The organism is Paenibacillus sp. LK1 (assembly GCF_002750415.1).
GTDB classification, from domain to species: Bacteria; Bacillota; Bacilli; order Paenibacillales; family Paenibacillaceae; genus Paenibacillus; species Paenibacillus taichungensis.
Map to the genome: position 1 here is coordinate 57,672 of NZ_PEII01000005.1, position 57,671 is coordinate 115,342.

Below are 57,671 nucleotides of genomic sequence, written 5' to 3' on the forward strand. Positions count from 1 at the left end.
CTCTATATAAGCACATGCTTATATTATAATGCAAAAGTGTTATTGTCAATTTTAAATTCCAAATGAACCTGAAAGTATTGGTTATAGTTAAACCAACACTTTCAGGTTAATCAGACCTATTCTATATTAATTGGAACAAGATGAACTACAATCAATTGTTTGCTCGGCTACCTGTACTTTTGGACGATTTAGACTGCACACACCCGTTTCAGGTAGATCCAGTTCTACTTTTGTAGCTGCATCCAGGTCACCTGCTAGAAAAGCTACCACCGAACGAACTTGTTCATATCCGGTAGCCATCAGGAAGGTTGGCGCACGTCCATAACTTTTCATCCCAACAATATACAATCCTTGTTCCATATGACGCAATTCCTTCTCCCCATGAGGACGAACAGTACCGCAACTATGAACATTCGGATCAATTAACGGAGCAAGGGTTGCCACACTTTCTGTGGTCGGGTCGATACTCAGCCGTAGCTCCCTGAGGAAGGACAAGTCAGGCCGACTTCCGGCATTCACGATGATCTCATCAATATGTGCTATCACCTGTACCACACCATGTTGCTCTCCGCTTATGGTAATCTGCTTCCCTTCCTGCTTCAGTTCCTGAATATGGAACGGTGTAACAACAGTTATTTTTCCGGAATCCACCAGTTCATGAATACGACGTCCCAGTTCTCCTCGCGCTTCGAGCTGATCACTCGCTTCTCCGCCATATGCTTCCTCCACTTGATCTTTTCTCATGATCCAGGTCAGTGTCATACCGGAATTTAATTCTTGAAGCTTGGCAAGATCAAGTAATGTATTCAAGGCCGAGTGTCCGCTTCCTACTACTGCGATATGTCTATCTGTGTAGCGCTCTCGATCTATTCCAAACACATCCGGAATGCCATAAAATATATGGTTACGAAGAGCTTGTTCTCCAGGGGTCAACACGCCGCTGGCGAGTACAGGGTTAGCATGCCCCCAAGTTCCTGAAGCATCAATGATAGCCCTCGCCTCATACCGCTTAGCCTCACCCTCTTCTTCAACGTAGATCATAAAGGGTTGTTTTTCTCGGCTTGCTGTTTTCATTTTGTCTGTATTTTTGCGACTAATCCCCACAACACGAGAATTTAAATGAAGATTGGACTGAATCTCCGGAAGTTCTGCGAGCGGGAGCAAATACAGATCCCGAAGTTCATGCCCTGTTGGTAAATCATCTGGAGCAGGGGCAATCCATCCCTTCTTGGATAACAATCGTCCAGCCGCTTTATTTACGTTATACTGCCATGGTGAGAACAGACGAACATGGCCCCATTGGGAGATATTCTCACCTACTTTAGTCCCCGCCTCAAGAATAATAAACGATTGGCCTGCTTCAATCAGATGAGCTGCTGCAGCCAAACCAATAGGTCCTGCACCAATGATAACAACAGGTAAATGGGTTAACTCTCCTTGGTTTAAAGATTCCAAAGGGGAAACCTTCTTTTTCTCTAAAGTGGGAGCACAGCAAGAATCAACTTGTTTGAATTCAACGTTTTTCATATCAATGTACCTCCAGTATGTTTAAATATACTTGCATTTTGCAAGTGTTTGAGTAATGTAACGGGGTAATGAAGCCCATTACCCCAGCGGCGTACAACACATTTTCGATTTTAGCATGCTCTCATTGAGCAGTTTAATGGATTGAATGACGGTCTCCTTTTCTGTATCCGTCATGAAAGAAAAAACCTCATCCAGATGAGTATTCATCCGATGATCTATAGCCGTTGTTACAAATTCTCCTTCGTCTGTCAAACTGAGAATGTATACTCTGCGATCCTCAGGCAGTGGTGTTTTTTGAACCAAATTTTTCTTAATCAGGGTCTGTACTTGACGACTGAAGGTTGTGATATCCATGGCGAGCGTTTCAGCAATTTGTTGCATGGACGGCTCATGTTGATGGTTAATTTCGTATAGAATATGGCTCTGAACCAGCGATATTTCATGCTCTCCAACCGTGCAACAATTTTTATCCAGTAAGCCGAAACGACGGACCATAATTTGTAGTGGCTCTCTGGGATTCTCAATATCTGACAACATAATCACCTCCGGTCATCATTATATACAAATTACTTGCAGTTTGCAAATATAAAATCAAAAGAGCATCAAATAATGTCTAATTTAAATTTTAAAGTCTAAAATTTTAACTATAAATTTATTTTTAGAAAGGGGTAGCAGCAAAATGTCAAATTTTCTTCATACTATTACGGCAAACCATTGACTTGTCTGTGACAATAGTCACGCCGTTATGATAATTCTGATATATTAATACATGAGATGAATGATCTTGATCGTAATGTCAATGAGTAGATAACTACACATCATTACTGTATGGATATTAGGAGGAATAAGATTGTGTTATTAGCGCTATTAAGTATAGTTATGGTCGTACTGTTTACAGCATTCATTGTTCTTAAAACGTATAAGCGAAAAGAAAAACTTACAGGTATGCCTGGCATGATGATCGCTATGACCATTGGCATGATGTCCAGCCTTGTACTCGGTGTACAATTAGGCATTGTATTTCCTCGGGATTTAACAGTCCCATCCATTGCCGCCATATTGTTTGGCTTAGGAGCCGGATACTTCACAGGCAAACCTATCAGTATATTGGCAACTTTGGATGGTATGTTGGCAGGAATTATGGGCGGCATGATGGGAGCAATGCTCGGGGTAATGATTGGTCCTTCCTATCTCATGATGATATTTGTTGACATCCTATTCATTTTTATTATGAGCGTTGCTCTTCAATTGTCGAATCAAGAAACGGATACTAGCGATAAAACAAATAAAAGTGGGATTGGTATGCCGTTTATTGGAGGTATACTTACTGTAGCTTTTGGAATTATAGCTGTAGGTGCAACGTTATTTTACCAATATCAACCGAATGATACATCGGCAATTAAATCACAAGAATCACAGAGTGAGCAAGCTACTTCTCTTCAAGAAAATTCAGAATATCAGATTGTTTCCGTCGATGTAAAATCAGATGGTTTTAGTCAAGAAAATATTGAAGTAAAAGCTGGCGTTCCAACAAAAATAAATTTTATAAAACATTCAGGTTATACATGTATAAGAAGTGTTCAGTCTAAAGATTTAGGAATAGATGTGTATCTCGAAAAAGGAGATAACTTCATTACCTTAAAAGATCTGAAACCTGGAACGTACAACTTCAATTGTGGCATGTACATGTATTATGGAACGATCACCGTAGTATAAGCGAGAAATGTAGGATCATAATAGGGAACTTTATGTCAGTTACTCATGACACAAAGTTCCCTATTTAAAATTGTTTTTATGGACTTTTATATAACAAAAAACCGCCAGCAAAAGCTAGCGGAAATTCATAAGCTAGTATTAAACCAAGAAAGCTTTGGAGATGATAACCAACAAAATAAACAATACCAGAATTGCACCAACGGACGTGAAGCCACCGTATCCTCCACCAAGTCCGCCTACATTCCCATATCCAACTTCGCTCATGTTTCTTCCCCCTCTTTTGTGGTATGTGTTAGATTATTCAGGATTTGTTAATTTGACAAGGCTAAAAATAAAAATAGGCTAGGTCTGTGGGACATGCATGTCCATCTGGAAGATAACTATAAAAATGCTTTTCCGCTCTTTCTGGCTAATGGTGTAACCGGAGTAAGGGAGATGGGCGCGGCGCTGACAAACGTCGATATATGGAAAACGAGGATTCAAGCCGGGATGCCTACACCACGTCTTATCTATGCAGGTTCAACTCTAAATGGAGGTCCTGCTGACGAGGCACCCTTCCCTTCCCGAATTTGAAGCGGAAGGGCTTTTCGTGTCCGTATCTACTCAACAAAAAGACCGCTTCCGAGTCCATGTAATGGCTCAGAAAACAGTCTTTTTCCTCTTTATTCAGCTTGCCAAATATCGTTCAGCTTCCAATATGTCAACCCATTTACTTGAGTCTTTCCACCCTCAGTGATAAGTTCAATACCTGAGAGCTTCCCACTCGGATAGATACGACTTGTCATCGTAGCTTGCCCTTCATTTGCGAACATTTCAATGGATGAACGATCCAGAAATACATGTAATGTCAGCTGTCCCTCAGCATTTAAACCTGCACGACGAACGCCATCCGTCTTCTTGCCTGATTTGGAACAATCAAGTATAAGCTTCTGATCCGGAATGGAATAAGTGATCACCGTTTCCTCATGACCTGTACCGCGAAGCTTCAAGCCCACCAGATCCGCACTTGTCTTCGTCAGGTCAAACACGACTTTCACTTCAAGCAGATCCGCTTCAACTTCTGTCAAGGAGCTTCCAGAAATCACATGATCCTGATACACAACATGTTCACTTTGGCGAAGCAGCTTCATTTCGTCAACCGGATTCATCAGAACTTTGTCATTCTCACCCAATGTAAGCACACGTGGGATGGTGAGTGCACCGCACCAACCGTCTGCTTTTGTTGGCATATCGGCTTCCCACATATCCATCCAGCCAATCGCAATCCGGCGACCTTGATCATCTAAGAAAGTTTGAACCGCGTAGAAATCATGACCATGATCAAGCTCAATAAACTCTTCATGCTTGTATTCATTTTTTTCATAATCATATTCCCCAACATAGTACCCAGTCTGAAATAAGTTATTGTACTGATCTCCTTGCGCATCAATACCTTGAGGAGAGAACATAAATACATGCTTGCCGCCTAGTTCAAAGAAATCCGGGCACTCCCACATGAATCCCATATCCTTGTCTCCCTGCAAAAGCACACCATGATAGATCCATGATCTAAGATCCGCAGATGTATACAGAATAACACGCGGTACATCTTCTTTCGTACTGTTACCCAGGATCATGTACCATGTATCCTCGTGCTTCCATACCTTCGGATCACGGAAATGCTGGGAGCTATCAGCCGGAGGCTCAGCAATCACGGGATCCTGTTGTAATTTTGTGAAATGAATGCCGTCTGTGCTTACTGCCACGTTTTGATTTTGGAAGAAAATATTGTTCGGTTGATCAATGTAATGATGTCCAGTATAGATCAATGTCAATTCGCCGTTATTATCTACTGCGCTGCCTGAGAAGCAGCCATCCAGATCACACGCATCTCCTGGAGCTAATGCAATCGGACAATGCTCCCAATGCACAAGATCTTTACTTTTGACGTGACCCCAATGCATGGGTCCCCAGTTCTCATCATACGGATGATGTTGATAGAAAGCGTGATATTCGCCTTTATACTGAATTAATCCATTTGGATCGTTAATCCAGTTTGCAGGTGCCATAATATGATACCCCAAGCGATAACGCTTGTTCATTTTTCCTTCTGCCTTTTTCAAAGCTTCCTCAGCTTGCTTCGTATTGTTGTGATAAGTGTTCATCATGTTTTCCTCCTATGCTGGTTCAATATGCGATTTAGGTTTAGGATCCAGCTTATTCAAGTTTTTCGGATCTCTCTTTAAGGTAAAGATTGAGATTGTCGTAAAGGCAAATACGAATATACCCATAAGCACGTAAGTATTCGAGAAACCTCTGATGTCATAAAGCGTACCGGCGATGGGTGAAAAGATCGAAGCTCCTACCTGACTCGTAAACTGGAAACCAACCAGATACAAGATCGATGACAGACGCGTGTCGAAATTAGCAGCCAAGTATTTGAATACGGAGATTAGCATAATGGGCAGTTCCAGTGCATGAATCAATTTCATAGCGGATATACCGTAAGGTCCGATAACGAGGCCGGAGCCCATAATACGGAATGCCATTAAGAATCCTGCCAATATCAGGCCCTTCTTAGCTCCAGTTTTGTTTACGATAAACGGTGCTAAGAACATCATGCCTGCTTCCAGGAACACTTGGAAAGAATTTAAGTAACCGTATACTTGATTGCCTAATGCAGTGCTCGAGAATGTCGATGAGAAGTAAATCGGGAATTGCTGGTCATACACATTGTATATACACGTAACTCCGAGCACATATAAAATGAAGAACCAAAAATGCTTCTTCGCAAACAAATTACCAACTTGCTTAAAGTTAATAGATTCAGCCCGTTCCATCTCGGATTCTGTCATCTCTACCTTGATTGTCATCATGATGATGAACAGAACGATAGCAGATACAGATGCAATCCAGAAGTTAATGTTAGGGTTGATATTAAAGAACTGACCGGCAAAGAATGTTGCTGCCGCCCAACCAAGCGAGCCCCACATCCGAGATTTACCATATTCAAATTCATATTTACGGCTGACTTTCTCTACATACGATTCAATAGCTCCAATCCCGGCCAAGAACGAAACACCCAAGTATAGTCCACCTACCACTGCGCCAAGAAATACATTGTATTGGAGTAAAGGTCCGTAGATATAGATATAGAATGGACCAACAAGTAAGAGCAAACCGCTGATTAGAAATAAAATATGCTTTTTCAATCCGATCTTATCGGAGATATAGCCATAAAGCGGTTGCATACATAATGCAAAGATAGCGTTTACAGTAAAGATAATGCCAGTCTCAGCACCATTCAGACTGATTTCTTGCCCCAGCCAGATGGAGAACAATGAATAACTTGCTGACCATGTAAAAAAGAAAAAGAAGAAATAGGCGCTTAGTTTCCAGTACATGCTCTTTGAATGTCTCATATCGAACGCTCCTCTAAGTTGAACATTTAATGTGAATGTAAGCACTTTAATGCGCTTGCAAAATCGATTATATGTCAAGCGGTTTCATATGTCAACCGCTTGACATATTTTCGAAAGAAAAAGGAGCTTCCCTTAATCCCAGCACCCTAAGGTTAGCTCCATTCGTCTTGTCTTCAAAAAATTTGTAGTAGATATGAAAATTAAATTACACTGTACCCGCTTCAATAAGTTTCACAGGCAGATACGTTTCTCGCGGGACCTCACTGAATTCACCTTCAATTTCTTTAATGACTAGCTCTACGGCAGATCTCGCAATTTCCTGTATAGGTTGCTGAATCGTCGTTAATTCAGGAAGCAAGTTACGAGTTGTTTCGGTTCCGTCATAACCAATTACACGAATATCTTCAGGAACACGTTTGCCACGTTGTTTTGCTTTAGCAATGAATGACGCTGCCACCAAGTCATTACTCGCAAACAATCCATCTACTTCGGGATGTTCATCAAGCAAACGCCCAATCGGTTCATCATGATTCTGTTGATGGAATGGATCATATACTTCATAAGTGATCGCTTCGCGACCATGTTGCTCCATGACATCTTCATATGCTTTTCTTCTTAAGCTTGCCGGAGTTTCCAATTCGACAGGTCCATTAATATGCAAGATGTGCTTGCATCCCTTGTCAATCAGCAGCTCAGAAGCCATTTTTCCGCCCATGTAGTTATCCGATCCTACGACAGGAATCGTATCCGATAAGAAGCGATCAATCGCAACAACCGCAATATTTTTCTGATCATAATTAACAATGCCTCGGTTATGTGTCCCTACGATAATGCCGTCAACTTGATTACGCATGAGCATATCCACATATGATTCTTCTTTATCCAGCTGATTCAAGCTATTACAAATCAGTAGTTTATAACCTGATGACGCACAAATATTTTCAATATGAAAAGTCAACTCACCAAAAAAGGGGTTGCTTGTTGTGGGTATGATTAATCCAATGAGATTGGTTCGTTTACTAAATAATGACCGAGCTACATCATTTGGAAAATAGTTCAGCTGCTGCATCGCGTCATGGACTCGATTCTTCGTTTCCTCACTGATATAGCCTCGATTATTGAGCACCCGAGAAACCGTCGTCGGTGAAACTCCTGCTAAATCTGCAACATCATTAAGTTTAGGTTTCATTGATTGCTCCCTGCCTTCTTTCCATACCATATGTACAATTATCCCTCCATTTTAACATGGTTAAACGTGAAAGGACATGCTCCAGCCTATATTGAATCTAGGCTCAAATTAAAACGACAGCCCAGTAAATTACTGTTCTGCCGTTAAAATAAACATGATATTAATTGCATGCATGGTGATCAAGCGAGCGCATCTACTCTTACAAGTTCAGATCATCTGCGAGTGCTTCAACTCCTGTGAAGATAGAATCGCCATACCCCCAGAAGTTGTTGAAATCAATAACGTAAATTTTCTTGTTCTTAATTGCATTAACACTTTGCAATTGCTTGTTGGCTAGCAGCTTTTCAATCGTTTGTTCTGGATCAATACCGCCGGCATATTTCGAAATAATCATAGCATCTGGATTGATCTCGATTAGCTTCTCCAAACTAAGCGTGCCTTCCTCGTTAATGAGCATATTATGCATATTGATTAATGACATTGCACTTTCAATAAATGTGTCTCCATTTCCGTTGTACACTCCAATGGTTCCATCACCATTATCAAAGAAAGATGCATAGTTGATCGTTTCAGCGCTTGCTCGAGCCGATAACGCTTTCTCACGTGCTTTGAGCTGTTCGATATATGCCGCTGCATTCGCTTGTACGTTAAATATTTTACCCAGCTCAGTGATATCCTGATATAAATTATCTAATTTTGCATCAGTAACGCTGGTACTTTGTACAAATGTTTTGATATTCATCTGATTCAGACTATTTACAGTACCAACACCCCAATCAGCATCTTCAAACAATCCCCCACGCCCCATAACCAGATCAGGTGAAGCACCTATAGTTACTTCCTTGCCTACATAACCTTCAGATAACACAGGAATTTTTTTAAAATCTTCAGCAATATCATTAGGTACATTGCCAAATAACGCCGCTACGCCAACAATCTTGTCAGTCAAGCCAAGACGAATCAATAACTCCGCTGCACCTTGTGTATTGGCAACCACTCGTTCAGGTGCCTTATCAAAGGTTTGTTCCTTTGCCACCCAAGTGCCGTTTTCAGTTGTAAAGTTTGAAACAACGATTGGGTATGTTGTTTGAGCTGCGCCTGTAGCATCCGCATCCGTTTCTTGCTCATCTGTTGAAGCATTCGTAGCGCTATCCGTCACGGCTTCCTGTGAGCTAGTGTTTGCATCTTTGCTGCTATCATTACCACTGGAGCAAGCTGCAAGCACAAAAACAAGTGCAGTAATTAAACAAAGGATTGCTCCTTTTTTTACTCGTAAAAACATTCAAAATCTCTCCCTTTTCCTTTTTCTTTTTGGCCAATATGTATCATAGTCATTGTCAGTATACAGCAAATGTCGAATTACGTAAATGAGAATGATAACTATTATCACAATAAGAAATTCCGATTTATCCGTTTCTAGTAACAAATCCGGGTAAAACAAAAAAGCCGCTATAATAGCGACTTTCAATGTGCCATAACCGATTGTGCCAGTCAAAACGTGCCGTCTTCGAACCTTCTACTCATCCGTTCGTAACATTGCCCCTGATATTAAGCATTAGTTATATTGACGAATATCAGGTGGTACATAAGTACTTATAAAAGTGTTAATTTCGTCTAAAGAATCTGTAACAAACCGATTATAGACTCGGTTGAACTGAGGCTAATCTATGTTATCAAAAAAAGAAGGAGCAGGCTATATTGTTATGGAAAAGAATACTAAAAGTAGATTAACTACACCAACTGCTTACATTACATTGACCATATTCATTATCCCCCACAGCCACCACCGTGCCGTCTGATTTAATGCCAAGAGTATGAGCACAACCCGCCGCTACCGCCACAATATCGCACCAGTCACCTACATTGCATTGGCCGTGCTTATTCCAACCCACGGCAACCACCGTACCGTCCGATTGAAGACCGATGGTATGATTACTGCCTGCCGCGATCGCCACCATTGCACGCCAATCGCTTACTTCGCATTGCCCATGTTTATTCCCACCTACGGCAACCGCAGTACCAGCCGATGTAAGCCCCACCGTATGAAGGTACCCTGCCGCTACTTCCACGATATCGCTCCAACCGCTTACTTCACATTGGCCATACTGATTATTGCCCACAATCGTCACAGTACCATCTGATCTAAGCCCAACGGTGTGCCAGTCACCCGCCGCTACCGCCACCATATCACGCCAGTTGCTTACAGCGCATTGGCCTTCATTATTTCGTCCCACAGCAATCACCGTGCCATCCGATTTAAGACCAACGGTACGACGCCACCCCGCAGCAATTGCTACAATATCGTGCCAGTCGTATACTTCGCATTGATCATGTATATTCCAACCCACAGCCACTACAGTGCCCTGAGACGTTAGACCGATGGTATGCGCATTACCCGTGTTCGTCGCCATATGAACATTACCAGCAGCTACCGCCACCATATCGCGCCAACCGTTTACATCACATTGTCCAACTTTATTATCCCCCACTGCCGTCACCGTTCCGTCCAATCTAAGACCAATGGTATGACGTCGCCCCGCCGCTATGGCGGTATATCTAGGGCGCTTCACCTTTAATGCCGCTTCAATCGACGAAGTGTAATCCATGTTCCACCTCCCTGAAATAAATTCCCTGATCCCCGAGATGCAGTTTCGATATCATAATTTTTTTACATCTTACTCTACAATAAATAGTAAACACAAGGAATTAGACAGGTCAAAAAACCGTTAACTCTACTCAGAATTAACGGTTTGAAATCGTATCCTATTTTAATTTAGCCGGCGGAATACTTTGCGGGTTATTAAATACATTTTTCGGATCGTATTTCGCTTTTACTTTTCTCAATCTGGCGTAGTTCTTCCCATAATAGGTCGGCCCTGGATTTTTAATACCTTGGTCTGGTACGTTAATGTAGGACCCTACAATATAAGGCTGCAATTTCTTTCTTGTGTTCCGAGTCAAAGCAATATTTTTAGCTGCACGCGATGGCTTCACCCATGAGCTGTTCCATTCCACATAAAATTCAGCTTTTCGCCAGTAAAACGCAGTGGCTTGAGGAGCGACTCGACTTACAGCACCGCCCCAGTTAAGGAAATAGAACCCGGCTGGTGTGCCTTCCTCTGCATTTTCCAGAAACTCACGCATGACTTTGAAGGCTTTATCCGGGAATGGCTGTCTGCCAAAGCCACTGGAAAACTGGTTGCTGTACCTTTGAGTGAGCACAGGATCTGGGGCTAGCAAAAACTTCGTTGCTGCCCTGTATGGCAGGTACAGAATGCTTTTTTTAGTAGGCGTTCCTACGCTAAGAATGGGTTCCAACTGACGGAGGGCTTCACTCTTCGAACCGAGGTATACCCCTAGCATGCTAACATTTCCGCCTTTTTTGGGACCAACACTTAATTCACTTCCCAGCTTGTTACTAGCCTTAGGCGCCCATACTTGCCATTTCTTCACGACTTTTTCGAACTGTTCCCATGGCCATGTGATACTAAATACAGTAGCTTTGGCTGGAGCGCGCCGCACTTTGAATTTATATTTAGTATTTACACCGAAGTTACCGCCTCCGCCGCCACGTGTAGCCCATAGAAGATCGGAATTTTGTTTTTTGTTCGCCCGAATAATCCGCCCTTTAGCGTCAACCATTTCGAGTTCAATTAGATTATCACAGATGAGACCCGTTGTCCTTTGCAGTGGACCAATTCCGCCACCAGGTGTTATTCCACCAATCCCAACCGTTGGACTGTCACCAAATGGGGCCATAAAACCTTGTCGAGCCAACGTATCCACGATTCTTCCTACGCGATTACCTGTCTCAACAACGGCCGTTCCGCTTTTTTTGTTTAACTTGATTCTCTTCATTTCGCTAACGTCGATGACAATGCCACCATTAACTTGTGATAGGTTGGACTCTAAAGCGTGCCTCCCACTTCTCGGACGAATAGGGACCTTATTTTGACGCGCCCATCTTATAGCGTTGGCTACATCCTTTGTTTTTTGAGCAAATACAAAAACTTTAGGGAATCTGTCCGTATGCGGATCCCAGTTCTTCCGAGCCACTTCATAACCAGGGTCACCTTTAAACACCACTCGCCCTGTAAGCTTAACTTTTGAAATCACGTATCTATCCAACTCCTTAGTTATGAGAACACATAATTTTCATTAACAAATTAGTCTAATTCCATATAGCCTATGAAGGAGAATCATGTTGTGTTTGGGCGTAAACAAAAAGAAAAATATCGGATCACGAGCAACCTACGCTCAGAACCCGATATTTTCGAATGAAATCATTTTTCCTTATGCAATCACTTTAGTTGAATCTTGAAAACATCTCCCGCTTCACCACCAAAGACGATAAAACCACCTTTGGGAAGCAGCGTTGATTGTTGATTCGTTGCTTTTGAAAATTGAAGCACTTCACCTTTATCGTTATATACCGCATAACCTCCGCTCTCCGAAGAATCCACCGTTAACGTTTTGTTCGCTGAGCGGGAATCGATGGCATACCACCGAGCTTGACCGTTGGACGGGATGGTGGTGATGCCTGTTTTCCCACCGAAGATTGGTGTAATGGCTTCCTCCGCAATATACTCCTGTCCATCCTGAGTTAAGTACTCCGCTTCGTTCTTCGTACGGAAATGCAGATCAAAAGCATCTCTTCCGTTCATCACTGGAATCTGTGCGACATTCTCTGCATTGTCAGGATCAACAATTTGTGTGCCATTCGCATAACCGTTCTCCACATCTACGGTCAGGTTTTTGATCAGCATCGATGGAACCAGATAGAAGATCGACGTTATCTTTTCATCCAGCGCGTAATATTTCGAGCCATTTCTAGCCTTCCATTTCTCTTTCGATGCTGTATCTAGTAAATTATTTTCCAATTTTTGATAATCATATGTGTTCATGACCGTTTGGCCTAATCCAGGCAGGGTGATATTCGCTTGAACTTTAAAATATACCTTGTCGTTGCTTTCTTTCTCGAAGCTGACCTTCACACTTCCATCGTTACTCGTAAATTTCCCTTCACCCGTGTACACGTAATTCTGCTCCGGGATAAGTCCTCCTTGCATAGCCGGAAGTGCGAGTTCTCCATTCTTAACCTCTATATCAAGGGTTGAACCTACCGTACCATAGAGGCCGGAATACGCCTTTAATTCCGATGGCATCGTTGTTTTGACAGGTGGTGAGAATGTTTGTTCAGGCTCTATTTCGTCGATGATGCCCTGATCCTGAAGAACCTCCAACAGAACTTTAGTGGCAAACATCTGATTATAGATAGAAGACCCGCCCGAAGATAGGACCGCCATTGATATATCATGTTCCGGTATAGTGATTAACGAGGCGTGATACAACATGGTGTCTCCACCTTTGGCAAGTGCAGTAATGCCATAATCGCTGAACGGTGCAAGTGCTACAGCATCCCATCCAAGACCATAGTTGAAGGTATTTCTCTCTTCGGACACCCATATTCCCCGACGATATTCATGATTTTGCATGGACTCTGCTGCTGATTTGGACAGAATGTCCGGTTTGTTTCCTATCAACACTTCAGCGAATTGGCTTAATTCTTCTGCAGTCGAGTAGATTCCACCTGTACCGAGGATATTAGCATTTTCGACAGGCAGTTTCGTTTCAATTGTAGGCCAATACGTCTCGGATAATCGTTCTCTATCAAAAGAATCAAGTGGTGTCTTGGTTGCTTGCAGCTGTAACGGCTCACTAATGAACTTGGCAATAAATTCGCTGTAGCTCAATCCACTCACACGTTCAACCAATATCTCAAGCAACTGAAAGCCATCATTGCTATAGACGGAATAGGCTCCCGGGTTTGATTTCAATTTCTCTGACTTTAATTTGAGTAGTAATTCATCATGATTGCGGGTATCGGTATCGTCAAATAACATACTGTTTCCATAATGGGTACCATAAAGCCCAGAGGAATGGTTCATGAGCATTCGCGGGGTTATTTGGGTATACCGTGCATCTGCCATTTCAAAATCTTTAATATAGGAAGTGAGGGGCTGATCCAGATCCACTTTACCGGAATCCACCAGCATCATGGTGGCAGCCGTGACAACCATTTTGCTAACGGAACCTATTCCAAACATGGTATCCTTGTCGACTGGTGTTTTGGATGCTTTGTCCTGGAATCCAACACTGTCGGACAAAATGATCTTCCCTTCATCCATGATCGCATATTGTAAACCTGTGACACCATAATTCTGCACCATCTCTGTGGCGAGTCGCCCAGCCTGATCTTCAATCGCTCCCATCTTATTCGTCTCTGCACTGACATCTGTCATCGGAATGACTACAAGTACAGCCGTACATAGCATACTGATTAGTTTCTTCATTATAATAACTTCCTCCCTTATGATACTGCTCATATAATTACATTCATCATATCGGAGAAGAAGCAAATAGAACGATAACGAACCCTGAATGGAAAAAAACAATCCCCGAACGGTATGTTCAGAGACTGTTCATGTCAAAAGGAAGAACGACCATGTTATTAAATGTCCGATGATGATTCTCGATACTCATATGTCCGCCATACTTGTCGCACATTCTCGATATATTGGTTAAGCCGATCCCATGGAACTCGGGATTGGGCTTCTCACTCTTAAAGTGAGTCAATTTTTGCTCCACATGATTTAGAATCTGGATTACAAGTGCAGACGCCGTGGAGTGAATTGCAACCAGGATATACCTGTCTTCAGCATGTCTAACTTTCTTGGAAGCTTCGATGGCATTATCCAACATATTGCCGAGCACAACGCACAGATCATAACGATCGATATGGAGATGTTGTGAATGGAGTTGAATACGGGTGTCGACTTTGATCCCATTTGCCTGCCCCACGGCGATGGTATTTGTAACAAGGGCATCGATAACAAGATTGCCGGAGTTCACCCGCTGGTACGCTCCTTCAATCTTATTCAATGTGAGTTGAATATGCTCACCTGCGGCATCAAGCTTGTTTTGCTTGATACACTCTTCAATGTACAGGAACTGCTGATTGGTATCATGGATGATGCTTTTCACGTTTTTGAAACTGTGCACTGTTTTCTCATAGTTGGCATCCTGATAGTCCATCTGACGCTGTAGTTGAACATTTTCATGTGCGAGCTGAACCTTTTCTACCATATTATCGAATAGATAAACAATGAACACATTAAGAAAAAGGGAGCCTAATACGGAAACGACATAATATATGTTTTTTTCACTATACGTTGAGGCCACATTGATCTGATAGATCGTAATGGTAGGTACGATCAGAAACAAGAAATAATAACGATAATGCATAGCGAAACTTCTCCGTTTGGCAATCAAACGCACAATCTGGATCACAATGAACATGATACCGCAACCAAGCAGCATCACTTTGGAGAACACCCAGTGATAATCCACGTTGAAATGATCCCATATGCTGTAATCCGTGGAATCAATCGCACTCATAATATATACGGCAATGTAATTTACCGTTGTGAGCAGTACTGCATAGAGGATGGTAAATGCAATTTTTTTGATGAATTCCACCTCATAGGATTGTGCCAGGCTGAAGATGAATAACAATGCAAAAGCGGACGAAACGACAGGTGAAAATGAAGATACCAAATAGAAATACCCCAGTACAACAAATACAATGAAATAGATCGCTCTGTATGGTTTCCGTTTGGACTTGCCCAGCACGGAATTGAAATAAAAATTCACCTGGAATGCCATAAGTAAAGGAACGACGAAGACGGACAAGATTACATACATATCCATATCACTGAATCCTCATGATCATATATTTGGTATAAGCATCCTTGACTTCCTTGACTTTGGAGCGGCCTATCGGCAACTCCGTACCATTTAACATGACAACTTGGGTACCCGCAAACTTCTGAACATGCATCAGGTTGATGATAATCGAGCGATGAATTTGCAAGAAACCATGATCTTTCAAGGCGGTGGCATAACCGGATAAGATGCCTTTGCTCTCATGCGAATTTTCCTGAGTCACAAATTTTAATTTGTTCTTGATCGTCAAACTCTTCATGACCTCAATCCAGAGAATATCATCGTATTTCAATAGAAGCTCTTCATAATCTGACTTAATCAGTACATACTTTTTGTCCAGCGCTTTAAAATATTGGCACAGCTTAATCATCTTCTCCTCGAAGATATCCGGCAGGATTGGTTTGATCAGATATTGAAAAGTAACCACATCAAAACTATCAACCATATACTCGGGGTAGCTGGTCAGAAACATGATTTGCACATCCAGATACTTCATATTTCTGATTTCTTGGGCTGTCTGGATTCCGTTCATTCCGCTCATTTCCACATCCATAATGAGGATATGAAACGTGTCTCCCACGTTTTTATAATGTGAGACGAGCTGCTCTCCGGATGCAAATAATGTAATTTGAAAATCAATATTCGTTTTTAGAGATAAGGAGATAAGCATCGTTTTCACAAGTTCTCTTTGTTTCTCCTCGTCATCACAGACTGCAACTTTGAACATGCTTGAACATCCGCCTTTCATCGACATCGACGCTGAATTTCACTCTCAAATATACTATTTTATCACAGGTTCAAGGGCGAAATTAAGATGAAACGCATGATTGAGACCCTAAAGCGCAACAAAGCCGATCAATTTTTCTCATTGATCGGCTTTTCTTGATATCTATTCCTACCCCATTCAAGCTCAATGCTTAAATACAGCGTTGTGTAAAATCATAACAATACTTTAAAATTAATGTTCTATTTAAGCTTACCAACCGCGGTTGGACATACGCTCTTCTGGAGCCAATTTAGAAATTTCAATGCCTTTCATTGGGGCACCCAAGTTTTTGGATACTTCGGCAATCAGTTTGTAATCCGTGTAATGTGTTGTAGCTTCAACGATTGCACGAGCGAATTTCTCAGGGCTATCTGATTTGAAAATACCTGATCCTACAAACACACCGTCTGCTCCCAGATGCATCATTAATGCTGCGTCTGCCGGAGTAGCTACTCCGCCTGCTGCAAAGTTAACGACAGGAAGTTTTCCATTTTCATGAACATCGCGCAGTAATTCATAAGCTACGCCCAGATTTTTTGCTTCAGCGTACAACTCATCCTTGGACATGTTTTTCACTTTGCGGATCTGGCTGTTAATCAGACGCATATGACGAACTGCCTCAACGATGTTACCCGTTCCAGGCTCGCCTTTTGTACGAATCATCGATGCACCCTCACCAATACGGCGAAGAGCTTCTCCCAAATCTTTGGCTCCACATACAAATGGTACAGTGAACTCATGTTTATCAATATGGAACACTTCGTCTGCAGGCGTAAGAACTTCACTTTCATCAAGATAGTCCACACCTAGAGATTCAAGCACTTTGGCTTCTATGTAATGACCGATTCGCGCCTTGGCCATAACTGGAATAGATACAACCTTCATAACCTCTTCCACGATGGTTGGATCTGCCATACGAGCTACACCGCCAGCTGCGCGAATATCGGAAGGTACCCGCTCAAGAGCCATAACAGCTGTTGCCCCTGCCGCTTCAGCGATTTTAGCTTGCTCTGCATTCATGACGTCCATGATGACGCCGCCTTTTTGCATCTCAGCCATTCCTCTTTTTACACGATCTGTACCTGTTTGCATGATTGTATTCCTCCTAAATTAATTTATTGTTTCACTTCAACCTATGAATTAGTATAAAATGAGAATGGACAACTAAAAAGATCCAATAATTTCGGTTTTTATTGTACCACTTCTAAATTAACCTCTGGAGGGCATATGCAATTTCATGTAGCTTACAGTTCATATTTGAACCGAAAATATACCAAGATGAAGGCTCTCTATCAAGCAATTCGTGATGCTATTCAAGAAGGTAACCTGGTGCATGGCGAGAAGTTACCATCTACACGAGAGTTAGCTGCGACGTATCACATTTCCCGCGGAACAGTGAATCAGGTGTATGATACGTTGACTGCTCAAGGTTATATTCATTCCGAGCATGGGAGAGGAACCTTTGTTGCTTATCAGTTGGATTTAAGCAATGATGCGTCCACCGAGAAAGCATGCACTCATCACTTATCAGCCTGGGGGAATCGTATTCAGCAGTTTGAACAGCACACAACTCAAAGGAATTCACATACCAATGCACAAACAAGTAATTCCAGAATAGAAAGCGACGAAGTTATTGATTTTAGCAAATACCAGCCTGATTTCTCCAAGTTCCCTTACGATGAATGGAACAATCGATTGTATGCTGAGATACGGCATCGGGAGCATCACATAGAAACAACCTCTGCTCTTGTTAGTTCAACAGGGGAGCCGAAATTGCGAGAAGCCATTGCTGCCTACCTTCGGCGGATGCGGGGGATTCAAGTCGATGCAGATCACATTGCAGTCACTGCCGGTTCTATGCAAGCTATAGCTCTACTCACTCAATTACTTGCAGATCCTGGGGATCATGTAGTGACGGAAAGTCCTTGTTATATCGGAATTTCACAAGCCATTCTGGCTGCGGGTGCAAATTTGATTGAAGCCAGTCTCGATGGTCAAGGCGTTGTACCCCAAAACTGGGATGCACGTATGTTGTTTGTCACGCCATCACGACAATTTCCAACCGGCGAAATGCTCAGCCTTGAACGCAGACAAACTTTGCTGGATTGGGCACATCGTCATGATGCTATGATTGTGGAGGATGATTATGATAGTGAATTCCGATATCGCGGAATGCATGTTGAACCGCTAAAAACATTGGATAAAGCGGGACGCGTAATCTACCTTGGCAGCTTCACGAAAACCTTGCCTTTGGAAGTACGGCTTGGTTATGTGGTTCTCCCCCCCACTTTGGCAGACACCTTTCGAAAAGCACAGGCATTATACGAGCCAAGACCCGTCAATCTGATCGAGCAGCGGGCATTAGCAGCATTTATGACAAGCGGACAATATGAGCGTCATCTGCGTAGGATGAATCGTTTATATAGTCGCAAATTTCATTTGCTACTTAAACTTTTGAACCAGCAACTCTCTACATGGTTTGATTGGGTGGAAAATGAAGCAGGTCTGCACGTGTTTGGCTGGTGGCGAGGTGATGCGTCCACTTATGAAGTCTTTCGGGCATCGGCTAGATCAGAAGGGGTTGTATACTCAGAGGTCAGCAGTTCAACGTCTGACGGTACGAAGTATGGTATCTATTTATCATTTGCACATTTGTCAGATGTTCAATTACAGGAAGGCGTATGTAAATTAAAAAATGCCGTCACAGCTCCATTGTGAGGAACCTCGTTTCAAAAATGCAGTACAAGAAGATCATCATTTGTTAGAAGGAGCATTGTCGAGCTTTTCAAGTTTTCCGAATTGGAGAGGCAACTGCCAAAAGGACCTCTGCCCCTCCCTCCAACTTCAGCTAGTCGGGCATGAGCTCACTATGTTATAATCATTGCCCTCCTAGCTGAATACAAAAGATGCCCTCAAATGGTTTACTGTTCTTTTCGTATAAAACACATCTTTCCAACTAAAAGTCCCATACCAGATGAACATATAAGATATCCAAAGAACAAGAAAAGTAAATAAACACCATGAAGATCTTCAGGAATCTGTTATAAGCCTTCAAACCAAGCAAAACGAAAAGAATATAGGATTGCTACCCAAATGATCAGCAATAATAGAAGAAAATTAATTATTTTTAGCACAATAAAGATCCTTTCAAGTCCGAGTGGTAACAGTCGGATGTATACGCTGCATCTTTCATTTCGTATATCTTAACGCTGCCCGCACTATAATAGTTAGCTTATGTATTAGACTCGCTACATTCTGAATGTGCAAAATGTGTGGTTCACGTGCGGTCAAGATGTCAGAAATCTACGGAAGCTGAGACACTATATCGGGATGTATCGCCTTTTAGAGCGTTGTTGAGACATATTTTAGGGTTCATGCTTTGGTCGATGATTGCTGCGGGCACAAAGGTACCCTCCTTTTAACAGAAAGGCCTTCTTTGTGCATTTGTAGCAACGTTTTATGCTCAGTGCACTCTAGGAGCACTATCTTGCAAATTCGTGTTCGATCTTTTCTTCTTTCTTGGCTGTCCTTTCCAAGATAGATATGTCCAGATCCGAAGGAGATACTCGACTGGCCCACTGCTAAATTTCTTAAGATATAACGGACTGAGCCATAATTGAGTACCATAGACAGCAAGTGCAATAATTGCTCCAATGATTACACCAGCACGCCCAAACAGACCTAGACCGTAACCATAAAAAATAGTCGTACAGATGACACTCTGCATCAGGTAATTCGTCAGTGAGAGACGGCCGACCGCCTCAAACCTGCGCATCAGGCTATAACGGCGACTTCTTGCGTATAACATTGCAAATGCGTAAATATATCCGAGTGCAAGCAACATTCCCCCGAGCGTCCCGCCGATTCCGATTCCGGGCCATCCTTCCGCACCAAATTGTGGCGCCAACACACCGTATGCTTTGAGTATCAAACCAACTGGAATCAAGAACGAAGCACGACGTAAATACATATGCCTCATTGCCTGAGGATCGCTAAACGTGCCCATTCTGGCAGCGTGCATACCAAGCAAAAACATCGGTACCGTCATTAGCGGGGCTAATACTAGGGCCAACAAGGCAAATGACACATCCAAATCCCCACCGAATGGATCGCCGTTATTGCTGAAATCCCTGATCTCCTCGTAATTGCCATTACCGTATACATCCTGACTTTGGATGATGTAGTTCTCCATATGAGTGGATTCAATAGATAGCGGATTCATTGGATTGGATGCCGGCAAACCTAGCAGCCCTGCTCCGACAAGTAGCAGTACCGCCCAAATGAGCAGCGTTTTTGGCTTTCGATTCAGGAACATCAGCAGAAAGAAACCGAGTACACCGTAAAACGATAGAATGTCCCCTTCCCAAAGATAGGTTATGTGCAGCAATCCGATACCAAACAGTAGTAGAAAACGCCGGGCAAGATGACACTTTGGTCGTAAATCTCGCGATTGAAGGCTTTCTGACAGTTTGATCATACCGAAGCCGAACATGAAGGCAAAGATCGGCATAAAACTACCTACCACAGTGATCTGCAGAAACGAGAGAAATGCCTGGTCTACACCACCGATCCCGAATAGTTGGGGTTTACTCTGGCCAAACATTCCGTATTGGAAAGCCAACATATTCGCCAGCACGATACCGGCCAGACTGAATCCGCGCAGTCCATCAATTAATTGGATTCGCTTTTTTGATGTGCTCAATCAATCACCTCTGTCTATAGCATAAAGATCAATCCTAAATATACGTTAAATCTTTCCAAAATTTCAACTATAACTCTGTCACGAACTCCAGTACTTTGGATTCGAAGCCATCCCAGTTTGTACCATGTCCTCCATTTGATTTCCCTCTAATTACACCTCATCTTCTAAACTAAAAAAGCCGCTAAAATAGCGACTTTTAATGTGTTATATTTTCTTCATTATTTATTGAAAGTAACCTTCTCTGTACCGCTCTCCAAAATGATGGACATATCTCGAGGTTTTGTTTCCGCGATTTTGCGGCCACCTCTATACGAGTACAGTACACCAGCCTGTTTGCGAACAGCCTCGTATTCGTTCTCTGCTTCAAGAACGATGAAGTTGGCGGGTTTTCCTACTTCAATTCCGTATGCATCCTCAATATGCAACGTTCTTGCGCTGTTTTTCGTAATGAGGTCGACCGAATTTACGATTTGATCATAGCCCAGCAACTGCGAAGCATGAATACCCATGTGTAGTACTTGGAGCATGTTGCCCGTTCCTAGCGGATACCATGGATCGAAAATATCATCATGACCGAAACATACGTTAAGACCAGCTTCCTGCAGCTCTTTGACGCGAGTCAGACCTCTTCTTTTTGGATACGTGTCGAAGCGTCCTTGCAGGTGAATGTTGACCAACGGATTGGAGACGAAATTGAGGTCAGCCATCTTCAGCAATCTGAACAATTTGTACGTATATGCATCATTGTATGACCCCATCGCCGTCGTGTGGCTTGCCGTTGTGCGAGAGCCCAGTCCACGTTCGTAGGCTTCCTTGGCAACAACTTCCACAAAGCGGGATTGCTCGTCATCGATCTCGTCGCAATGGATGTCGATCAGACGGTCGTATTTTTCGGCAAGGTCAAAAGCAACCTTCATCGAATCAACGCCGTATTCTCTCGTGAATTCGAAGTGCGGAATGCCGCCGACCACGTCAACGCCCATTTTCAGTGACTCTTCCAGCAGTTCTGCACCGTTCGGATATGAATGAATACCTTCCTGTGGGAAAGCCACAAGCTGGATATCGATGTATGGTGCCATCTCTTCTTTTACTTCAAGCATCGCTTTGACTGCCGTCAAGCTTGGATCTGTAACGTCCACATGTGTCCGAACATGTTGGATCCCCTGCGCCATCTGCCATTTCAGTGCTGTTTTGGAGCGGGTTTTAACATCTTCATGTGTCAAGAATGCTTTGCGTTCCGACCAACGTTGGATGCCTTCAAATAGCGTTCCGCTCAAATTCCATTCCGGCTCGCCAGCCGTTAACGTTGTATCCAGATGGATATGAGGCTCAATGAAGGGTGGCAGTACAAGTGAACCGTTGACGTCAAGTATTTCCTCATTTGCAGTGGCTTGCAGCTCCTGCGTAATTTGTTCGAACTTCCCTTCCTTGACAACGATATTCCATAGACCTTCTTTACCCCGCAATTTTGCGTTCTGTATAATCATTTATTTTCCCCTTTTCTTTGTTGGATTCTTTGTTAGGAACGATCAGCATCAACACGATGTAGGCTACCGCCGTACCGAGCAGTGCATTCAGTGGTGTTACTCCTGGAGCCAGCTGAGCAAACGCAACGCCGATGGCCCAAGCCACCATCGCTACCCAGTTTACAGTTTTGAAACTCATCTCGGCAAACGGTTTATAGTTTCTGCGCTTCACAAAGAAGTAGTCCGCGATGATAATGGCCCCAATGGACGGTACCGCCGCGCCCAGCACATTCAGGAAGCTGACGAAATTGTTGTACATCCACATGGCAAATACTGTACCCACAATGCCGTTTACGATGACGAAGAACTTTTTCGAAATTTTAGTGATGTTGGCAAAACCCAATCCGGAGGCGTACAAGGCGTTATCGTTGGTTGTCCAGATATTGAGTCCAAGAACGATGATCGCAGGAATGAGCAAGCCTTGCAGGAACATGACCTCCGAGATATCAGCCAGGTTATATGCCATTGCACCAACTGCCCCGAACAGGAACATAAGCGAGTTACCAAGGAAGAAGGCAATAACCGTTGCGGTAACCGCCTGCTTGGACGTACGGGAAAACCGGGCAAAATCGGGCGTCAGCGTTCCGCCACTAATGAATGAACCGATACAAATGGTCAATGCTGCAGCTGCGGTGAGTGTCTCTGTCGGCGTGTAATCGAGCAATCCTTGCAGACCTCCCAGCGATCCTGCACCTTTGAACATGGAGTAACCGCCGAGAATGGCAATAGCCGGAACCGCGATATAACCCAAGATGACGAGCGACTTCATACCGAAGATGGCAGATGCCGTCATAGCAAGACCAAACAGCAAGATTAACAGGTACACGTTCCAATCCATCGCTTTGGCAACCGGAATTGCGAACATGGCCACGCCTACCCCGAACCATCCGACCTGTGTAAAGCCAAGCAGGAACGATGGCAGGTACGATCCTTTCGCACCAAACGCATATTTAGCAAGTAAATGTGTGGAAAGACCCGTCTTGGCAGCGATATGTGCCAGTGCCCCTGTATAGATACCGAGCACCAAATTGCCAGCAAGCACGATGCCAATGAACTCCATAAACGTCAAACTGACTCCAAGCGTACCCCCTGCCAACATACTCGCCGAGAAGAAGGTGAAACCCAACATGACGGATAACGTCTTCCAAAAATGATTTCTCTGCGTTTTTGGCACCTCTTGCCATGAAAACTCTTGATCTTGTTTGCTCATCAGAATACCTCCAGCTTAAAGTGTATCTGATACCAAAAAAAAGCAGAAAAAAGAGGCTACTCGTCAAGTTACACACTGACAAGTAGCCTCTTTTTGCATCATAATCCGCGCGAAGACGCAGAGCATCCCTGTGGGGATATGCCCTGATTCACGCGTGATTATAAAATCCGCTGCCCTTGCCAGCCTCTCTGGACTGAATTAAAGGTACCAGTATTCAATTACATTTATTATTTTAGAAAACGCCACAGATGTCAATGTCATTATTATCCAATGGTCATAAATCCCTTCTAAGATAAGCTATTTTTATACCTATTTAACTTTTCAAATGAACTAAAATTTATTAATAAAATCAAAGACCACGTAGTTTCCTTCAGAAGGTCAACGTGATCTTTTATCATTATCTATACCTTAGGTATACTGCAGTCTGTCCTTGTACCAGACGTCGGGAATCATATCACGCTCCAGTTCCAACAATTCATGAATGATCTTGTCCGCGTCACTGATGGAATTCACAAGCGGATCGGTGAGCATCGCCCTTCTCAGCTTCTCGTAGCTCTGCTCCAGAACAGCTTCGACCGTCAGCTCATGTGTATCCAGTACAAGTTCTTGCATTCCTCTTACTCCACGCGGCATCTCGCCTACATGAACTGGCTTAACTCCATCCATTCCCACATCGCACAGCACTTCCAGGAACGAATCGGCATTCATATTGGTTACCGCGCCTTGATTAAGCGTATTGATGAAAAACTTCTTCCCCAAATTCCCTACCATGTTCTCAATGATATCAGTCGCATGGTCTGGGCCAAAGGTGCTCATGTAATCGGTAATCGGGATGTTCCCCTCAAGAAAGTCATCAACCTGACGCCACATTTCGTCGTGACGCTGATACCTGTCCTCTGTCTCCCAGATGGATAATGGCGGAATTGCGTCTGTAGTCTTGCCGAGACCTTGCCAATATCGAACGTATTCCTTCGTATGCGCCGTGCAAGTGGGGATGATTCCGAAAATATCATACAGTTCGTAGGTAATCGCATCGTTAAAAATAGCTTTTGCTCCGCGATCACCGCCGTTGTTCTCATCACCTGCCATTTTGCGCATGGCTTCCGGGATTAGGGGCATCACATTTTTCCCTTCGAATTCCGCTTTAAGCAGCCAAGTGAAATGATTGACGCCAGCGATGCGGAAATCGAATTTCTGATCGATTTCATTGGTGAACTCGTCTGTCTTTTCGATGATTCCAGCTCTTACAGCGTAATAGGCTTTCTTATGCGGCATATGATGACTATCGCACAGGGCAAACGATTTTAGCTTCGGCGCATAGCGATGTAGTGCGATGCCATGAACGGTAGACGGATTAATATAATTAATTACCCAGGCATCAGGACATAGCTCTTCAATGTCTCCGGCGCATTCCATAATAACCGGAAGCTCTCTCATTGCCCTAAAGATTCCACCCGGGCCAATCGTATCGCCAGAACACATGCGAATGCCGTATTTTAGAGAGACTTGGCAGTCAATTCCCCGGTATTTGACTGATTGCTCTGCAAAGCTAAGCACAACGAAGTCCGCTCCCGGCAGCACTTGTCTTCGGTCTACCGAGCCCTCAATCTTTAAGGATACATTGTTCTCCTGGGCGACCCTCTCTGCAAGTGTTACCATTTTCGAGAGCCGCTCCTCGTCCGTATCCACTAAAGTCAAAGTTCCCTGGTTCAAGTATGGTGAGTGAACCATCTGCCAGATGGATTGACGACCGAAAAACAGGCTGCCCGCCCCAATAACAACTACCTTTGGATGCTGTGTGTTTGTAGCATTCATCAATAACCCTCCTCGTAACGATATAAGTTCATTATAGGTGAGTGGGCTAGAATCGGAATGTGTGATAGTTTTCAAAACATGTCATATGGTACGATAGATAACAAGAGATAAATCCTTTGCTACATTATTAAAAAAATGAAGGATGTCATAAAGTGGAGGGGTGATGAGTTGGATCAGACGCATGCAGGGATAGTAAATATGAGTATAATGGACGAACTTTCGGAGTATATCACACTTCGCATGAGCTCCTATTTGGAACAAACTCACGACAGCAATTGGATGGAGCACAAGTCTCATTCCGATTATGATCTGTGGTTTATTACAGCAGGCTCCGTCCAGATCACCATCGATGGGATCGAACATATGGCGGACCCGGGTGACATTGTATTTTTTTATCCGGATATGCCCTATCTGGCTTCCACGACTGGAGAGCTGTGCCGATTCATATACATGCACTTTGATTTCAGCATTGCTGAGCAAAAGCGAATTCTGGGCGAGTTTCAACTGCCAGGCATCGTACCTGGCAACCTGGTTAGGGAGGAATCAACATTGTTCACCTCGTCCTATCTAAGGTTCAAGCAGGACAGCGGCGCTTCCGGAAGTCCACTCTATTTGAAAGCTTCTCTGCTTCTCGTCATTGCAAAAATATTGGAGCTGCACGGGCAAGGTCTGTATAATGGTGAATTTCTAAAAGACCGAAAATCGAGGAAAACGGAAGGAAGTCTGGAGGTTCTGCAGAACGTATTCCCTTACGTGGATTCGAATCTGCATCGTGCCATCCGAGTTAACGAGCTTGCAGCCATTGCCGGTGTCTCTGAGAAATATTTTATTTCTTTGTTCAAGAAAATTCTGGGTATTACACCGGGACAGTACATCAATCAAATCAAGATGAACCGGGCACGGGACTATCTGTATGAGAAAAAATATACGGTCCAGCAAATTGCCGGATTTCTGGGCTATCCCGATCCCTTCACCTTCTCCAAAGCATTTAAAAAATTTTACAACGTGCCTCCTTCCAAATTTGAATAGAGTGCCATAGCTAAACAAAGAGGCAACCGGTCTATGCCGGCTGCCTCCACATTTGGTTAGTCACTGGTTATTCATGCTTCAGGTGTAAGTCACTTCAGCGTTTCTCATAACGTAAAGGGTGCTTCACTCGAATATATGTCATGGAAAAATCCCCTGTACGGTATATCCTCTTCCAGACATTTAATGAGATACAACACTTCTTCGTTATCTTCCGGTTCTTCACCAGTATGCTGCATTTCCTCCAATTGACCTAGGATATTCTCCAAAAGGGTAACTTGAATAAATAAAGGCAGCATCTCCAACATCGAATCTTCGATCTTGGTTTCGGAAGTATAACCAGCGAGGGCAGTTTCAAAATAATCATGCATGAACGCTTTGCGTTTACCGGCGTCAGGTTCGAATTGTATCCAGCCCACACCGTGTGTCCATAGATCTGCCAGATCATACATATACCAACCGAAGCAGGAATTATCAAAATCATACACCGTGATTTGACCGGTATCAAAATCGATTGAGTAATTCCCATCATTATAATCGAAATGGATCATCCCGAATGTTTCCTGGTTTGTATCCAAACCTTTTAAAGTATTCAGCAGTTCGACCATCTTCTCCTTAAGCAGCGAGAATGATTCAGGTATCAAGTTATTGATATATTCACCTTTGTAATTATCAAAAAAATGATGCCGGCGATGAACGGGTACATAGCTTTTGGATAGCTGATGCATTTTGCCCAAAACTTTGCCGCTATTATAATAGTATTCGGTAAGTGGAACACCTTCTCGGTACTGATAATTATTTTCTACCAGCAACTTTCCCTTGGCCTTGTTAAACAGGCTGACAAAAAACGTATGATGATTATAAGTGATTTCTTCTAACAGATGGCCCTTTTTCGAGTTGACTACATTCGAGACACTTGCCCCGTGTTCAAATAAATAACGGACATACTCCAGTTCGGCAATGTAATCTTCCCGCTTTCTGTCAGGCAAAAAAGACACTCGGAGTATGAGCGATTCACGCCCCTCTTGCTCACAGGTATAAACGACATTCCGCCCACCCTCATGAGGTGGAATAAGCTGAATGTTGTAACCCTCCAGATAAAACAGCTCGCATACCAATTCCAGTACGTGCGTATTGCTGATGTTAACAGCTTCGTTAAAGTTAATAATGATCTCCTCCAGTAAACATTGTCGGGATGATCTCCCGCACTGCAATGTCCACAAAAGGAATCTTTGTTACGCAAATATCCTTCTGTGAACCTAAAGCACAATCACCTTGTTAGTCATTTGAAATTCGCTCCTTTTTGTTCAGATGCATATATCTTATCCTATAATTCCAAATTATTCTATTACTTTTGTTAGCACTGCTTCCACGTAATAATACCGAATCAAAATATCTGGGTCGTCGTCATTGAACCATGAGTAAAAAAAGATTTGATGAAAAGTAAAAAAATGTGTCTATGTAAATGAAAAAAGATAATTCAGAGGAGATGTCACTTGGGATTGAATGCAGAACAATTTAATTATATTTCAGAGACAGAACGGTTAATAATAAGACCTTTAAAGAAAGACGACTATGAAACTTCCCATCCTTATTCCAATTCAGGTCTGGTTACTATCGATTTGGATTTCATATGATCGGGGTTATAACAGTAATTTGAGTATCTACCCCTCCATCAAGCACCATTCCCTCAAAATACTTACCGGTCACATTCCCTGTAAATGTAATCATGACAACAGAATCATCCACGCTGTAATTCGAATGATTTCCAATGTTCACATGTACCGTGAACATTTCTTCTAATCTCACGCGTTACCACCTCCAGATTAAGTTAATTATAACTCTACTCCTTATTTTGTAGGTAGCGAGGAATTACATGAGGGATAGCATGACCGGCGGAACCAAAGATCAAAATACCAAAAAGACTGATCCATATTTGGAATCAGTCTTTTTCAACATCATTAATAATGTTTTAATCCGTTCTCACCGGTAACTTGCCCTCAGCTTTCCGTTGGCCAACCAGCACTTTGATCCCTGCTGTCGTATTGGGCTCCTGCTTTCCATAGACGGCAAGCCCTGAACGCACATTCTGCAAATAAATCATCTCGTACGGGTTACCAAGCGACAATAGGGAGTAACGCTGATTACGCCTGTTCATCGTATCAATCAAGGTTTGATAATCGGACCAACCGAACTCACTGGCCACGTTACGGAACTGGTAAGAAGCGAGAATGACGTAGTCGGCCTGTCCAATCGCCTGGAGAGCTTCATTCGTCTTCCCTTGTCCAATAAGAGAAATTTCTGTCTTCAGGGATAGGTTACTTGCAGCTTGTTTCAGTTGCTTTTCAAGCTGCTTTGCCTGTTCCTGTTCGGCTGCGAGAATAACGACCCGGTCGCCTTGTTGAATTTGATCCGGAAGTACACCCTCACGGCTGGCCAGTACGGTGACCGCTCGCTCGGCAATTTCCTGCTCCACCGCACGATGCTGCTTCGATCCAATGACACCGTTAAGCTCGGTTAACTTTTGGGCTAGAGTCTGGCTGCGTTCAAACAAACCATATTTGGCTTTCAGCTCCAGAATTCGCTTCACTGAAGCATGAATGGTTTTGTCCGGGATCTTCCCGCTCTTCACTGCGTTCACGAGCGTTTGATGTGCAACTGCCGGATCTTTTGGCATAAGGATGATATCAACACCTGCGGAAACAGCACGTTCCACGGCTTTATTCTCCCCAAAATGCTCCGCAATCGCATTCATGGTAAAAGCGTCAGATATGATCAGACCTTCGTATCCCAGCTCCCCCCGAAGCAGTCCGGTCAGCACCTTTTTGGATAAGGTGGCAGGTATGGGCACACTCTTTCCGTCTTTGAGTGAAGTGACATGCTCGTTATCAATGGCCGGGAAAGCAATGTGTGCAGTCATGATCATCTCGACCCCGTTCTCAATCGCATCCCGAAATGGTTTTAATTCTACCGCATCAAGCCGTGCGCGGTTATGTGTTAGCACAGGCATACCGAGATGTGAGTCTACGGTCGTATCCCCATGCCCTGGGAAATGCTTGACTGCCGCGATCACCCCGGATTGCTGTAGACCCTTTATCGTTGCGAGACCAAGCCGCGTCACCAAATCCGCGTCTGAGCCAAACGATCGTATGCCAATGATTGGGTTGTCTGGATTGCTGTTAATGTCTAGCACTGGCGCAAAGTTGATCTGTATCCCCAGTGCCTTCAACTCCTCTCCTGTCAACTGACCAGCCGCTTCAGCTAGAGATGTATCTCCCGTTGCGCCAAGCGCCATTTGCCCCGGCAGATTCGTCCCGCCCGGTATCCGCTTAACGACGCCTCCTTCTTGGTCGATGCTAAGAAATAAAGGAATGTCGCCGGCTTCCCTTTGCATGTCATGTGTGAATGTTGTAAGCTGCCTGATATCTACAATATTTTTGTCGAAAAGAATAAGCCCGCCCAAATCTTGATCATGAATGCTGCGTTTCAGCCCTTCATGAACGGTCGTAGTCACTTTACCGTTCCATTGCCTAATGTCAGGCATAAGCATCTGGCCGACTTGCTCGCTTACGGTCATATAGGATATCAGCTTGTCCCAATCTTGTGTACGAATGGCTGCTTCACGTTCGAACCGAATCACTCGTGACATAAATACAGCATATTCCGCTCGCGTGACCGTTTGATTCGGACGATAAGTACCATCCGAATATCCGCCGACCAAGCCGTTGGAGCTCAAGATCAGAATAGGCGCTTCAGCCCAATGTTGTTTTGTATCTGACCAATTAGCTGGTTGCTTGCCTTCCAAGAGTGAATACGCACGCGTAAGAAATGCTGCAGTTTCGGCACGGCTAAGCGGTGCATCCGGACGGAAGGAGCCGCCAGGAAATCCGCTGGCAAGTCCGTTTTTTGATGCTAACGCGATTTCCCGATAAAAGGGGTGAGTTGTCGGAACATCCGAATAAGTCGTTGTACCTTCCACTGGTTTCTCCAGCTCTTGAGGATAAAGCTCTCGCACCATAAACGTGACGGCTTGCGCCCTTGTTACCAGCCCTTGGGGCTTAAATATTCCATTTCCATATCCTGCGACCGTTCCTCGTTCGGCCATATACTCGATACCGTCTTCTGCCCACTTCGAATGCTGAAGATCGGTAAAACGTTCTTCCGCATCTGCACTTCCTGCCCATATGAGCATAGAGCCGAGAACAGCACCGAATATCGCCATCATTTTTAGTTGCATCTATTTCACTCCTGTTGATGTTCTTTGTAAGAAGAATAGACGCTATTGATGTATGTTTTGTTGCGTTGGGTCGCTGCTATTATCGCTTGGGTACATGATTAACACCTATGAACACTTGACTGTTATCTCACCATCTAAGATAATTACAGTTTGACTAAAAAATTCCTACAGGAGGATCTTTCATTTGGAAGGGGGGCGCTCGTTATTAACTGGTTAAATGATCTCTATAAGATAAATAAACGGGAATCAAAAAAGGAAATCGAACGATCTTTGGTTAACGCCATCTTCCGAATCTATGATCGGTTCCCTCGAATTGGTCTTAGAGAGCGAATCGGGCAGCAAGAAATGTCTCTCGATATAGCCGATGCTTATATCCACGGGCATAACGCCATGATTGAAGCTGGTGTCGGAATCGGCAAGTCTTTTGGCTACCTGATACCGAGCCTGCTCATGAATCAAATGTCGCAGAAACCGGTCATTATAGCTACATCCTCCATTCAGCTTTCGGAACAGATACATAAAGATTTAAGAGTCATTGGTAGCAGGTTGGGCTTCACAACAGTTCGCTCTGTCGTTGGGAAAGGTATGGGGCAGTATGCGTGCCGAAGTAGGGCCGCGGAATGGAGCAGGCCTGATAATCCGAACTCCTCACTGTCTACCCTTGCCCAGCGCATTTTAGATTTTGAAATTGATGAAAGAGCGGATATTAAAGCTGGAATTAGTGATGCCGAATGGTCCAACTTTTCCGTAAATGATTGCAAATTTGAACGTTGCCATCATAAAAATGCGTGCTTGTTTTACGATATGAGAGCTAAATTAAATGCAAAGGCTCATGAGATTGATTTTATTATTGTGAACCAGGACCTGCTCATACGGGATTTGATGAAGAAAAAAGAAGGAACCAAGAGTATCATCTCAGAACAGCCGGCTCTGATCGTCATTGATGAAGCGCATAATCTGGAAGCAAAAGTTCGAGATGCCAGAACGCTTGAGTTTACTTATCGGGGAATCAGCCGCATTCTGGATAATACTGTACAGCTTCTAACGAAGCAGTCCGGGGATAAAAGTCTCTTCTCACAATCCAAGTTTATAAAAAAATGTGTTGAACGAATCTTCCAACAGATAAACGCGGATCTGCTCCACCATGCGAAGCAGGATAGCGACCGTATAAAAGTGTCGGAAATAAAAGGTATACCGTTAAACCAAGTCTCGAACGATTTGAAAGATCTTAGTCTTCGCCTTTCCATTTTGACCTCCCGTCACGAACGGGAGATTGATGACACTTTTGAAGCTATAAACGGGCTTATTACCCTCATCCATGTTTTGGCTGAAATAGAGGATAACTATCTCATATGGGCAAGCAGTCCCTTGGGAGTAGCCACAATCAGCATCTGTCCCAAAGATATAAGCCAATTTCTGAAGTATGCTTTATTTAATGGCAAAGCGCCTGTTATCCTAACGTCGGCAACGCTGTGCCAAGGCGGGGATACGCTGGAGGAACAATACTCTTATTTGACGCAGTCCCTCGGTTATAAGGGTGATTTTATGGATCGAAAATCCTCCCCTTTTGATTACACCAACCATACCATGATGTACATCTCCAACAAAGTTCCATATTACCACCATGACCAGCGCGAAAACTATCTTGAAGCAGCCTACAACGAATTGGTTCAACTCTGTAATTTAACACAAGGAAGAACAATCGTCCTTTTTTCAGCAAAGGAAGACATGAAATACATTCATAAGAAGCTAATTTCAAGGCCTGATGAATATAAAGGGGCAGTTCATGTTCAAAAAGAAGGATCTTCCCAGGACAGTGTCATCGCCGAATTCAGGAAAAGCAAAGGTGTCCTCCTGGGTACCGGTGTATTCTGGGAAGGCGTGAATATCGAGGGTTCTGACCTGTCACAGGTCATTATTTTCCGGCTGCCCTTCCCTGTTCCTTCAGACCCTATTTATGAATATAAGGCATCTGTAACGAAGAATTCGTTCATGGAGGTGTTTGTACCGGATATGCTTCTCCGGTTAAGGCAAGGAACGGGACGCTTGATTCGCAGTGAAACGGATCTTGGCATACTCAGCATACTCGACTCCCGTCTCAGCGCAGCGGCAAAAAAGAGTTACCGGGAACAGGTGCTGGATACGCTGCCATTCAAAGAAGTGACTGAGGATTTTTCGACTTTGGAGAAATTTGTTCAACAAAAAGGGATACGACGTACGGATTGATCGTGGAACAACCCAACCATATAACTTTGCAAATCACATGAAATAGGCCCTTCCACCCATAAAGTAGAGGGGCCTATTCAATGCTTGAAGTAAGATATATGCTACAATATATTCCAGATCTAAGAATCCCAAAGGAGGCATTTACATGGTTGAAAGACCGACTACAGAGGAGTATGCAGCTTTTTATGAAGGGTACATCCAGCTTGTTCCTGAAGGGAACATCATCGAACAGTTAGAGCAGCAGGCCAACATCGTACAAACTTTGCTTTCTTCATTAACAGAGGAGCAAGCAAACTATCGTTACGCCGAAGGCAAATGGAGCGTGAAGGAGGTCATTGGCCACCTTTTGGATAACGAACGCATCATGAGCAGTCGATTGCTTCGCATCGCCAGAGGTGACAAAGCGAATCATCCTGGCTACGATCAGGACGTGCTTATGCAGAGCCAACCTTTTAACGCGTATACCGTAGCCGATTTGAACGAAGAATATGTCGTCACACGCCGCTCTACCATTCTTATGCTCCGTCACCTCACGCCGGAAGCTTGGCTCTGTAGAGGGATCGTCAGTGATAATCCTGCTTCAGCTCGATCGATCGCCTATATTTTGGTTGGACATGAGCTTCACCATTTATCAGTACTTCGCGATCGTTATTCGCTGGATGTGAAATTATAATCCCAACTAAATTATATTTCTGGCTTCTTCTACAATTTGATTGATAATATCGCCTGCAGATTGGTTATCTGTTAACATTCTCGTTCCCTGACCTGCCCAAAGGGCCATATACTCGGGATTATTTTGCTTAGCTGAAGCATTTCTAATCTCGCGAGTTAATGTATTTTGGGTAGGAAAGGTTAGCGGCTTAATACTGGATGCTTCCCAATGTTGTATAAAGTCGTTCTTGATGCCACGCGCCGGCCGGCCAGAAAAGGCATTTGTAATTACGGTGCTTTCCTCTGTGCTATCAAGCAATGCACGTTTATATACCTTATGTGCGCCAGACTCAACTGATGTTAAGAAACGAGTTCCCATTTGTACACCTTGAGCTCCTAAAGCGAGTGAAGCCACCAGTCCTCTGCCATCCATAATTCCGCCAGCAGCAATGACTGGAATATGAACGTGATCTACAATTTGTGGGACTAGTGCCATGGTTCCGATATTTGCTCCACTAGGCTGAGATGATACATCAAAAGTTCCTCGATGCCCTCCTGCTTCACTACCTTGTGCAACGATGACATCACATCCGCGCTTCTCCGCTTGAATAGCTTCCTCTACCGTGGTGACCTTACTCATAATTTTGATCCCTAACGATTTTGCCTTCTGCATATGATGCTCGGAAAATAATCCAAACGTTGTACTAATAATCGGGACTTTTTCGTCCAGCAAGATAGCAAACTGTTCTTCAAAATGATTGGGTGTACGTATTTCATCTTGAGCACGCTGCTTCACACCCAAGGATTCTCGAATTGGGGTCAACTCTTCGTTTACCGCCTCAAAATTCGTATAGTGATCCGGTCCAACATGAGCAAAAATATTTATGGCAAACGGTGCTTGCGTCCGTTTTTTAACCTCGTGTATCGCGCCTCTTAGTTCCTCAGGACTCATATAGGCAGCGCCTAACGTCCCTAACCCACCTGCATTAGAAACCGCAGCGACTAGGGGTGCCATGTTTGCAATACCCGCCATCCCCGCAAGAACGATTGGATAACGAATATTGAAGCTTTCACAGAACTTACTGTTTAATTGAATAGACATCGAGGTTCCCTCCTCATCAATTCGGATTCCATTCTTTATAGTTTACATCGAGTTTATCCATCTTGTATAATCCGTAAATCAGATGTTATATATCATGATTTCAGATAGATTGTTTTCTAAAGGAGGGTCAACTTGGATATTCACTTGCTGGAGATTTTCATTCAAACCGCTCATGAAGGAAGTATTTCCAAAACAGCTAAAAGCCTAAATTATGCTCAATCCAATGTTACACACAAAATTCAACAGTTAGAGGCCGATCTTCAAACCGTCTTATTCTATCGCCACAAAAAGGGAGTTACACTTACTCCTTCTGGACAAGTTTTAGTAGGTTATGCCGAAAAGATACTAAATACCATTAACGAAGCCAAAGCCGCAGTAGGAAGCAGCTCCATTCCTTCAGGTCCTCTCAGTATCGGTTCTATGGAAACAACTGCAGCGGTTCGGCTGCCTTCCGTTTTCGCGCAATATCATTTGAAATATCCGAATGTAGATTTTTCTTTAGTTACAGGGCCAACAGAAAGGCTGCTTCATGGAGTCCTACATTATGAACTGCATGGAGCTTTTGTTTCCGGTCCGATAGAACACCCAGATCTCACGCAAGATAAAGTCATTGAAGAGAGGCTTGTTCTTGTTACTTCACCCAAGCATCCCCGGATACAATCGATTCATGAGTTACAAAATCATACGATGCTGGTTTTTCCCAAAGGATGTTCATACCGAGCCAAGCTTAACACTCTCTTACAAGAAGAAGGATTATTGCCTGTGAAATTAATGGAATTTGGAACCCTCGAAACGATAATTGCTTGTGTTAGTGCAGGTATGGGTATTACTTTACTTCCTTATTCCATCATTGCGGATTATGAAGTACGTGACAAGGTAACCTGCCACTCCTTACCGGAGAAGTATTCTTCAGTAACGACCATGTTTGTTAAACGAAAAGACACCCTCATTACACCGGCGCTATCTGCTTTTTTAGATGAAACTAAGAAAGAAATTCTCCAAAGCTAGCTGCACCGATAAAGCAAAAAAAGCCGCTAAACCAGCGACTTTCAATGGGGCTATGCTCTGCTTTACCCACATGCGCTTTTGCCCACTTCAATACTCTCTCTTGATTACAAAAAATGAGCCCCGAATGGTTCCAGCTAACTTAGATTTCTGTCTGGCAAACTTAAACTTGCCTTCCAACTCCGCTGGAACTTCCATCCCCTCAGAAAGCTTAAAACCCACGGCCCGCTTCTTAGGGTCATCCACCGTATACATGACATTGAGTCCAAGACCATCTTCATAAAAGACGTAGGAAAATCGAATGTTTTCTACTTGAAAAGCCGACGTTTCTAAAGGCTTGGCTGCAAACTCAATATCACGTTCTTCCTTCAAAATTCGTGTTACATAGTCAAGGGTGTCCTGACTTTCGCTAGCAGGAACAACCGTAAATTCATGCTTATATTTGTTCATAAAATAACGGGCCTCATTCGCACGCAAACCTGCAAGCGCTGCTGCTACTGGTGACGACTCTAATCCGACCGTAGACACATTTTTAAAATCAACGATATACGACGACATTCCGATCTCTCCTTCAAGTTTATTTCTTAATAACAGGAATCCATATTTCACCAAATAACAAGCCGTTTCGTTGTCCCATCTCAACCGTAGTATTTGGCCCACCGACATAAGCATAATTCGTTTCCGTTGGAAGGACTTGACCAAAAGCAACGCCAGTAAGGTTATTACTTAACTCATCAGATGTTGCCCCCTCCCCTTTAACGACAAGGTACTCACCTTTAGGGAATTGGATCACTCTGGTTGCTTCTGGCAGTGTTTCTTCTGTCATGACGCCAGCATAATGCATCATCTTGTTATTCACCGCTTCGTTCACGGCAAAAATATAGTCATTTGTCGCTATTGCTTTTAAAGAGTCCAGACTTCCATCTTCTTTCACAGCCGACCAAAAATCAGCCTTTTCTTTGTTAATACCAGCATAGTCTGTGTAGTTGCTCTTAAGCTCCGTTCCAATACCCAAAACGATAAAGCTGTCTTTTTCTTCAAAATTATAATTACTCATTCGTAACACCATCCTCTTTAAATTTATCAAAGCATTTGTCTTTTCACTTGATGGGTTTATAATAACCTTAAATCATGTCAAATTATGATACTGTTTAGGAGGACCCCATGAAAAAAGTTGAACGGATTAATATCATCATGAGATATATTAACAACCGTGCTCACTTTACCATTTCTGAAATCATGCGGGAATTTAACATCTCTCGTTCGACTGCTATTCGAGATATCCGAGAAATTGAAGCTATGGGTATGCCACTTGTCGCTGAAGTTGGGAGAGATGGGGGTTATTTTGTCATGAACAACTCTGTCTTGCCTACGGTCCGCTTTACGGATAATGAAATTAAAGCTCTTTTCCTCGCCTTTATGGCAACCCGAAATCAACAACTCCCTTATCTAAAGAGCCGTCAGTCTTTAACCGAAAAGTTACTGGGCCTCATCTCCAAAAATCAGCAAGATGACCTTGTTCTTTTAAATCAAATATTGCTTTTTGAAGGGACAAACCCCCATAATCCCGACTTGCTTGATCTGTCAGACCTGCCCCACCCTATGTTGGAAAAACTCATCCAGCTTCTTCTAATAGAAAGCTCTTTGTTGGTTACCGTCCAGGAAGAAAGGGAAATAAAGTCGTATCCCATTTATCTTCTACACCTTTATCGCGAAAAAAGCCTATGGATCATTGAAGGCTTCGACTTAGAGGAAGAAAAGAGACGGATTTTATCTGTCGACAATCTCACCCATATAGAAACCTTTCCTGCGAAGAAAAAGGTAAGTAAGAAAAAAATTTTAGAAAAATTAAGTAAGCAGGAAGAAATGATCAACCTTGTCCTTGAACTAGGTCCAAAGGCGATTGCACAGTTCAAGAAATATCACCCTTTAAAGCTTTCACTTTCTTATACGAACCCTTACCAAACTACAGCCATTATAAAGACGTTTATCAATGTTCATCATGCAGAAGAATTAACCGAAATAACCAATTGGTTGCTTTTCTTAGGTGGAGATATCCAGGTTAAGGAGATGCCAGAAGAAATTTTAGCAGGTGTACAAGAGAGATTAAGCTTATTTTGCCCATAAGTAGTAGTGGATAGTTAAAACCAGACTTTGAACTTAATCGTGCTTTTTATTATCTGCTGTTTCTACTGAGATCTACTATGGGACATTATCCCAATTGCCCTAAGCTTTAAGGAAACGTTTAGCAATTAAAAAAACGCATTGAGGAATGATTTCCTCAACACGTTTTCTGGCGATCTACAAATCGCTTATATCATCTGTTATTGTTAAGCTCTTCAAAGCACTTAATATTAGTCTCGAAATCAGGCACAGTTTGAGATTCTTCAGCTTGTTTAACTAATCTTACAACCATATCATTATAAGGTGTTGAGATTTGTTTGCCTGAAGCTGACCGTGGAACTACTCCATTGATATAATCAATTTCGGTCTGTCGTTGCTTTTCGAGATCCTGTAGCATACTTGCTTTTAACAGTCTGGAGGACTCCATGAGAATCCGAAGTGTTTCAATTCGTTTCGGGATATCCTTATCACTTTGTATTTCCAAAGATTCAATATCAAAGCCACCCATCGTGGCAAATTTCACACCATTTGCGTGTCCAACTTTGATTGTTTCATCGGCAATACGGACGGCACTTACAATACTAATATCATGATCAAGCACAACGCCATACTCCACGTTTAGTGCTGCAGATAGACCGCTAAATGCATTGTTAATAAGCAATTTAGACCACTTCGTGCCCACCAGGTTATCGGAAATATGTGTTCCACCCACAAGGTCTAGTATAGATTTGATCTGTTGAATTCTTTCGGTTGTTTCACCATTTAATTCACCAATTTGAAAAGCGTACTGCTTAAAGCGATTGAACTCTGTTGTAAGTCTCGATACTCCCGGTTCAATAAACGTAGCACCAAATTCAACAGATCCGGCAATGACCCGTTCTCGGCCAACAATGGAAGCCACCTTTTCTTCAGGGATACCGTTTTGCAAGGAAAGCACAACACTTTGGTCATCTAAATACGGCAACAGATCTTTTAGAACGGACTCGTTATATAGCTGTTTAGTTAGAAGCAAGACTAGATCATAAGTTCCTGACATGTCGTCAGGAGTAATGGCCTTCACCTTTGCCTGAAAATCCGTAGTGCCAGTAATTTGGGCCCCTGTCTGGTTTAATGCGTCCACATGTGCTTGATAGACATCGATCAACTCTACATCTTGTCCGCCGGCAGCAATATATGCACCAGCAATGGTTCCTAAGGAACCTGCTCCTAAAATTGCAATTCTCATATGAATTCCCCTACCTTTTCTTTTTGATTGCTTTTAATGACGTTTATTTTTCATCAGCTAAATAATCATATATAACTGTTGGAGAAGGCAGTGAAAGCTCTGTGATGATATGGGAAGCCGAAACAACCTCAAGTACAGGCAAATCTGCCATCGGCGCAAGAGCATGAGCGAATAGCTCCAGTCTTGCAGGGCCTGACCAGGCACCTTGTATTTTAATATCCGTAATTTGGCTTCGGACCAATTCACAGATTCTTGGATATCCGTCATAACCAGGCATCTTTTTCAGCATATAATTTGGTTTAACAATCTCTTGTAGCGCCTCCGAATGATCAAGTGGAGAATGCTTATATCCCATGGTCGCGGTAGCCACTCTCAAAGAGCCATAATCCATAAGTCCAACCAATGTGTCGGAATCTACATACAAACTGGGGTTGCCCATTTTTTTAGGATAGGCACCTATCTCCCTGCCTGATGCGATTGCAGGAAAACTGTCTACGTACATGGCGTGGAGATAATCTCCTTCCTCCCCTTCAAAGCTCACAGGTATCACCTGACCACACTCTGTATAGGAACCAAGGCCTGTTACATCCGGCATTTTCATAATCTCAAACCTTACAAGCGGAGAGGTAACCTCCAATGGCTCCGGAACGATTTTTCTTATGCTTTCCAGATCAGTCCTATATAAAATGTTCAGATATTCGCGATTATAAAAACGATATGGCCCCAAAGGAAATGCCCCTGCATCCAGCGGAGTTGTAAATTGCTTAACCACTTCTTCCTTTCTCATCTGAACGACACCTTCCGATCTCTAATTTCTTCATTCTGTTGTCTGATTTCTCTATCGAAATGATGATTACAAAACCCATTTTACATCTCAATTTACATTTAATCTAATACATGATAATATATAAACTCATTTATTATAATAAATATAAGAGGTGCACTATAGTGGAGCTGCTTCAGTTGAAATATTTTCAGACCGTCGCTTATACAGAACATATTTCTAAGGCTGCCGAACAATTAAATATTGCTCAGCCTTCTTTAAGCCTGACGATAAAGAGACTTGAGGATGAGTTGGGTACAACCTTATTTGATCGGAAAGGAAGAAATATTCAATTGAATGCTTCCGGAAAAATCCTCTTGAACCATGTCAACAGGATCTTCACCGAAATTGAAAATGCAAGAATGGAAATACAGACGAAGGATATGGCAATTGACCATACCGTCAAAATATCGATTTCAAATCCTAGATTCCTATCTGAATTGATCAGCAGGTACATTACCCAGTGGCCGGATACCAATATACAACAAGGACTCGGAGCTAGAAATGACATCCTTGCAAGCTTAAAAAAAGGGGATATTGATTTGGGGATCGCAGGTCCACCTATAGCGGACGATGAGATTGAAAGTTGTGTCCTTATTAATGAAGATATCGTGCTAGTTTTACCATCCACTCACAAGTTTGCGACAAAATCTGAAATTTCGCTAAGCAAAGTGGCCGATGAATCTTTTATTTCCCTTGCTAATAATGAGGAATATAGCTTCTTTACAACCGAGCTTTGCAAAAAAGCAGGATTCACTCCCAAGAATATATTCGAGGTAGATTCTCATTTACTGGCGGAAATTATTAAGGTTAATCAGGGTATTGCGCTGCTCCCAATTTCGGTCTGTAGAAAATTGGATTTGATTTACGTCAGAATTGTGGATATTAATCCTACCTATCCAGTGGGACTATCTTGGGTGAAGGATAGACATTTGACTTCTTCGGCCCAAAATTTCCGGGACTTTATTATTGCATATTTTAATGATCATTACGCATTGTACAAAGTTTGAAAAACTACACATTCGGAGCATTCTGTGACTTTATGTGACTTGAAATTAGTCATTGTTTTTCATCTATAGTGCTGTAATATATCATTCACTGATTGCTCAGGTGACTGCTCCGAACTGTCCAGCCAAAATCCCATTTGAGGCGTTTCCTTCAAAAAGTCTGAATACAAATTCTCTACCGTAAAGCCAGTGTACCCTACCTTTCCTCTTGACTTTTCACGCTCTTTTACCACCTCTACCTTAGGACACAGCACAACTAACTGAACCGGATAATCCTTTAGCTGCTCCATCATATAGACTAATTCCGCACCATAGTAATTATCCTGCAAAACTACAGAAAAACCATTCTCATAATAGGTTTTTGCGGCATTTGCGGCTAACTGATAACGCAAATATAATTGACGGACTGCTTCATCCGACGGTTCAGCGGACATGTCTTCGCGGCCGGATACAATCATGCGACGGAATATATCACCACGCAGATGCACGGCTTTTCCCAGCTTGGAAGCCAGCAGCTCCGACACTGTTGACTTACCAGAAGCCATTACGCCTGTAATTAAGTAGATCGCTTTTTCCATAACTAAGTACCTCCTTCTTTTCATAAAAAGAAACAACCCTATACAAAGCAGAAACACTCAACATAAATAAGAATGAGCTCTTAGGAATATTTATTTAACATAGCATTTAGAAACTCTCGAAACTCTTCAACATATGCTTTAGGTTCTATGATTTCCAAATCCGTCCCGAAACCAGCTAAAAACCGAAATCCAAAGTGGTTTTGTGGCATATCTATTTCGGCTATAAGGAGTTCAGAATTGTAAGCTTCAATCCTTTTGTGACCGTACCTTTCAATAAATTGATCTTTTATTCGATGTGAGATCAATACTTTAATTGTAATTAGTTTGGGTTGATAATATTGCTCTGTTTTCTGTTCAGTCATATAATCTCTAGCAACAAATGTTTTAATATCGATATTCAGATTATCCGTTCTGGACAATTTAAAAGTTCGATATTCCATTCGATCTAAACAAAACCCCTTCAAATACCAACTCATTTCACTAAAACGAAGCTGGTATGGCTCGACCCGTCTCTGCGACTTGACTCCACTTTGATCTATATAATCGAATGTAAGTAACCTTCCTTGCTCTATTGCTTCCTGGCAGGTCTTTAAGATTTGGACAATTTCAGGACGACCATCCCAATTATAAAAAGACAGTTGAATTGTACCTCCTGAAATCGTTGAACCTATCATCGATTCAATCTTTTTAAGCGTTGATTCTATTTCGTCACTAAAGAGAATTTTTCCCAATCCACCCAGTGCAGTTAGTATATTTTCTAAATCTTTGCTACTTAAAAGTCGTTTGTCTATTTTGTATTCATCCATAATCCCGTATCCACCGTTCACTCCATTTATAGCATAAATGGGAATGTTAGATAATCCGAGTGTTTCCATATCACGTAGAATCGTCCTTTTGGACACATTGAATAATTTCGCAAATTCGGTGGCTGATACCACATTCTTTTGCAACAAGATCATTATGATCGATATTAATCTTTCAATTTTGTTCATGATAGTCCTCTTTAGGTAAATAAATTTTGAACGTAGCTATAATAGGTGACAATCTAGCTGTCACCTATTATAGCTTACACTTCATGTATTACAAGAAGGAGGTTTTATCATGTCAGTTATTGCATATTTAAATTTTGATGGGAACACTGAGCAAGCCATCGCGTTTTATTCAGAAGCTTTAAACGCAAGTGAGGTAAAAAAAGTGAAATTCAAGGATTTTCCACAAGATCCAAACTATCCTTTACCAGAAAATGAGTTAAATATGATTATGGAGTCATCGTTAGAATTCGCTGGTGGGAAAATAATGATGTCGGATCTTCTTCCTTCGATGAAGAATGTAACGGGTGAGCTGGTTAAAGGCAACAATATAATCATTAGTATCATTATTGATGATAAACAGGCAATGAAAAACTACTTTACTAATTTGTCTGAAGGCGGCTATGTGATCATGCCATTATCAGAGATGCCTTGGTCTTCCTGCTTCGGAATGTTGGTTGATAAATTTGGTATCGTTTGGAAGTTTAATAGCGACGCTTACACATTCCTGGATAGCGTAATTTCTAATGCTACTTAATGAACTGCTTCCAGCAAAGTCAAAAAGCGAATTGAGATCTTGGTTTCAAGAACATTACCTGACTGAAAATTCTTGCTGGATCGTTGTGAGTATGAAATCAACACCAGGTACACTGTTGTATCTGGATGCTGTTGAAGAAGCTTTGTGTTTTGGATGGATTGATGGACAAAAAAAGAAAATTTCCGAGACTCAATTAGCTCAAAGACTATCTCCGAGAAGTAAAAAAAGTTCGTGGACTGAATTGAATAAAGAACGAGCCCGTCGCCTTGAATCGTTGGGATTAATGACAGATGAAGGTCGAAAGGCTCTCCCTGATCTCAGTTACGAATCATTTAAAATTGACCCTATTATTGAGCAGAGGTTAAAAGAGGACACGGATGTGTATCAGAATTTTGCGGCATTCCCAGATCTTTATAAAAGAATTCGAATCGACACCATCCAAAGCTATAAAAATCAACCTGAGTTATTTAACAAAAGATTAGATAAATTTATAACAAACACCAAACAAAATAAAATGTATGGTAATTGGAATGACAATGGACGCCTTTATGACCAAAACACCTCACCTTGAATATTCAAGGTGAGGTGTTTCATGATAGAAAGTAACATTGATCTAAATTGGAATTTAAATATTTCAATTATCATTAGAAATTTTATCAGTCAAAAAAATCCGATTGGTGGAGTTGCTTTATTGGATTTGTTGAGTCAAACTCCATGATTATTACTTGCCCAGGCTGTTCCAGAACGCTTGGAAGGCAGCTTTCTCGATTTCGAAGAATACCGGTACATTGCCATAACGCACCAGACCTTCCCCAAATAGGACTAATTGGACCTGCGTCTTATCTTCGAGCGTCAGGTAGATGATCTTGCGATCTTCCTGCCCGTATAGGCGCTCCTCCAGTTCAGGGCTTGTCGCTACCGGTTTGGCAGCGTATAGCCCTGAGATAAAGCTGTTCAGCGATTTGTCCGCTGCGAGCGGTTGCAGCTGCTGCAAGCCGTTGTTCCAGCTGGCGAAGGTCTCCCACTGCGCCGAAGTGACGTTGCCTTCGAGATGAAGCTTGCCGATCAGGTCTTCGCCGTTGCCGATAGTGATGCCGTTGCTCTGGTCAAACAGTTGGGCATACCCCTGACCATCGATCTCGGTGTAGGACATGATGCGGAATTTCGTGTCATAGCCGTTGACCGCATAGATGTCTGCTTCTCCAATGTTGGAGGCCAGCTCCGTGTACTCCCCCTTGTCGCTCAGCTCATGAATGCCCCCGGTCGTAGTACCGAGCTTCTCGCCTCGCAGGGCAAGCGCATCCGCACCGTCAAGTGATGTAGCAGACTGTGTATAGACATTGCCCTGATAAACCACCAGCTGAAGCATATCGGCTTTCACGCCATTCTTGGAATCCGGCAGCTCTGTCTTCGTAATCACCACCGGTTCGAATGATACACCCGGAGTGACCTGTGCCACCTGCGTCGCTGGCGCGGCTGGTCCGCTCACTTGCTGCCATATGCTTGGCGCCGCGAGTCCAACACTGGCAGCAATGACAACGCTCGCTGCAATGTATAGAGGTTTTCGCCGGCGCTTTTGTTCATGACGTTGTGTGTTCAAGGTTTGCTCTATCCGTTTTTTCATTTGGTCATTTGTTTTCATTTGGTCCACCGCTTTCTTATAATTTCGTTTGAATTGTTCCTCGTTCATTGGGGTTCTTCTCCTTCCAGCTCCAGTTTTAACAGCTGTCTTCCCCGCTTCAATCGCATCTTCACTGCAGACTCGCTGATCTGCAGAATCTCGCCGATTTCCCGGATCGGATAATCTTCGTAATAGTACAAATGAACCACCGATCTATACTTGACGGGCAGTGACAGCACGAGTTCAATCAGTGCCTGATCTTCGGGGTCGTCTGTCGTAAGGGGATCTGCTCCCTCCAGCTTGACCTCTCGTTTGCGCCAGCCTCTGCCTAATAAGGATTTACAATGATTGGTGATGACCCGGATCAACCATGCTTTCTGATGTTCTGCATCGTTGAACGTAGGGGCTTTTTCCATTAACTTGATGAAGGTATCCTGAGTGGCTTCCTCCGCGTCCTCTCTCCTGCCGAGGTGCACCATGGCAATCCGGAACAGCGTATCCGCGTAAGTCTCATAGACTTTCATCATATGATCTCCCCGTTGGGGCATTGATCGCTGCATGGTTGTTCTGCCCTCCTTTATATCTCTAACACTCTCAAGGACGGTATTTGGTCACATTTTGTTGTAAATTTAATATTTAGATATTTTTCAAACGAATGACCAGATCAACCTTTTGTTCTCAAGGACGGATATAGATTTGTAAAAAAAATAATAAAAAGCCGCTAAAATAGCGACTTTGACGATTAAAATCCGAGTGGGATTCATCATAGAGCGGTGCTTCTTTTCGCAAAGATTAAACTTACAGAAAATGTAGACAGACAAAAAAGCCGTCATAATGACGGCTTACACGATTTAACGCATCTATGGTAGTTACAGCAATAACAGAAAGCGTGTTAAATACTTCTATGGATCACACTTCTGGTCTCTGCTGCCTCAAAAATGGTCTCAATCAGTACAAGTACTCTGTGAACTTCATCATTCTTAATTGCAATTTCAGATTTCCCTTCGAGTACAGAGACAAAATTTTCATAGAAGCTTTGCTCCTCCAAGTCCGGCTTTTCTATCGCAAACTTTAGCGTGGACTGTTCGGACGGCGGTGCCATCGTTTTGGTCAATCCCTGTCCCGCTTGGATAGGTTTCGGCTCTATATGAGCAACATCCGGATTTCGAGTGATAATCTCTCCACTTAAATCCCAGTCCCTAATCACTGCTGTACCTTCCGTTCCTTTGAGATACCATCTCGGTAACTTCACATAATTGGTTGTTCCCACTTCAATAAGTGCTGTCAGGCCATCTTTAAACGTTATATAACTCGTAAAACCATCATCCACTTCAGTTCCCAAAATATAACTTAAATTAGCCGCAACACTTTCAATTTGACTATCTGTAATCTGTAGCAGTTGGTCCAGCAAATGCACGCCCCAATCCAGCAGCATACCTCCACCGTAATCCTTCAACTGGCGCCAATCGCCAGGGATGCCGTTGGCTCCTTGAACCCGGGATTCCAAATGGAACAGCTCTCCAAATTTCTTTTTATCGATGATGTCCTTGGCAGTCCGGAAATCTTCATCCCAGCGACGATTTTGATGGACCGTAAACACACGTTTCTCCTCGTTTGCTACCTTAACGATATCATTAAAATCCTTGCTGGTTATTGTAACCGGTTTTTCGCAAATCACATGTTTTCCAGCCTGCAGAGCTTGAATTGCTATTTCTTTATGAACATCATTAGGCGTAGCAATTAAAACGATATCCACCAGATCATCTGTTAGAACAGCATCCAGATTTGCGTATGTTTTATAGCCGGCTTCCTTTCCCAATTCCATTCGATATTCAACAGTATCGTATACCCCAATTACGGAAATCTGTGATACAGGCTCAATTAACTGGCAATGATAGCTGCCCATCCCTCCAAAGCCAACAATTGCTATATTATAAATTCGGTTATTCATCTTCATCGTCCTTTCCCTTATTGAATATGCCTACATGTTAGATTTCTCACAGCAAACTTTATGTAAAAAAATGAGTGGCTGCGACCTTGATTTATGCAAGATGTATAGCACCTCAACTTGTTTAATACCCTTATCATACAAGTCTCATAAAAGACTATCTTCCTATTTTCTTGCTGTTTTATTCCCGGATATTGTCATGCGATACTTTAAAGGCGATGTCCCCGTCGCTTCCTTGAAGAAGTGATGAAATGTCTTAACGCTATTGAATCCGGCTTGCTCTGCTATTTCGGTAATCGAATAGTTTTCATTGAGCAAAATCCATTTCGCTTTATTAAGTCGATATTCATTTAGAAAAGTTACAAAGGTCATTCCTGTATTTTTCTTGAAAAACTTAGTGAAATAATAAGGACTGAACCCTATATAGTCGGCAACGTCTTTTAGTATAATTGATTCCTGGTAATGGCTTTCTACATATTCAAAAATTCGTTCCAGCTTTAATAGCATTTCTTTGGTCGGAGTCAGGATATTTTCCGAGATTTGGGGTCGATGTTTCTCACTCCCCCTTGGTACTTCTCTTAGAATAAAAGTCAACATTTCATAAAGTTTGGCCTTGATCATATATGCATAGCCCTCTTTGCGCTCGTAATCTTCTGTGCTTATGTTTTGCAGAAGAGGAAGAAGCTTGGTTGCCGTTTCACGAGGCCAGTTCCTGCTAGATTGCTCTATTTGAGTAAAAATGTCACGAAGCGATCGATCATCGTAAATTAGTGTGGATACGTCTTGGAACAGGCTCAGATCAAATTGAATAACAATTCGCTCACTATCAGGCGATGACAAAAAAAAGTGGACGTCACCGCCATTAATGAATTGGACTTCCCCCTGCTTCAGACGGATTACATTGTCATTCAACCCCAAATCCAGGCTTCCCTGGGTAACATAAATAATTTCAATTTCCTTATGCCAGTGAGGATAACAGAGCACATCCCCTTTGTGAATAAAGCTTCGAAATGGGAGTCGTTTGTCAAGTTCCGGGATCTCCAGATATAAACTCATGTACGCTAGCTGTCCTCCTTATATGTGTTGCATTCAATATATATTATGTAACCGTTTTTACAAAAACCTCCTATGCAAATTCCTTATTTTCATCCTCTGTAGATCCAATAATAATTCAAAAGGATATGTTTATAAACGTTTTTCTCATAACAATTGTTGCTAAATAATCTTGCCTCATCCATTCGATTTTGAAGGTAACAGTGCAAGATTAACAACAAACCTTTTTTCAAAAACCGCACATTCGATATCCGGATGTACGGTTTTGTTTACATTCTAATTCCCTTGTTCCTGTATCACCTGTTCAATTCCCGACAAAATCAGCTTCAAGCCGAACTCAAACGCTCCGTCGCTCCCCATCATCTCAAACAGCCCGCTCTTGTGCATTCTTCGGAACAACCCTGCTTCTGTCTCGCTCATGGAGTCCAAGAGCTGAATCATCTCCCCGCCCGGAAGCTCTCCCTGATCCTTAATCATTACGGATACTGTGCGCTGGTGCTCATAATTATCCAGAACAAAGAAGAAAACATAGTTCACAAGCGTAAGAACGGCTTGCAATTTCTGCTCTTGCTCAAGTGGCGTCGATTCCATGCAGAGAAGCATACGGTTGGTGAAGCGAATCATGTCCGGCTCATGTGGCAGCGTCTGCATCATAAGCTGCGTGGAGCAGGGATAACGGCGGAGTACACTCCGTATCGATATCGCAAGGCCCTCCATTTGCACCTTCCAGTCCCCATCGGATTGGAATTCGTTTAGGATCATTTTCGATATCTGGTTGGCCAGATGCTGGTAGAGATGCTGCTTGCTCTTAAAGTACCAGTACAGAGAAGGAGCCTGAATACCCAGCCGATCGGCCAATCGCCTCATACTGAATTTCTCAATACCTTCATGCCCAAGAAGCTCCCAAGAGGCTTCCAAAATCTTATCCTCCGAAATCTGAGGCTGTTGTTTTTTCATCCGTATCCGCCCTTTTATCTAACAGTGTAAGATTATGCTTTACAGGTTCATAAGTTCATGATACCATCTAACACTGTAAGGCACAAACTAACACTGTTAGATTGAAAGCTGGAATAGCATTTGAATTCCAAATCATTTCAAAAAATAAATGAAGAAAGTAGTGACTCACACATGGATGCAGAAAACCTCCATTATTTTGAAAAAGCACCGATCGCAAAAGCCGTAGCTCACTTCGCTGTACCGATGATGTTAGGTACGTCGATGAGTGTCATCTATTCTATCCTGAACGCCTTTTTCCTTGGTACATTGGGCAATACTGCCATGTTAACCGCACTTGCGCTAACCTTGCCATTATTCGCAGTGATTATGGCGCTCGGCAACTTGATTGGTATGGGTAGCGGTACATTCATCTCTCGTTTGTTAGGAGAAAAAAGATATGAGGATCTAAAACATGTTTCTTCATTCGCCTTTTACAGCAGTTTAGTTCTTGGACTTATCGTAATGGCCATCGGCCTCCCGCTGATCGACCCAATTGTTCATAGCCTGGGAGCAACGCCTGAATCCTTCGGATTTACTAAAGACTATGTCACGATTATGCTTATCGGTTCACCTTTCGTCATATTATTCTTCACGCTGGAGAACATCGTGCGCTCAGAGGGTGCAGCAATCACATCCATGATCGGTATGATTCTCAGTGTGGTTGTAAATATTATTCTTGATGCGATTGTCATCTTCATTTTCCATTGGGGTATAATCGGCGTTGCTTCTGCAACGGTCATTTCTAACTTGGTTGCCAGTGTTTTTTACGCATTCCATATGGGGTATAAAAGCCAATTCTTGACTGTCTCCGTAAAATGGTTCAAGGCTTCCAAGGAAATTATGAGTAATGTTTTCAAAATCGGAGTTCCCGTCTTTATCATGAGTATCTTCTTGGGTGCAATGTCGCTCATTTTGAACCATTTTCTTGTCGAATATGGAGATCAGGCCATAGCGGGGTACGGAATTTCATCACGCTTGTTGCAATTTCCTGAGTTTATTCTGATGGGCTTATGTGAAGGAGTTGTGCCATTGATTGCCTTCTCTTTTACAGCGAATAAATTACGCATGAAGCATACCATTGGATTTACGATCAAAGCGATTTTGGCGTTAGCTGTTGTGTTCGGCGTTGTCGTCTATTTGATTTCCGACCACTTAATTGGTTTATTTACGAATGACCCGCAATTAATTGAAATGGGTAGCTACATTCTGCATGTGACGTTCCTATCCTTGTTCATTACAGGAATGACCTCGTTGTTTGTGGGGATCTTCCAAGCAACTGCGCAAGGAACGGCCGCGTTTGTTATGTCAGTCATTCAAGGAATTACTCTGATTCCTGTACTCTATATCGCGAACCGATTGAATGGCTTCCACGGGGTTGTATGGTCACTCGTCATTGCGGATGTCGTCGCGTTTCTTGTTGGAGCCATCATGCTGTATATTCTTCGTAACAAATTGCAACCAGATCTAGAGAATCTAGTGCATTAGAAAATAGTTAATACGCTTTCCACCTAATCAACGAAATACTAATCAAAATAAGAAAACCGTTCCTCTTATATAGGAACGGTTTCTTTTTTATGTGTTTTTATTCAATTATGCTGCAATCGGCAAGAATCTCTGGTTTATAACGCATGCTGTCCGATTCTGTGATGGGGCGAATGACTCTGCAGGGTACACCCGCTGCAAAAGATCCTTCAGGGATATCTTGGGTCACTACACTTCCAGCACCAATGACGCATCCGTCGCCAATGGTAACACCGCCGCATACGGTGACGTTAGCCGAAATCCAAACATCATTTCCGATGGTGACAGGTTTAGCATAACAGAGCGACTTAGGTTCCCCGTTTTGGTCCAGCATTTGTCGACGTTCTGAAGCAATGAATGGGTGAACCGGTGTAACAATGGTCACATTAGGTCCAAAGCTGACGTGATCACCAATGGTAACCTTAGCATCATCCTGGACGGTCAGATTGTAGTTCGCAAAAAAATGGTTACCGATTTCTGTGTGAACGCCATAATGAAAGAAAATGGGGCCTTGTATAAAACAACGCTCTCCTTTTCGACCCAGAATCTGCATGAGTAATGCTTCGCGTTCTTCCGTTTGATCCTCAAAAGTACGACTATATTGACTACTAAGATTGTGAGAGCGAAGCTTAATCGCCTTAAGGTCATGATGGCCCGGGCTAAATAAGATCCCATTAAAAATTCGTTCTTCTTCAGTCATGTTATCAACTCCTGTTATAAATACTTCGATACATGAAACCATCAAACTGCTAAGATAAATAATAAAACACACTTTATACAATATCTTTATAATGAATATTTATAAAGTGTACAAAAAGCATCCTACGAAATCCACTACAAATCAAGTGTATTTATCCACACCATTTCTGTCAATGAATACTCGGAGGCTTTTCGTTCTTCCAACAACGTTTATTTCCCTACAAACTGATTCCCTTTTCGTTTCGTACTTTATCCGGTGTTACATCATTTCCATCTGGATCGAGTATGGTAAGCACTGAGAAAGTGTTTAGAACTTGCCCACGAATTTCCCGTAAATAGTCTTCTCGTAATACTTGTTGTTCAACTCGTTCCGCATTGGTCAAACCTTCTTCACGCTCTTTTTTCGCCAATTCATTAATGCGACCTAAATGTTTAATCATCCTTTTCCTCTCCTTCTTTACAATGAATCTTACTGGTAGTCTAGCACCGAAATGCATACAATGCACCTATTTATTAGATAACGCCGGAAAATATGGAACCACTTCCTCCCCTAATTCTTGAATCACCTCGTCAACCGGACGTGTTCCATATTTCAAGTTAAATGCAAGATGATTCACACCGATTCCTTTTAAAGCATTGAGGTATTCAATTAAAAATTTATATCCGCTCCTAAACCCTAAGTGAATAGGAGTTGGATCTTCATCTGGATTTTCTGATAAATCGATATATAACGACTGATTAAAAGGCTTAAATTCATCCGTTAATGTACGCCATTGTTGAATAAGTGATGCTTGATCAATGATATTTCGTGGGTAATACAGCCAGCCATCACTGTGTTTTGCTATCCATTCCGGTGTCTGCGAAGAATGGCCTGTTACCAAAATAGGAATATCCTTTAATTCCGGTTTGGGTAATAAATCGCCACCCTGAAGGTTAAGGCTTGGTGAATGAATTACCGGGAAATCTTCATTCCAGACTTTTCTCATGACTTGCAAAGATTCTTGAAATAATTCACCACGTTGTTCTCGGTCCACTGAAAATGCCGAAAACTCGCTAGGACGATCCCCCGTAGCAACGCCCAGCACAAGACGTTTTCCGGAAATTCGATCAACAGAAGCTGCTGCTTTTGCTACATGCAACGGATGGCGTAGTGTGGTGATCATACTTCCGGTACCCAATGAAATCTTTTTCGTATGAGCTGCCAAGTAACCAAGAAAAACCCATGGATCATATATTTGTCCCACATCCCCAAAGCTTGGAACATTTAAAGGAACATCTCTAACGAATAAGGAAGCAAAGCGCGCTTCTTCTGCCTTTTTCGCCAATTGCATTTGTTGCTCTAACTGCATCTCCGGGATACTACCCTTATAAGACTCTATCGGAAAATATATCCCGAGCGTAAGTTGCTCTTCTTTAAACATGTTTGTATAGCCCAGATGTGATTCAAATTTATTCATTTCCTGACCTCCGCATAAATATCCAATATTCAGTTGCAAAGGCAATGATAAACCATATAACCTTCAGAAAATAGTACGCACAATTTTGTTCTATAGGATAAAATTTGTGATATTGTATACTTTTTTATACCAAATGGGAACTGTCACGTTCGACAGTCCCCGTCTCCTAATTACTGCTTGCCTTGAAGCTCCTCATGCCATTCCTGTTTGAGCTCACTCCAATGTGCTCGTTTTTCCAGTGCAGCCTGGAAATCACTCCAAGCCTGTTCAAATTGTGAGTCATCCTTCGCCATAATCAGCTTGGCTTTATACTCTTTTCGCACATTATCAAGTTCAGGCAAATATTTCTCCCATAAGCCACCCGGTTTGGCCTTCACCATATCATAGTTTTCAGCAACCCGGGTCCCACCCATTTTGCCAATCTTTTCGGTGAATTCGATCGTTTTGAATCTTCCTTTCGGATCAGTAACCCCATAATTCCACCATGGATACCAGTCATTACTATAGGAAGAAGCTGCGTATAGCTCTGGCGTCGTGCTTGCCTTCTTCGCTTGATCTCCGGAATCATGCAAGGCCTTGTAATTCTCATCCGTGTACACCCATTTTCCCAACGGTTTATCCACCCAGTCCCAGAACACTCCTGGCGGACCTTCATTCACAACCTGCTGCTGTTCGGGCTTAGGCTGTAGTGTGTAATCAAAGAAAGCAAGAATGGAATCGAGATTTTTAGTATTTTTATTGATAAAAACGTCATTGGCAGGATAAGGATTGATAATCTGATTAGCGCCAATCTCACTCACGCCATCCACTTTCGGATAGGGAATGACATCATAGTACCATGCCGGATCGGTTGGCCCGTCAAGAACCTCCCATAACTGTGCGTCCATATTAAAGAACCCACCTGCATTCATGGCTACACGTCCGGATTTGTTTTTCTCTTTGTAACGCTCCTTCTTGTCTGTAATCGCTTCATGATCCAGAAGCCCTTCCCGGAACATGTTGTTCATCCATTGGTAAGCCGCTTTATATTGTGGATTGTCATAGATAAACTGATAGTCATTACCTTGCTTCTCTACTGGAATGACGCCGCCCGCTGTGCTGACCGTAACGCCAAATGTACTCAGGATGACATTTTCATCGCTTGCGTCAGAGAGAAAACTAAGGGGAATCAACGGTTTCCCGTTTTCATCTTTCTGCTTAGCCGACAATCTCAAATACTTCTCTATACCATCCAACGATTTCAGATCATCCATCGTCATACCGGTTTTCTCCAGTACATCTGTACGGACAAACCAGCCATAGGAAGCCCAACCAGGCCAAGGATCATCGGGATTTTGATCAAACCATGTCGGAATGGAATAGATATGTCCGTCCGAAGCTTTCATCTGATCCAGATAGATTTTCGGAATGGAGGCCAATCCAGGATATTTATCCGGCATATCAAAGTATTGCTCCAGCGGAAGAACGCTGCCCGAACGCGTCATCGCAGTGGTCACGACATCACTACGTGAGAACAGAGCTGCATCATCAAAACCACCAGTATTCAATTTCAGGTTCAACTCTGTCATTACATCTCCCTGCGTAGCCTCCAGCCGAACGTCTATGCCCGGCTCCTTTTCTTTCCAATACATTTGGACCATGCTTTGGTTATTAATTGTTGCATTCCATCCCAGCCATAGCTTAAATGAATTTTCAGAACTGCTGCCACTCTCTGTGCTGCTGCTTGAGCATGCCGTTATCCCAAACATCAGTAGAGCCAAGGATAATAGCACCAGTTTTCTTCCCTTTTGTTGACGTAAACTCATCACATACGTCCCCCTCGGTTATTTTGAAATTGTATAGGATTAGAAAACCCATTCTGTTGCTTCATTTTTCATTGGGTTATCCTTTTACTGAGCCGATAAGCACACCTTTTACAAAATACTTTTGCAGGAATGGGTACACACACAGGATCGGAAGCGCGCTTACCATAACTGTCGCCATTTTGATGGACATCAGTGTAACGTTAGAGAGCATGGTGCCCCGGGCAAGCGCTTCCTGATTATTGTTGGACCCGAGGACAGTCGAGATATCCTGGGCAGACAGCAGTTGTTGCAAAAACGTTTGAACCGGAATCAGATTCTGATCTGAAACATAAAATGCGCCAGAAAACCAGTCATTCCAGTGCCCCACTGCAGTAAAAAGGCCAATGGCTGCAAGCATGGGTTTCGAAAGCGGCATAATAATAACGAAGAGAATGCGGACAGGATTGGCACCATCAATCTCAGCCGATTCGATCAGTGCTTCCGGAATCCCCTGGATGAATTTCATCATCACAAACATATTCCACGCCGAGAAAGCGGACGGAATGATATACACCCAGAATGAGTTTAATAATGACAAGTGATTAAGCTGGATATACAAAGGGATTAATCCGCCACTAAACAGCATCGTAATCAGCACGTATCCCAGGAGGGATTTTCTGAAAGGAAGCTGCCGATAGGACAAGCCATAAGCCGCCAGAAGTGTGATCAGTAAGCCGACAAAAGTGCCTACGATTGTACGGGATATCGTAATTAAGTAGGCATGTTGAATAACCGAATTCCCAAGCACAACCTCATAATTGTACAAAGTAAACTCTCTAGGCCACAGATAGACACCGCCCTTTGCCGCATCGCTGCCAACGTTTAAGGAAACGGCGAGCATATACGTGAATGGATAGATTACCGAGATACAGAGAAGGGCCAATAGAAACACAATAATTGTCTGGCCCACCCGTTCCCTCATAGAAGTTCTCATATTACCAAAGCCCCTCTCCGTTGAACTTTCGCGCCATCTGATTGGTGCATAGTACCAACACCAGACTGATGACCGAAGAAAGGAGACCCACTGCAGTGGCCATTCCAAAATAACCTTGCTGCAAGCCATTTCGTAAAATATATGTGTCTAGCACATCTGCGACTGGCTGATTGGCCGGATTCATCAGAGGATAGATTTGATCCATGCCTACTGCTATCAGTCCAGGCATACTGAGAATCAACACGATGGAGATGGTCGGCATTATACCCGGCAGTGTAATGTTGCGAATTTGTGCAAGCCGTCCTGCTCCTTCTACCCTAGCGGCTTCATAGAGCTGCGGGTCAATCGTTGTAATTGCCGCCAGATACAAGATCGTATTCCAGCCGACCTCCTTCCATAAACCGCTCACTACGATCATGGGCCGGAACCACTCCGTGGATCCCAAGAAAAAGATTGAATCTCCCCCGAGCTTCTCTATCAACTGATTGACCAATCCGCCGTCCAACGTTAGCAGGGATTGCAGAATGTAAGCCACCACGATCCATGAAAAGAAATGCGGAAGATAACTAACGGATTGGACAAACCGCTTGTATTTGTTGTTTTTCACCTCATTGATGAGCAATGCCAAAATAATAGGAGCTGGAAATCCGAATACAAACTTGAGAATTGCGATGTAAATTGTATTCTTCACCACAATCCAGAACTGTTCATCTTGCAAGAATGAGAAGTTTTCCAAACCAACCCATTCACTACTCCACATCGTGCTGCCGATGTGAAAATCCTTGAATGCCACCTGGATGCCCACCATCGGAATGTAGCTGAAGAGAAGCAGCAGGATCGCACCAGGTAGGATCATTACATATTGCCAACGGTATTTTGCCAGTCGTTCAATCATTTAACCACCTCTGCCATCAGTATAGAGATCATTTGAAAGCGGTAACATACAACAACGATCGGATTTCTATCGATTGGATTGGCAATATCAGAAAAAAGCGACGGAACAACTTACAAATCAAATACGCTGCGTACGATTAGCTGTGATTGCAGTTCTTCAAGGGATGCCGGTTTGTTAAGATCATCTTTCTTCAGAGAAATGGTCTTTCTTCCACCTGCTGACAAGTCAAAATAATTGTTACTGAAAATACCGTCTAATTCACTGAAATCAAGCTCCACAAACCGTGCAAAAGCTTTCGAATCAACCGTAATAACAAAACGATCCTCTTCTTCTGTCATCGTGGTCTCAATTGCAGGATCAATAAAACCAAAATGCTTTGGCTTCACAAATAACACTGTACCTTCGCTGACAACTTCACCATCCACCACAAAGGAAAACTGTAAATACGTATTCCGTTTCTTAGCAGTTGTATCGAGCATCTCAGTGAAATCAAGCTGTTCGAATAATGAGGTTGATAACGCTTTCAACTCAATCACTTTTGAAGAAGCTACGATTTCATTGGATTGCGAATCCATGAGACTCCATTTCAATTCTCCTTTTACAGCATTCCTACTCTCATTCGATACGTGAAGTTCTACCTTCGAACCATCTTCCCGAGCCGATACAAGAACAGGCGCGAAAAAGCGTTTGGCTGCATAATGCAGTGCTTTCCAGCGACCAAAGTAATCGATACTGGACCAGGAAGCAACAGGCCAGCAATCATTCAACTGCCAGTACAGTGCTCCCATACAGCGTCCACGATGTCTGCGCCAGTGCTCAACCCCACATGAGATTCCTTCAGCCTGAATGAGCTGTGAAGCGTATAACAGGGAATTGAAATCTTTTGGCAAGCGATACGTCTCCCCGATGTAATACAAAATTTTCTCATTTCCCGTACCATTCTTCTGATGAGATTCCATGACCGGTGAGAAGATATTGCGGTCTTCCGGCAACGTAAACGTCTCTATGGTCTTGTGATTCGGAAAGGATTGCAATCCGAATTCGGACATGTAGCGCGGGAACAATGTGCGGAATTCGGTAAAAGGTTTCTTGCCATGCCACACATCCCAGTAATGCATGTCTCCGTAATTTTCATCGTTCGGATTGTCAAAGCTGCCTTTGGATGAAGGTGAAGCTAACCAGTAGAACGTCTTCGGATCATATTCCTTCGCAATAGCTGGAAGTAATACCTCGTATTGCTTAATATAGTCTGCTTGTAACTGTAAGGATGTTTTCTTCGCCCAGTCCCATTCAACCCAAGCCATCTCCTGCTCATTGTTTCCACACCAGATTCCTAATGAGGCATGATGACGCAAGCGTTTCATGTTATCGATGGTCTCTTTAGTAATCGATTGCTTAAATTCCTCAGTCAGTTCATATACACCGCAGGCATACATCAAGTCCTGCCATACAATCAAGCCGTATTCGTCGCACAAATCATAGAAGTAATTCTCCGG

At 42.9% G+C, this 57,671-nt stretch carries 52 protein-coding genes (1 of these 52 only partly in view); 13 read left to right on the forward strand and 39 right to left on the reverse strand.

The window, feature by feature from the left end; all coding sequences use genetic code 11:
* Positions 1-126: 126 nt before the first annotated feature.
* Entirely contained in the window at positions 127-1,527 is a 1,401-nt protein-coding gene (locus CS562_RS12500) for an NAD(P)-binding domain-containing protein (RefSeq protein WP_099856049.1), read from the reverse strand.
* 78 nt (positions 1,528-1,605) lie between these two features.
* The gene (locus CS562_RS12505; protein WP_099856719.1) at positions 1,606-2,052 is read right to left on the reverse strand and encodes a MarR family winged helix-turn-helix transcriptional regulator; all 447 of its coding nucleotides are present in this window, start codon (positions 2,050-2,052) and stop codon (positions 1,606-1,608) included.
* Positions 2,053-2,379: 327 nt separating this feature from the next.
* Between CS562_RS12505 and CS562_RS33410 the strand changes: the two genes are divergently transcribed.
* Positions 2,380-3,243: a cupredoxin domain-containing protein gene (locus CS562_RS33410; protein ID WP_257219468.1), complete on the forward strand. Its 864-nt coding sequence runs from the start codon at positions 2,380-2,382 to the stop codon at positions 3,241-3,243.
* A 138-nt stretch (positions 3,244-3,381) separates the two neighbouring features.
* On the opposite strand, the gene CS562_RS33190 is transcribed toward CS562_RS33410, so the two are convergent.
* On the reverse strand, positions 3,382-3,507 hold the full coding sequence (locus CS562_RS33190; protein ID WP_063562644.1) for a hypothetical protein: 126 nt from the start codon (positions 3,505-3,507) through the stop codon (positions 3,382-3,384).
* Positions 3,508-3,600: 93 nt separating this feature from the next.
* Here CS562_RS33190 and CS562_RS32590 point away from each other — a divergent pair, with 93 nt between their 5' ends.
* The gene (locus CS562_RS32590; protein ID WP_125477271.1) at positions 3,601-3,816 is read left to right on the forward strand and encodes a hypothetical protein; all 216 of its coding nucleotides are present in this window, start codon (positions 3,601-3,603) and stop codon (positions 3,814-3,816) included.
* An 89-nt stretch (positions 3,817-3,905) separates the two neighbouring features.
* Here CS562_RS32590 and CS562_RS12515 read toward each other — a convergent pair whose 3' ends face one another.
* The 10 genes from CS562_RS12515 to pdxS form a co-directional block, all read right to left on the reverse strand.
* Positions 3,906-5,387 carry a glycoside hydrolase family 32 protein gene (locus CS562_RS12515; RefSeq protein ID WP_099856053.1) on the reverse strand — a complete coding sequence of 494 codons (1,482 nt, stop codon included), beginning with the start codon at positions 5,385-5,387 and terminating at the stop codon, positions 3,906-3,908.
* Positions 5,388-5,399: 12 nt separating this feature from the next.
* On the reverse strand, positions 5,400-6,644 hold the full coding sequence (locus tag CS562_RS12520) for an MFS transporter (RefSeq protein ID WP_099856056.1): 1,245 nt from the start codon (positions 6,642-6,644) through the stop codon (positions 5,400-5,402).
* A 205-nt stretch (positions 6,645-6,849) separates the two neighbouring features.
* The gene (locus tag CS562_RS12525; protein WP_099856721.1) at positions 6,850-7,833 is read right to left on the reverse strand and encodes a LacI family DNA-binding transcriptional regulator; all 984 of its coding nucleotides are present in this window, start codon (positions 7,831-7,833) and stop codon (positions 6,850-6,852) included.
* Between the two features lie 199 nt (positions 7,834-8,032).
* A complete protein-coding gene (locus CS562_RS12530; protein ID WP_099856058.1) occupies positions 8,033-9,115 on the reverse strand; it encodes an ABC transporter substrate-binding protein in 1,083 nt (360 codons plus the stop codon).
* 445 nt (positions 9,116-9,560) lie between these two features.
* Positions 9,561-10,439 carry an RCC1 domain-containing protein gene (locus tag CS562_RS12540; RefSeq protein WP_099856062.1) on the reverse strand — a complete coding sequence of 293 codons (879 nt, stop codon included), beginning with the start codon at positions 10,437-10,439 and terminating at the stop codon, positions 9,561-9,563.
* A 157-nt stretch (positions 10,440-10,596) separates the two neighbouring features.
* Positions 10,597-11,946, reverse strand: coding sequence for an FAD-binding oxidoreductase (locus CS562_RS12545; RefSeq protein WP_373561732.1), 1,350 nt, complete (start codon positions 11,944-11,946; stop codon positions 10,597-10,599).
* 188 nt (positions 11,947-12,134) lie between these two features.
* Complete coding sequence (locus tag CS562_RS12550) at positions 12,135-14,186, reverse strand: serine hydrolase domain-containing protein (RefSeq protein WP_099856066.1); 2,052 nt, start codon at positions 14,184-14,186, stop codon at positions 12,135-12,137.
* Positions 14,187-14,304: 118 nt separating this feature from the next.
* Positions 14,305-15,603 (reverse strand): ATP-binding protein, encoded by a 1,299-nt coding sequence (locus CS562_RS12555; RefSeq protein WP_099856068.1) that lies wholly within the window; start codon positions 15,601-15,603, stop codon positions 14,305-14,307.
* Between the two features lies 1 nt (position 15,604).
* Entirely contained in the window at positions 15,605-16,345 is a 741-nt protein-coding gene (locus tag CS562_RS12560; protein ID WP_076289277.1) for a LytR/AlgR family response regulator transcription factor, read from the reverse strand.
* Positions 16,346-16,594: 249 nt separating this feature from the next.
* On the reverse strand, positions 16,595-17,479 hold the full coding sequence (pdxS, locus tag CS562_RS12565; RefSeq protein ID WP_218642256.1) for a pyridoxal 5'-phosphate synthase lyase subunit PdxS: 885 nt from the start codon (positions 17,477-17,479) through the stop codon (positions 16,595-16,597).
* 132 nt (positions 17,480-17,611) lie between these two features.
* Between pdxS and pdxR the strand changes: the two genes are divergently transcribed.
* A complete protein-coding gene (pdxR, locus tag CS562_RS12570; RefSeq protein ID WP_076289275.1) occupies positions 17,612-19,102 on the forward strand; it encodes a MocR-like pyridoxine biosynthesis transcription factor PdxR in 1,491 nt (496 codons plus the stop codon).
* A 745-nt stretch (positions 19,103-19,847) separates the two neighbouring features.
* Here pdxR and CS562_RS12575 read toward each other — a convergent pair.
* The 4 genes from CS562_RS12575 to CS562_RS12590 form a co-directional block, all read right to left on the reverse strand.
* A complete protein-coding gene (locus tag CS562_RS12575; RefSeq protein ID WP_099856070.1) occupies positions 19,848-21,086 on the reverse strand; it encodes a DUF418 domain-containing protein in 1,239 nt (412 codons plus the stop codon).
* 218 nt (positions 21,087-21,304) lie between these two features.
* The gene (locus CS562_RS12580) at positions 21,305-22,573 is read right to left on the reverse strand and encodes a cytosine deaminase (RefSeq protein WP_099856072.1); all 1,269 of its coding nucleotides are present in this window, start codon (positions 22,571-22,573) and stop codon (positions 21,305-21,307) included.
* Positions 22,542-23,822 carry a cytosine permease gene (gene codB / locus CS562_RS12585; protein WP_076289273.1) on the reverse strand — a complete coding sequence of 427 codons (1,281 nt, stop codon included), beginning with the start codon at positions 23,820-23,822 and terminating at the stop codon, positions 22,542-22,544. Before codB ends, CS562_RS12580 begins: the two co-directional genes overlap by 32 nt.
* A 408-nt stretch (positions 23,823-24,230) precedes the next feature.
* Positions 24,231-25,637, reverse strand: coding sequence for a family 4 glycosyl hydrolase (locus CS562_RS12590; RefSeq protein ID WP_099856074.1), 1,407 nt, complete (start codon positions 25,635-25,637; stop codon positions 24,231-24,233).
* 168 nt (positions 25,638-25,805) lie between these two features.
* Between CS562_RS12590 and CS562_RS12595 the strand changes: the two genes are divergently transcribed.
* The gene (locus tag CS562_RS12595; RefSeq protein ID WP_257219469.1) at positions 25,806-26,666 is read left to right on the forward strand and encodes a helix-turn-helix transcriptional regulator; all 861 of its coding nucleotides are present in this window, start codon (positions 25,806-25,808) and stop codon (positions 26,664-26,666) included.
* Between the two features lie 104 nt (positions 26,667-26,770).
* Here the strand turns inward: CS562_RS12595 and CS562_RS12600 are convergent, their stop codons facing one another.
* The 3 genes from CS562_RS12600 to CS562_RS12610 all read right to left on the reverse strand — a co-directional run bounded on the left by CS562_RS12600 (position 26,771) and on the right by CS562_RS12610 (position 30,900).
* Positions 26,771-27,886 carry a phosphotransferase enzyme family protein gene (locus tag CS562_RS12600; RefSeq protein ID WP_246318096.1) on the reverse strand — a complete coding sequence of 372 codons (1,116 nt, stop codon included), beginning with the start codon at positions 27,884-27,886 and terminating at the stop codon, positions 26,771-26,773.
* Between the two features lie 406 nt (positions 27,887-28,292).
* Positions 28,293-28,472, reverse strand: coding sequence for a hypothetical protein (locus CS562_RS12605; protein WP_180287116.1), 180 nt, complete (start codon positions 28,470-28,472; stop codon positions 28,293-28,295).
* 163 nt (positions 28,473-28,635) lie between these two features.
* On the reverse strand, positions 28,636-30,900 hold the full coding sequence (locus tag CS562_RS12610; protein ID WP_099856078.1) for a glycoside hydrolase family 3 N-terminal domain-containing protein: 2,265 nt from the start codon (positions 30,898-30,900) through the stop codon (positions 28,636-28,638).
* A 270-nt stretch (positions 30,901-31,170) separates the two neighbouring features.
* On the opposite strand from CS562_RS12610, the gene CS562_RS12615 reads away from it, so the two are divergent.
* Both CS562_RS12615 and CS562_RS12620 read left to right on the forward strand, forming a co-directional pair.
* Entirely contained in the window at positions 31,171-33,126 is a 1,956-nt protein-coding gene (locus CS562_RS12615) for an ATP-dependent DNA helicase (protein ID WP_257219470.1), read from the forward strand.
* A 145-nt stretch (positions 33,127-33,271) separates the two neighbouring features.
* Complete coding sequence (locus CS562_RS12620; protein WP_099856080.1) at positions 33,272-33,799, forward strand: DinB family protein; 528 nt, start codon at positions 33,272-33,274, stop codon at positions 33,797-33,799.
* Between the two features lie 6 nt (positions 33,800-33,805).
* Here the strand turns inward: CS562_RS12620 and CS562_RS12625 are convergent, their stop codons facing one another.
* Positions 33,806-34,879 carry an NAD(P)H-dependent flavin oxidoreductase gene (locus CS562_RS12625; protein WP_099856082.1) on the reverse strand — a complete coding sequence of 358 codons (1,074 nt, stop codon included), beginning with the start codon at positions 34,877-34,879 and terminating at the stop codon, positions 33,806-33,808.
* A 132-nt stretch (positions 34,880-35,011) separates the two neighbouring features.
* On the opposite strand from CS562_RS12625, the gene CS562_RS12630 reads away from it, so the two are divergent.
* Positions 35,012-35,887 carry a LysR family transcriptional regulator gene (locus CS562_RS12630; RefSeq protein WP_099856084.1) on the forward strand — a complete coding sequence of 292 codons (876 nt, stop codon included), beginning with the start codon at positions 35,012-35,014 and terminating at the stop codon, positions 35,885-35,887.
* 87 nt (positions 35,888-35,974) lie between these two features.
* Here CS562_RS12630 and CS562_RS12635 read toward each other — a convergent pair whose 3' ends face one another.
* Together CS562_RS12635 and CS562_RS12640 are read right to left on the reverse strand one after the other, a co-directional pair.
* Positions 35,975-36,442, reverse strand: a complete 468-nt coding sequence (locus CS562_RS12635) for a phage tail protein (RefSeq protein WP_099856086.1) — start codon at positions 36,440-36,442, stop codon at positions 35,975-35,977.
* A 19-nt stretch (positions 36,443-36,461) separates the two neighbouring features.
* Positions 36,462-36,941, reverse strand: a complete 480-nt coding sequence (locus CS562_RS12640; protein WP_099856088.1) for a GyrI-like domain-containing protein — start codon at positions 36,939-36,941, stop codon at positions 36,462-36,464.
* 107 nt (positions 36,942-37,048) lie between these two features.
* Here CS562_RS12640 and CS562_RS12645 point away from each other — a divergent pair, with 107 nt between their 5' ends.
* Positions 37,049-38,011: a helix-turn-helix transcriptional regulator gene (locus CS562_RS12645; RefSeq protein ID WP_099856090.1), complete on the forward strand. Its 963-nt coding sequence runs from the start codon at positions 37,049-37,051 to the stop codon at positions 38,009-38,011.
* 190 nt (positions 38,012-38,201) lie between these two features.
* Here the strand turns inward: CS562_RS12645 and CS562_RS12650 are convergent, their stop codons facing one another.
* Positions 38,202-39,233, reverse strand: coding sequence for a ketopantoate reductase family protein (locus CS562_RS12650; RefSeq protein WP_099856091.1), 1,032 nt, complete (start codon positions 39,231-39,233; stop codon positions 38,202-38,204).
* A gap of 43 nt (positions 39,234-39,276) precedes the next feature.
* Complete coding sequence (locus CS562_RS12655; RefSeq protein WP_099856093.1) at positions 39,277-40,020, reverse strand: acetoacetate decarboxylase; 744 nt, start codon at positions 40,018-40,020, stop codon at positions 39,277-39,279.
* Positions 40,021-40,181: 161 nt separating this feature from the next.
* Here CS562_RS12655 and CS562_RS12660 point away from each other — a divergent pair, with 161 nt between their 5' ends.
* Complete coding sequence (locus tag CS562_RS12660) at positions 40,182-41,066, forward strand: LysR family transcriptional regulator (protein ID WP_099856095.1); 885 nt, start codon at positions 40,182-40,184, stop codon at positions 41,064-41,066.
* 59 nt (positions 41,067-41,125) lie between these two features.
* On the opposite strand, the gene CS562_RS12665 is transcribed toward CS562_RS12660, so the two are convergent.
* Entirely contained in the window at positions 41,126-41,641 is a 516-nt protein-coding gene (locus CS562_RS12665; protein ID WP_076289262.1) for an AAA family ATPase, read from the reverse strand.
* Positions 41,642-41,721: 80 nt separating this feature from the next.
* The gene (locus tag CS562_RS12670; RefSeq protein WP_099856096.1) at positions 41,722-42,633 is read right to left on the reverse strand and encodes a helix-turn-helix transcriptional regulator; all 912 of its coding nucleotides are present in this window, start codon (positions 42,631-42,633) and stop codon (positions 41,722-41,724) included.
* A gap of 109 nt (positions 42,634-42,742) precedes the next feature.
* Here CS562_RS12670 and CS562_RS12675 point away from each other — a divergent pair, with 109 nt between their 5' ends.
* The 3 genes from CS562_RS12675 to CS562_RS33415 are packed head-to-tail and all read left to right on the forward strand — an operon-like array spanning position 42,743 to position 43,925.
* The gene (locus CS562_RS12675; RefSeq protein ID WP_076289260.1) at positions 42,743-43,207 is read left to right on the forward strand and encodes a VOC family protein; all 465 of its coding nucleotides are present in this window, start codon (positions 42,743-42,745) and stop codon (positions 43,205-43,207) included.
* Positions 43,197-43,778, forward strand: a complete 582-nt coding sequence (locus CS562_RS12680) for a YdeI/OmpD-associated family protein (protein ID WP_099856098.1) — start codon at positions 43,197-43,199, stop codon at positions 43,776-43,778. Before CS562_RS12675 ends, CS562_RS12680 begins: the two co-directional genes overlap by 11 nt.
* Before the next feature lie 21 nt (positions 43,779-43,799).
* Positions 43,800-43,925 (forward strand): hypothetical protein, encoded by a 126-nt coding sequence (locus CS562_RS33415; RefSeq protein WP_257219471.1) that lies wholly within the window; start codon positions 43,800-43,802, stop codon positions 43,923-43,925.
* A 3-nt stretch (positions 43,926-43,928) separates the two neighbouring features.
* Here CS562_RS33415 and CS562_RS12685 read toward each other — a convergent pair whose 3' ends face one another.
* The 5 genes from CS562_RS12685 to CS562_RS12705 form a co-directional block, all read right to left on the reverse strand.
* Positions 43,929-44,897, reverse strand: a complete 969-nt coding sequence (locus CS562_RS12685) for a hypothetical protein (protein ID WP_099856099.1) — start codon at positions 44,895-44,897, stop codon at positions 43,929-43,931.
* Positions 44,894-45,388 (reverse strand): RNA polymerase sigma factor, encoded by a 495-nt coding sequence (locus CS562_RS12690; RefSeq protein ID WP_076289255.1) that lies wholly within the window; start codon positions 45,386-45,388, stop codon positions 44,894-44,896. Before CS562_RS12690 ends, CS562_RS12685 begins: the two co-directional genes overlap by 4 nt.
* A gap of 332 nt (positions 45,389-45,720) precedes the next feature.
* Positions 45,721-46,785: a Gfo/Idh/MocA family protein gene (locus CS562_RS12695; protein WP_076289254.1), complete on the reverse strand. Its 1,065-nt coding sequence runs from the start codon at positions 46,783-46,785 to the stop codon at positions 45,721-45,723.
* 156 nt (positions 46,786-46,941) lie between these two features.
* A complete protein-coding gene (locus CS562_RS12700) occupies positions 46,942-47,832 on the reverse strand; it encodes an AraC family transcriptional regulator (protein WP_099856101.1) in 891 nt (296 codons plus the stop codon).
* 273 nt (positions 47,833-48,105) lie between these two features.
* Positions 48,106-48,786, reverse strand: coding sequence for a TetR/AcrR family transcriptional regulator (locus tag CS562_RS12705; protein WP_076289252.1), 681 nt, complete (start codon positions 48,784-48,786; stop codon positions 48,106-48,108).
* Positions 48,787-48,957: 171 nt separating this feature from the next.
* On the opposite strand from CS562_RS12705, the gene CS562_RS12710 reads away from it, so the two are divergent.
* Positions 48,958-50,310 (forward strand): MATE family efflux transporter, encoded by a 1,353-nt coding sequence (locus CS562_RS12710; protein WP_099856103.1) that lies wholly within the window; start codon positions 48,958-48,960, stop codon positions 50,308-50,310.
* Positions 50,311-50,407: 97 nt separating this feature from the next.
* On the opposite strand, the gene CS562_RS12715 is transcribed toward CS562_RS12710, so the two are convergent.
* From CS562_RS12715 to CS562_RS12745, 7 genes are all read right to left on the reverse strand, one after another.
* Entirely contained in the window at positions 50,408-51,046 is a 639-nt protein-coding gene (locus CS562_RS12715; RefSeq protein ID WP_099856105.1) for a sugar O-acetyltransferase, read from the reverse strand.
* A 217-nt stretch (positions 51,047-51,263) separates the two neighbouring features.
* A complete protein-coding gene (locus CS562_RS12720; RefSeq protein ID WP_076289250.1) occupies positions 51,264-51,485 on the reverse strand; it encodes a DUF896 domain-containing protein in 222 nt (73 codons plus the stop codon).
* Positions 51,486-51,551: 66 nt separating this feature from the next.
* Positions 51,552-52,502: an LLM class oxidoreductase gene (locus CS562_RS12725; protein ID WP_076289249.1), complete on the reverse strand. Its 951-nt coding sequence runs from the start codon at positions 52,500-52,502 to the stop codon at positions 51,552-51,554.
* A gap of 170 nt (positions 52,503-52,672) precedes the next feature.
* On the reverse strand, positions 52,673-54,307 hold the full coding sequence (locus tag CS562_RS12730; RefSeq protein WP_099856107.1) for a type 2 periplasmic-binding domain-containing protein: 1,635 nt from the start codon (positions 54,305-54,307) through the stop codon (positions 52,673-52,675).
* 76 nt (positions 54,308-54,383) lie between these two features.
* Positions 54,384-55,280, reverse strand: coding sequence for a carbohydrate ABC transporter permease (locus CS562_RS12735; protein ID WP_063562693.1), 897 nt, complete (start codon positions 55,278-55,280; stop codon positions 54,384-54,386).
* A 1-nt stretch (position 55,281) separates the two neighbouring features.
* The gene (locus CS562_RS12740; RefSeq protein WP_076289247.1) at positions 55,282-56,175 is read right to left on the reverse strand and encodes an ABC transporter permease; all 894 of its coding nucleotides are present in this window, start codon (positions 56,173-56,175) and stop codon (positions 55,282-55,284) included.
* 110 nt (positions 56,176-56,285) lie between these two features.
* Positions 56,286-57,671, reverse strand: the 3' portion of a protein-coding gene (locus CS562_RS12745; protein ID WP_099856109.1) for a beta-mannosidase. The gene runs 1,080 nt beyond the window's last position; the window shows 1,386 of its 2,466 coding nt (coding positions 1,081-2,466); its start codon lies beyond the right edge, outside the window — the gene reads right to left on this strand; its stop codon occupies positions 56,286-56,288.

What these genes read in the sequence shown, in the direction of transcription:
- CS562_RS12500 (WP_099856049.1), bottom strand. Translation starts at nt 1,527, where the DNA reads ATGAAAAACGTTGAATTCAAACAAGTTGATTCTTGCTGTGCTCCCACT.
- CS562_RS33190 (WP_063562644.1), bottom strand. Translation starts at nt 3,507, where the DNA reads ATGAGCGAAGTTGGATATGGGAATGTAGGCGGACTTGGTGGAGGATAC.
- CS562_RS32590 (WP_125477271.1), top strand. Translation starts at nt 3,601, where the DNA reads ATGCATGTCCATCTGGAAGATAACTATAAAAATGCTTTTCCGCTCTTT.
- CS562_RS12515 (WP_099856053.1), bottom strand. Translation starts at nt 5,387, where the DNA reads ATGAACACTTATCACAACAATACGAAGCAAGCTGAGGAAGCTTTGAAA.
- CS562_RS12520 (WP_099856056.1), bottom strand. Translation starts at nt 6,644, where the DNA reads ATGAGACATTCAAAGAGCATGTACTGGAAACTAAGCGCCTATTTCTTC.
- CS562_RS12525 (WP_099856721.1), bottom strand. Translation starts at nt 7,833, where the DNA reads ATGAAACCTAAACTTAATGATGTTGCAGATTTAGCAGGAGTTTCACCG.
- CS562_RS12530 (WP_099856058.1), bottom strand. Translation starts at nt 9,115, where the DNA reads ATGTTTTTACGAGTAAAAAAAGGAGCAATCCTTTGTTTAATTACTGCA.
- CS562_RS12540 (WP_099856062.1), bottom strand. Translation starts at nt 10,439, where the DNA reads ATGGATTACACTTCGTCGATTGAAGCGGCATTAAAGGTGAAGCGCCCT.
- CS562_RS12550 (WP_099856066.1), bottom strand. Translation starts at nt 14,186, where the DNA reads ATGAAGAAACTAATCAGTATGCTATGTACGGCTGTACTTGTAGTCATT.
- CS562_RS12555 (WP_099856068.1), bottom strand. Translation starts at nt 15,603, where the DNA reads ATGGATATGTATGTAATCTTGTCCGTCTTCGTCGTTCCTTTACTTATG.
- CS562_RS12560 (WP_076289277.1), bottom strand. Translation starts at nt 16,345, where the DNA reads ATGTTCAAAGTTGCAGTCTGTGATGACGAGGAGAAACAAAGAGAACTT.
- pdxR (WP_076289275.1), top strand. Translation starts at nt 17,612, where the DNA reads ATGCAATTTCATGTAGCTTACAGTTCATATTTGAACCGAAAATATACC.
- CS562_RS12580 (WP_099856072.1), bottom strand. Translation starts at nt 22,573, where the DNA reads ATGATTATACAGAACGCAAAATTGCGGGGTAAAGAAGGTCTATGGAAT.
- codB (WP_076289273.1), bottom strand. Translation starts at nt 23,822, where the DNA reads ATGAGCAAACAAGATCAAGAGTTTTCATGGCAAGAGGTGCCAAAAACG.
- CS562_RS12590 (WP_099856074.1), bottom strand. Translation starts at nt 25,637, where the DNA reads ATGAATGCTACAAACACACAGCATCCAAAGGTAGTTGTTATTGGGGCG.
- CS562_RS12610 (WP_099856078.1), bottom strand. Translation starts at nt 30,900, where the DNA reads ATGCAACTAAAAATGATGGCGATATTCGGTGCTGTTCTCGGCTCTATG.
- CS562_RS12620 (WP_099856080.1), top strand. Translation starts at nt 33,272, where the DNA reads ATGGTTGAAAGACCGACTACAGAGGAGTATGCAGCTTTTTATGAAGGG.
- CS562_RS12625 (WP_099856082.1), bottom strand. Translation starts at nt 34,879, where the DNA reads ATGTCTATTCAATTAAACAGTAAGTTCTGTGAAAGCTTCAATATTCGT.
- CS562_RS12635 (WP_099856086.1), bottom strand. Translation starts at nt 36,442, where the DNA reads ATGTCGTCGTATATCGTTGATTTTAAAAATGTGTCTACGGTCGGATTA.
- CS562_RS12640 (WP_099856088.1), bottom strand. Translation starts at nt 36,941, where the DNA reads ATGAGTAATTATAATTTTGAAGAAAAAGACAGCTTTATCGTTTTGGGT.
- CS562_RS12645 (WP_099856090.1), top strand. Translation starts at nt 37,049, where the DNA reads ATGAAAAAAGTTGAACGGATTAATATCATCATGAGATATATTAACAAC.
- CS562_RS12650 (WP_099856091.1), bottom strand. Translation starts at nt 39,233, where the DNA reads ATGAGAATTGCAATTTTAGGAGCAGGTTCCTTAGGAACCATTGCTGGT.
- CS562_RS12655 (WP_099856093.1), bottom strand. Translation starts at nt 40,020, where the DNA reads ATGAGAAAGGAAGAAGTGGTTAAGCAATTTACAACTCCGCTGGATGCA.
- CS562_RS12665 (WP_076289262.1), bottom strand. Translation starts at nt 41,641, where the DNA reads ATGGAAAAAGCGATCTACTTAATTACAGGCGTAATGGCTTCTGGTAAG.
- CS562_RS12670 (WP_099856096.1), bottom strand. Translation starts at nt 42,633, where the DNA reads ATGAACAAAATTGAAAGATTAATATCGATCATAATGATCTTGTTGCAA.
- CS562_RS12675 (WP_076289260.1), top strand. Translation starts at nt 42,743, where the DNA reads ATGTCAGTTATTGCATATTTAAATTTTGATGGGAACACTGAGCAAGCC.
- CS562_RS12680 (WP_099856098.1), top strand. Translation starts at nt 43,197, where the DNA reads ATGCTACTTAATGAACTGCTTCCAGCAAAGTCAAAAAGCGAATTGAGA.
- CS562_RS33415 (WP_257219471.1), top strand. Translation starts at nt 43,800, where the DNA reads ATGATAGAAAGTAACATTGATCTAAATTGGAATTTAAATATTTCAATT.
- CS562_RS12685 (WP_099856099.1), bottom strand. Translation starts at nt 44,897, where the DNA reads ATGAACGAGGAACAATTCAAACGAAATTATAAGAAAGCGGTGGACCAA.
- CS562_RS12690 (WP_076289255.1), bottom strand. Translation starts at nt 45,388, where the DNA reads ATGCAGCGATCAATGCCCCAACGGGGAGATCATATGATGAAAGTCTAT.
- CS562_RS12695 (WP_076289254.1), bottom strand. Translation starts at nt 46,785, where the DNA reads ATGAAGATGAATAACCGAATTTATAATATAGCAATTGTTGGCTTTGGA.
- CS562_RS12700 (WP_099856101.1), bottom strand. Translation starts at nt 47,832, where the DNA reads ATGAGTTTATATCTGGAGATCCCGGAACTTGACAAACGACTCCCATTT.
- CS562_RS12705 (WP_076289252.1), bottom strand. Translation starts at nt 48,786, where the DNA reads ATGAAAAAACAACAGCCTCAGATTTCGGAGGATAAGATTTTGGAAGCC.
- CS562_RS12710 (WP_099856103.1), top strand. Translation starts at nt 48,958, where the DNA reads ATGGATGCAGAAAACCTCCATTATTTTGAAAAAGCACCGATCGCAAAA.
- CS562_RS12715 (WP_099856105.1), bottom strand. Translation starts at nt 51,046, where the DNA reads ATGACTGAAGAAGAACGAATTTTTAATGGGATCTTATTTAGCCCGGGC.
- CS562_RS12720 (WP_076289250.1), bottom strand. Translation starts at nt 51,485, where the DNA reads ATGATTAAACATTTAGGTCGCATTAATGAATTGGCGAAAAAAGAGCGT.
- CS562_RS12725 (WP_076289249.1), bottom strand. Translation starts at nt 52,502, where the DNA reads ATGAATAAATTTGAATCACATCTGGGCTATACAAACATGTTTAAAGAA.
- CS562_RS12730 (WP_099856107.1), bottom strand. Translation starts at nt 54,307, where the DNA reads ATGAGTTTACGTCAACAAAAGGGAAGAAAACTGGTGCTATTATCCTTG.
- CS562_RS12735 (WP_063562693.1), bottom strand. Translation starts at nt 55,280, where the DNA reads ATGAGAACTTCTATGAGGGAACGGGTGGGCCAGACAATTATTGTGTTT.
- CS562_RS12740 (WP_076289247.1), bottom strand. Translation starts at nt 56,175, where the DNA reads ATGATTGAACGACTGGCAAAATACCGTTGGCAATATGTAATGATCCTA.